The sequence below is a fragment of the Enterococcus sp. AZ040 genome, from assembly GCF_050499185.1.
GTDB classification, from domain to species: Bacteria; Bacillota; Bacilli; order Lactobacillales; family Enterococcaceae; genus Enterococcus_D; species Enterococcus_D entomosocium.
In genome coordinates this window covers 682,501-740,171 of the sequence record NZ_JBMHEW010000001.1, presented here as the reverse complement: position 1 = coordinate 740,171, position 57,671 = coordinate 682,501, and the positions used below count along the sequence as shown (strand labels likewise).

Sequence of the window (57,671 nt, the reverse complement as noted above, 5' to 3'; positions counted from 1 at the left end):
GCTGGCATTTCTGGCGTAAACATTTGCCCTTCTTCTGCCATTGATTTCAATTCATCTAAGTCTTTCCAGAAGCCAACCGCTAGCCCTGCTAAATAGGCTGCACCTAATGCGGTTGTTTCCAGATTCGCTGCTCGTTGTACGTCAATGTCTAAAATGTCCGCTTGGAACTGCATCAATAAATCGTTTTTGGCTGCCCCTCCATCGACTTTCAACAATGGGATATCGATACCGGAATCTTTTTTCATCGTATCGATGACGTCTTTTGATTGGTACGCAACAGCTTGCAGTGTTGCCCGAACAAAATCTTCCTTCGTCGTCCCACGAGTCAAGCCGAAGACTGCTCCTCTTGCATCTGAATCCCAGTAAGGCGCACCTAATCCAGTAAAGGCAGGCACCACATAGACTTCATTATCTCCTTTTGCTTTGGCAGCTAGTTCTTCTGATTGTGGCGAAGTCTCGATCATGCGTAGACCATCCCGCAGCCATTGGATCGCTGATCCAGCAACGAAGATACTTCCTTCTAAGGCATAATAGACTTTGCCGTTGATGCCATACCCGATAGTCGTCAGTAGGTCATTGTCAGACAATTGTGGTTCTTCACCCGTATTCATGACAATAAATGCCCCAGTGCCGTAAGTATTTTTGATCATACCTTTTTCAAAGGCCATTTGTCCAAAGAGGGCGGCTTGTTGGTCTCCAGCCATTCCAGCGATTGGTACTTCACTGCCGTAAAAATGGTAGCTGCGGGTGTGACCATAGACTTCTGAGTTGCTTTTGACTTCTGGTAGCATCGAGCTTGGAATGTTCAAAAGATCCAAAATTTCTTGATCCCACTCTAATTTATGAATGTTGTAAAGCATCGTCCGACTAGCATTGGAGTAGTCGGTGACATGGACTTGTCCATCTGTCAGTTTCCACACAAGCCATGAATCGATCGTTCCGAAGAGTAACTCACCATTATCCGCCTTTTCTTGTGCCCCTTCGATATTGTCTAAAAGCCAACGCACCTTGGTCGCTGAGAAATACGCATCAATGACTAAACCAGTTTTTTCATGGATCATCTCTGTATGGCCATCTGCTTTTAATTGGTCAGCGATCGGTGAAGATTGACGGGATTGCCAAACAATCGCATTCGCGATTGGCTGCCCTGTCGTTTTATCCCAAACCACTGTCGTTTCACGCTGGTTGGTGATCCCGATGCCGGCGATTGCTTCTGGTCGGATACCTGATTCAATAAATGCCCCTGCGATGACTGATTGGACAGAGTTCCAAATTTCGTTGGCGTTATGTTCTACCCAACCTGATTTTGGAAAGTATTGCGGAAACTCTTTTTGTGAACTGCCGATTTTTTTCCCGTTACGATCAAAAATAATTGCTCTTGAACTAGTGGTTCCTTGGTCGATCGCCATTACATAATTTTTTTCTGCCATTTGATTCGCTCCCTTTGGTTTTATACGCGCTTTTTTTTGTTAGCGCTTTCTGACTTGCTTTTATTTTAGCTGAACTTTTGCTATATGGTTCGTCAATTTTTTTTCAAATCTCTAAGAAATTGACGAAATCCACTATTTAAAGCGTTCACGGATCATTTTTTTGATTGTCTCACGATCATAAGCAGTCCCTAATTCACTGATTCGATAAGTCGGTGTTTTGGTCTCGATGGCATAATTCGCCAAGATCAAATCATATTCTTGTTCTGGACGATAGCGTTCGACAACTACGCCATTCAAATTTTTGAGATACAGCAGCCACATATAATAGAGAGCTTCTTTAAATAGCTCATCCATTTTCAAGGCGATCCCAACACGAAATTCTCGATTGATTTGATAGTCGATGATCGTGATGACACTCAAGTATTTGACCATCGTCATCATCAGTAGACTATTTTTCTCGGACGGCTTGATATTTAACTCTGTTAAGGCCTTACCTAATAGTTCATGACTGATTTGCTGAATGTTGCGGCTGGATAACTGCGCTTCTAACTGCCAAATATTTTCTCGATCAAAAACCTCCACATCCCCTTTGAAAAAATAGACGCGGCTGTGGATCTGCAGCAGGTGACCATAGCAAGTGGCTTCCATTTCACGAGGAACAAACGATGGGCGGTAAAGATGCAAAATATGTTCCAAAATCAATGTATCCGTCAAGGCAGTTGGCGTAAACCGAGAACGCTGCAGCATATACACCTGCAGATCGTGTTCGGATAACACCGAGAACGACAACAAAAAGACAAAATGCAGCATCGCCTCCTCTTCTCTGACTTCTAATGCGTAATGGCCAAAGCCACGAAATACCAACTCACGTAATTGTTGAAACAAAGGGTCTTTCATGTAAGGTGCCATTTTCTCCCGTAAAACTTGAAAGGATTGAGTAGCAATTTTCAGTCGCGCCTTCATGATCCTCAGCCATAGGGACAAGCGCTGCTGGGCTTCTTTCGTAAAGCGCATGTTCAGGCCGCGAGTGATCAGACCGACATATTTCTCATCGATCGGCAATGGCTGACTGTCAAAAGAATGAACATACCAAAAGAGTTCAAAATAGAAATAACGAATTTGGGTTTCTTCTCCAATCAGCTTTCCTTGCCAGATCTCTAACTCAAATTCTGCTAGCAAACCATTTAGCTCTTTGATTTTGCGAAACAAGGATGACTCGCTGACTGTTAATTTTTGTGCCAGCTGGACAGTTGTCACTTCTTGATGTTGTAAAAGATGCTCGAGAATTTGAAATTTCAAGGCCGAACGATAAAATGCCCATTCAATTTGGTTAAGAGAAAAGGTGGGACTCATTTCAAAAACCAGTGAACCATTTCGGTAATACAATCGACACTGCTCATGATAGTGCGTCAACTCATCTTGCAGCTCATCCACATACTTTTCCAGAGAAGGCTTACTGATGCCAAGATAGAGCGCTAATTCATGTAGCTCCATTTGACCGCCAACTAGTAAAAGTTTTTTGAGCAGCTGCAATTGTTTTGCTTCTTTTTTTTCTAATAACTGATCAAGTCTCATCGGTATCACTTCCCGACCATATGAAGGTTTGATCCAACACATGAGTGAATCGTGGATGGAAGAAAAAGTCTTTTTGGGTCAGCTCCTCCATCGTTGCCTGCTGCTCGATCGCAAACGCTAGTAAATTGATTTTTTCCAAAATATTGGCTTTTGATAAAAGCTGTGCACCAACGATTCGACCGCTGGCTTGTTCGATCATCACTTTTCCATGAACCTGCGTCGAATCAAAAAGGGAAACGGTAGCCGTAAAAGTGTGACAAACGATCGGTGATTCATAGAAAAACTGATCCGACTCGGTCAAGCCGGTACTGGCTAAATACCACTCAAACAATTGTGTACCGACTGTCCGCAATCCACCACGAAACGGGGTCGTTTTGTTTGCTAGATTGCGAGCTGCCGCAATCCCTGAGCGAACAGCATTATTGACTAAGGGCATGTAGACCGTGTCTTTCGTAATAGCATTTGGAATTTGGATCAAGTCGCCGACCGCAAAAATATCCGTGGCAGAAGTTTCCAAGTAGGCATCTGTCCAGATAGTTTGATCACTGTGTAATTCAAAGACCGTAAATGCCTCTGGCAAGCGAGGATGAACGTTAACTGTCGTCAATACCAGATCGCTTTCATAACCTTGATCGGCGGTTTCGATCCGAAAGCCTGTTTCCGTTTTAACGACTGCCAAAGTTGGCTCCGACCAATGCAGCTGCAAGTTGGGGATTTTTTCGATCTCCGTTAAAAAGGGCTGCAAAAAATCGCGATCAAAGTATTTGAATAAAGGATACGACATTGATTCGATCACACTGACTTTTTTGCCGATCATCGTTAAGGTATTCGCCGCTTCCATCCCGGCTTGACCAGCACCGACGATGGTAATCGACTCTGCTTGGGGCAATTTCTGTAAGAAATGCTTCGCTGCTTCATATTCTTTGTAGGTCAGCAGTGCTTCTTCTGGTTGCGGCAAAACAGTGGAATCTTGACTAGAACCTGCCGCCAAGACGAGTCGATCATAGCTTAGTTCTCGCTGATCCGTCCGAATCCGATGATCAGAAGGAAAGACTTCTAGAAAGGTTTCTTCTAAGGCTACGTCGATTGTTTCTGCCTCCAGCTGCTCCTTCGTACAAAAGAATGCTTCATCCAGTGAAGCGATCCTGCCTTCGATCAGCAATAACAAACCGCTTGGAACAAACCCAAGATGGGCTTTTTTTTCTATCAATAAAATCTCTGCGTCAGGGTATAATCGGCGTGCTTCACGGGCGCAGCTGACACCACCAAAAGACCCACCTATAATTATGATTTTCATTGGATCACCTCTCTCCTTTAGCTTAAATGAAACGCTCTCATTTGACGAGTAAAAAGCTATCTTCCTTACTATTTTTTTGTTAACTGCGGTAAAATAAATGAGACCTATGCTACACTATACGCAAAGGAGTGTTCAAATGGTTTTCTTTTATCAATTCATGCTAGGATTGTTTGCCAGCATATTCGTTGCAGCGGCAGCATTCGTCTTTCAGTGGCTGACTATTTCTGGCGCACTGGCTGCGATTCTTTGCGGCACACTGGTCATTGGCTTTGGTCCGTGGTACAGCATCTTTTTGATTGGATTTTTCTTTGCCAGCTCTGGCATCATTGGTCTTTTAAAGAAAATGCGCCGTCAGCCAGAGTTAGCTGTGCTTGCCAAAGGTGCTCGCCGTGATGCAAAACAAGTCTTTGCGAACATCGCACCAAGCATCTTTGCTCTACTGCTTGCCTTTTGGACGAAAGAACCGCTATTCCTTTGGGGATTTGTGGCGGGAATCGCTAGCTGTACGGCTGACACTTGGGGCTCAGAAATCGGCGTGCTGAGTCCAAGTCCACCGCGTCACTTACTAACGGGAAAAAAATTACCACCGGGACTTTCCGGCGGTGTCAGTTGGTTGGGAACTGCCGCTTCCCTAGCAGGGAGTCTCGCCATCACTGGTTTATTCGCAGCAGCCTTATGGTTGAACGGCAAGCCGTTCTCCCTTGATCTCTGGTTGACTTTGACTGCTTTAGGCTTTTGCGGTAGTCTTTTGGACAGCTTACTGGGCGCAGCGATTCAGGTGCGCTATCAATGCCCTGTCTGTCACCAATACACCGAAAAAAAAGTCCACCACGACGTTGCGACCAAGCAAGTCAGCGGTCTTTCCTTTGTAACGAATGAAGGGGTCAATTTGCTGACTTCAATAGTGATCGTTTTTGTATCAGTCTTGCTAACTGGCTCTTTTTTCAAGTAATCAGGCAATCCACTGCGATGACAATTCCTTCATACAAAAAACCTTCGAGAGCTACACGTTTGTGTTTCTCTTGAAGGTTTTTATTTGTTTAGTGAAAGTATGATACGGGTGCTCACTCCATAAGGAGCCTGATTAAGATGCAGACGAATGATTCGTCACTTTATAATAAGCAAAATCAGCATAGGATTGATGTTGGTGTGCATCCACGGCACCAATGAAATTAAATAATCCTGTGAAGCCGCCTATTTCTCCTGGCATTCCATTGACTCCTTCATCAGATAAGTACGCCACTGACAGATCTTGGAGCAAAACTTGCCAAGTCTCTTGTTCCTCTAATCGATAGTAGACGTTTGCGATCCCATGCTCGTATCTAATTTTCAGGTGAATATTTCCTTCGGGAACGACGACGCGAGTATTTACATATTCGATCCTTTGTCCTAATTTTGCCTGTAAGAGAGTCAAATAAGGACATCGCTTTTCTTCTGAATAGGTAACATGAGCATATAACCAATTGTTTGAATCATAATAAAGCCCAAGTCCTGCTGTTTGTGAATAATGGTTCGGTTGAAACTCCAACAAGGTCTCCACCTCATAGGTGAAAGAGGTTGCTCGTGTTGCCATGATGGCAGGATTCATCTGTGAAAACAAGGAATTGCCCCCATAGATCCGTAAGTACCCCTGCCGCTTTTGCGTACTGACCCATGACTGATGCTGTTGGCGATACGGTGTCATAAATTCTAACAGATACTGCGCCTCTTGAAATGAATCAAATAAATCAGTGTTTGGTTCATTGTCAATTGGAACACCAGCTAATCCTTTAAAAGTCATTTTTGCCAAATTGCTTCCATCTTCCATTTCCAACCAATTGTCTTCGGTCCAGTGCATCCTTTGAATAGAAGCTTCTCTTCCAAGAGGATTCAACAGCTCCCCCTCTAAGGGTCTTGCCATTAAATGAGCCATGAACCATTCATCAGTATGGGTATGGACGAGCGAACCATGTCCTGCTTTTTGCATCACTGAATGAGGATTGACCATTTCAAAATGCCCAGCATCAGGGTCGCCCAAAGAAAACAGATGCCTTGGAGAAGAAGTAAGGATTGGTTCGCCAGAAGGATGCGCTTCATAAGGACCAAAAATAGTCTCTGCGCGACCGACTTCCACACCATGAGCATAGCCCGTGCCTCCAGATGCCAGCAATAAAAAGTATACCCCTTCATGCTTGTATATTTGGGGTGCTTCCGCACACCCTCTGGTGGTGAACCCTTGTGTTACGCGATGCCAAGGGGACAGTAATTTACCTGAAGGCAAGTCGATCTCCGCAAGAACAATATGTCCCGGCGCTTGATAGCCTTCTCTTGTTTCCCATTCCAAAATCGTTAAATAATGCCGCCCATCCTCGTCATGAAATAGCGCTGGATCAAAGCCAATTGAGGTAAAATAAATCGGTTCTGACCATGGTCCTCGGATGTCAGTCGCCCAAATGGCATAGGAATCAGCATTAAATTCACGTCCTGCCATGTTGACCATATGTGAATACGCCAGCCAAAATCGTTTTGTTTGTGGATCATAAGATAAATGTGGTGCCCAGATACCAGCTGGTGTATTGGTTCCACGTAAATTCACTTCTTCATTGTTCAAGGCATAACCAACAAGTTGCCAATTCGCAAGATCCTTTGATTCGAAAAGTTGAATCGCAGGTGTCCAATGGAAGGTTGAAGTTGCGATATAATAACGCTCATCCACACAAATGATAGAGGGATCAGGCGCCATTCCAGGAATAACTGGATTTTTGATGATTGTCATAAGCTTCCTTCCTATTCTTAACTTTTTATTCGTTTTGCAACCAAACAACAGTTTTTTTATCATCGTTTGCAGGCGAATGCGATAAATTGAAACCGTTTTATTCGATTGCTACATTTATCTTACGAAACTTTTAGGGTAGAATGAATATCAAAAAAAAGCCAATACTTACCATTTTTCATTTTTAAGGAGGTCGTACCGAATGAACCCAACACCTAAATGGCTAGAACAGCTGGTCAAATTACCCGATATCGACATCAATTTAAAAACCTTTGGTGGACACAAGCAACGCGTTTCCGAAGGATGGTGTGCACCGCAAGAGACCCACTTTGCTTTTGAGATCATGATGATCATTGATGGAGAGCAGCGCACAATATTTGAAGGCAGGCAGTTTGATTTTGTGGCAAATGATGTGATCCTGATACCGCCTGGTACCGCTCATGAAAATACTTGTCTCGTAGCAGAAGGTTTAGAGTATTTTTGTATGCATTTCGATCTTGATGATCCTGAGATTCAGCAACAGTTGTTGATGTATTGTCCTTTACTACTAAAAAAGACAAATCCCGCTTACCAAGCGATCGTTGAGATCCTTCAGCAATACATTGCGTTTTTGGCAAGCGGATACTTTGGAATGAAAGAAAAAATCGCCATTGAGATCTTACTGTTAGAACTGATGCGTGCCTTACTAGACTATGTCGAAGATGAAAAAAATCAGTTAGCGCATACAGATAACACTTCCCTTGTTTTAGCAAAAGCGATCGCAGAATCGATCCAACAAAATTTTCGTACGTACACACAAAGCCCTACGGAAGAAAACAAAGCCTTGCTTTCCATGAGTTATACGGCCAATTCATTGAACATTAGTAATAGTACGATGCTGACGGTTTTCAAAAAAGTTTATGCTAGTAGTCCAAAACAGTACTTAGATCAATTACGCTTCAACCAAGCAAAATTCTATCTCCATCAACCCAAATTGGCCATCGCCGAAATCGCAGAGATCATTGGCTATCAAAATGCCGCCCACTTTACGAGACAATTCAAAAAATGGGCAAACATGTCGCCGAATAAATACCGTAAGCTCCAGTTAGAAGCAGCAAAATAAGTAATCGACAAATAATGATTCGAGAAAAGCGACTTCTACTTCTTCCTCTGAGGATTCGAAAAAAGCTTTTTTCACATAATAAATGAAAAATGGTAAATTTCCCCTTTTTTTTGATATTTCAAGTCCTGTCAGCATTCTTTATGATTAATACCAAGAAATCGTTTGCAGGAATAAAAATAGTTAGTTGCAAAATAGCAAGATGGGAGATATTCTCAGCACACTTGCTTTGCACTACATTAAGGGGAATATGTATGCTTTCAGAAAATTCAATGTCAATCAAAAGTCGGTTGCCGTTAAAAATCGGAATTTTGAGTCTTTCATTGGTCGTACAAGCTGCTGGTGCAGTAGCAGCAGCCGTACCTTTTATTATGAACGATTTTTCTGACCGAACCACCGCACAAGTCCAATCTATTTTGACACTGCCATCAATGGCAATCTTGATTTTCATTCTGCTAAGTTCATGGTTTATCAAAGCACTTGGCAAAAAGCAAACGGTCTGTTTAGGCTTGATGATCGCTTTAGTCGGTGGTATCTTACCGGCATTTACAATGAACTTTGGCTTGATTTTATTTGCCCGTATTTTGTTTGGCGCAGGTCTGGGGCTCTTTAACTCAATGACCGTCTCCTTGATCGGCGACAACTTTACAGGTGCCGAGCAAAAAAACTTATTAGGTATTCAATCAGCCGTGATGACTTTAGGAAATAGCCTAGCAACGTTTGCTGCGGGCTTACTGTTAACGATCTCGTGGCAAGCTTCATTCTTAGTGTACTTGGTCATCTTACCGATTCTGTTTCTTTTTCTTTTCGGTTATCGTAACGTCAATGAAAATCCAGTTGAAACAACGCAGTCATCAACCATCGATACAAAAAGAAGAAAGCTGCCATTAAGCGTAACTTTAGGTATTTTGACTCTCTTTTTATTCTTCATTAGTTTGATGGTCGTCATTACTTCTTCCGCACTACTGATTCAAGAATTGGCGCTGACGAATCAAGGATTTCTTTCCACCGCACTAGCGATCGCCGGTATTTTTAGCAGCTTGGTCGCATTAGCTTTTGGTCAAATCACCAAATTATTAAAGCGCTTTACACCAGTTGTCGTCATCAGTTTCGCAATGGTTGGTTTTTTCACGATAACTTTAGCACCTACGATGACCGTCTTTTTCATTGGTCTATTAGTGGTTTATCTTGCCAATCTTGTAGTTCCTTATGTATACAGTGTCATTCTTAGCGATGTAGATCCAGAAGCCAATAACTTAGTTGTTTCTTTGGCAATGGTCGCTTGTAATCTTGGTGCTTTTTCCTCCCCCTATGTCATAAACTTTATCAGTCAACTGTTTGGCATGACAACGGCGGTCATGCAAGTCAGAATCGTTGCCGGAATCATGGCAATCATTGCTCTGATTTTTCTATTTCTCGCTTTCAATAAAACAACCACACCTATTAGTAAGGAGGAACTATAAGATGGAACAAAAACTTAGAGGCGTCAACCTAGGCGGTTGGCTTGTATTAGAAAAATGGATGGCACCTAGTCTCTTTCAAGGAACACCTGCCGATGACGAGTATTATTTAGCCTATGATCTACCTGAAGCTGAATACCAAGCACGGCTGTTGATTCATCGTGAAACGTTCATCACTGAAGCTGACTTCTTGCGCATTTCAGCAGCTGGCTTCAATACCGTTCGAATACCTGTCCCTTATTTTATTTTTGGTGATCGTACCCCCTTTATTGGCTGTATCGACTATTTGGATAAAGCCTTCGCTTGGGCAAAGGCTTATGACCTAAAAGTCTTGATCGATCTGCATACTGCACCCTTCAGCCAAAATGGTTTTGACAATGGTGGTCTCTCGGGTGTGGTCAGATGGGCACAAATGCCCGAAGAAGTGGCGTTCGAATTAACGGTCTTGGAACGTTTGGCGCAAAGATATGCGGATCACGAAGCATTGTGGGGCATTGAAGTATTAAACGAACCGATCACAGATGGTGAAGTATGGCACAGCATGAATCCCATGGATCGTTTCCCACCTCGTGATCTTGCGTTAGCAAAAGGTAGTGCACCGATCTCTTTAGACTTTTTGAGAACTTTTTATCAAGATGCCTATCGAAGAATGCGTAACTATTTAAGCGATGACAAAGTGATCGTCTTTCATGATGGCTTCCAATTGCATGCTTGGAAAGAGTTTTTCACCCAAAACGATTTTCACAATGTCATGCTAGATACGCACCAATACGTTATGATGGCAGAAATGGCCGGCACAGAGCAATCCTTGGAAGCATACGTGTCTTTCATTGATGGCTTAGCCCAAGAGATCGCCACGGTTGCACAATATGTCGAGGTTTTTGTTGGAGAATGGTCCTTGTTCAACTCCTATGCTGTTGGTACAGATACCAAAGGCGGTATCAATCCCACACAAGAGGAATTCAGTAGCAACCGTAGTTTGACAAAAAGTGAATTAGAAGAAGTTTATCAAACTTTGTGGCGTGCTTCAATCACAGCTTGGAACCAAGGAGCCGGACACATGTACTGGACCTATAAGTTATCCATCGATACGATCAATGAGCCTGCTTGGTATGGCTGGGATTCCTGGGATGCTAGTCGAGCTATGGCAAAAAACTGGATCGATCCACGTTTCTAAAACACAACAAAAAACGAGATTGAAACGAAGCAAACGATACTGTTTGCGTTACGTTTCAATCTCGCTTTTTTGTTGCTTTTAAGCAATATCCACCAAGCGGATCTTCGTGACATTTTTGTAGACAGACAATTCTTCGATCACTTCAGAAAAGCCTAGTCCTCGCGGGAGATCAATCGTATAAATGTTGGTATAAATGCGATAGTCTTCCATGAATTTGACATCAAAATTGACATCTTCGATCACGATATTTTTCTCTTGGAAGTACTCCGTCAAAAACTCTTTGGTCTCGGTGCGATGAATGTACTGGATCTCCAATTTCTTTGCTGTTGGTACGCGGACGATCCGCTTAACGATCGTCAATGCAAAGAAGATCCCGATAAAACTGCTTAATGCGATGGTGTAAAAGCCCATCCCGATGGCAATTCCTAAACCGGCGATCGCCCATAAGGAAGCAGCCGTCGTCAACCCCGTCACGGAGCGCTTCGTCACAATGATCGTTCCGGCGCCTAGAAAACCGACCCCGCTGACGACTTGTGCAATCAATCGTGCTTCGTCCGAACGAATCACGCCTGCTAAATCTGGATGATCCAGCGCATCTCGCATGGCACCTGTGGCGATCTCCACTTGGATCAAAGCAATGACACAAGCCCCCATGCAAACCAAGATATGGGTTCTAAGACCAGCTGGTCGGCTTTTGTACTGCCGCTCGTACCCAATCGCGCCACCCATGACCATCGCCAACAGCAACCTCAGTGCTACTTCAGGAATGGATAAATGCATATCAACCATTTGCATCCCTCTTTTCTTCGTATTCTCTCTTTTAACTATAGCATCTCTGATGGAAAAAAGGAAAAAACATCGCTAGAGCGGCCAAATAAAAAAAGCCTCCTCAGAAATAAGCAAGATAGATCCGAACCATCGCTCGCAGCTGCGCTGGCATTACTGCACAAGCGCAGGGGGAAGCTGCAAGGATGGCGCGTTTTCCTTCTGACTTATTTCTGAAAAGGGCTGATTTTGTTTTACAGGTTGCTGGCAGCAGCCTCATCGATGATCACGATCACGTCATCATGCTTTTGTAAAACAGAAGCTGGTAATTCGTTGGTTACGGGTCCTTCGATCATTTTTTGGATTGCATCCGCTTTGACTTCGCCAAATGCCATCAAAATGATTTTTTTGCTTTGCATGATTGAACCGATCCCCATGGAAATTGCCGTCGTTGGGACGTCTTCGACTTTATCAAAATAGCGTTTGTTGGCATTGATGGTCGATTCAGTCAAATCAACGACTGAGGTCGTTCCTTCAAAGGATGCACCAGGTTCGTTGAAGCCGATATGTCCGTTTTGACCAATACCCAAGATTTGGATATCAACTGGGTGATCCGCAATCACGCCATCGTAGCGTTGACATTCCGCTTCTAAATCTTCCGCTTTGCCGTTTGGTACGAAGGTTTCTTTGAATGGTTTTTTGTTGAATAAATGTGCATTCATGAAGTAACGATAGCTTTGTTCGTCTTCGCCGCCTAATCCAACATATTCATCTAAGTTGACTGAAGTCATTTCTGAAAAATCAACTTCACTGGCAGTCATTTCTGCATAAAGGGTTTCTGGCGTGCTTCCTGTTGCTAAGCCTAGGACTTTGGCACCATTTGCCATACCTTCTTGTATCAATTCAAAAGCTTTCTTTCCGCCTTGAGCAGCATCTTTAACGCGAATAATTTCCATGATCAGCGCTCCGTTTCTATTTGGTATAGTCCAATAATACCACAGGTTGTGTTGAATTACAATAATTAGTCTAGACCAGATGACGATTTTTTCTCGGCAATCAAAAAAAGACGAGCTCTAAAATGCGCCCGTCTCTACTCGTATTCTACTTGTTTACCAATTCGTATAAACATCAATACCGCTATGACCGACACCTGTGTCATAGACTTTGTAGGCACCTAAGGATGATTGACCGGTCGAACCTTTCGGTTGATTGTCACTGGCAACAACGATGTACCCATCGGCATCACGGATCGTTCCGTCAGAGGCTACATGGCGTCCAGGGATGTTCAATCCGCCTCCTGGCAAAACTTTTTGTGAGTAGTACGATTCTCTCACACCATTGAAGTAGTTGATCCCATCCACTGGATTCAGGACTCCAGAACCAGCACCAGGAATGCTTGAACGGGTTTGACTCACGTTAGCAGTCGCTGTAGATTCACTTTTTTCTGTGCTTTCTTTCGTACTTGTTTCTTTGTTTTCTACTGATTGGCCATCGTTAGAAACCAACAATGTTTCGCCATCAAAAATCATATTTGGATTTTCGATCGAATCATTCAAAGCTAAAAGATCTTCGACCGTTGTTTGATAAGTAGCAGCGATCCCAGATAGGGTGTCTCCTGGTTCGACAACATGGGTTTGTTCTGCTGCTGAAACAACTGTTCCTCCAACGAATAAACCAAATCCTGCAACAACTGTAAATGCAAATTTTTTCAAATGAAAAAACCTCTCTTTTGATTATTTGTCCCGCTATCGGGCACAAGTAAGAGAATAACATTACAATGTTGCAGGAAGGTTTCAGAAATGTTTTTCATTATCACAATTGTTAAACAGAAAATTACAAGCTTTTTGATAATAAACAGTAAACTTACAATATTGTTATCCATTTCGATGAATGATTTTGGCTCCATCATGCTATAGTAAACCCAGTAATTGAAAGGATCGATGCACATGAAAAAACTACTTTTGACGCTTGGCGTTTTGATTTTAGCAGTAGGTGGCTATTTTGGCTACACTTACTATACAACAACTTATCAAGGGATAACGGCCTATGCCATCACGCCCAACAAAGTCCCTGAAAAGACCCAAACGTACAGCGATTCCGGTGAAAAAATCGATGGCTCCTTTACGTATAAGTACACGTTTGAGTTTGTTAAGAAAAACGGCGAGAAAGAACTCATGACCTATGATCTTTCTGGTGAAAATGTGAAGCCATTCGCGCCAAATACCTTAGTCAAAGCAGAGATCAGTAAAACCCGTGTCATCTCGGGTCCCAATGAAGTCCCTCAATCAGAAGTCCCAGCAAAAATACTGTCTGAGCTGGAAACCTTTGACGAATAAGGACTTCTTACAAGAAACTTTCTACTTTTTAAGGTTCATTTTACTTTGACCGGCTATGCTAGCTTTATACCAAAACTATTTTTCTTCCTCTTACCAGTCCTCGCCCGACTGGTATTTTTTATTTTTTCTCAATAATCAGGCAAAATTTACGCGCCTTATAGACAGAACCGCTCTAGCTTCGCAATGTTTTTCTGTTCAAATTTTGATCAACCAGTTATTGACTATCGGAAATAAATAAACCGAGAATTATTAGGATAAAAGCTGAGTTCATCATAAAAAAACCGCTAGATTGTTTATCTCTAGCGGTTTTCTTGCGATTTTAGTATAGTTCCAAGTATTGTTCTCTTTCCCACTCGGAGACTGTTTGGCGGAAGGCTGCCCATTCTAATCGTTTTGCTTCGACAAAGTTGGCATAGATGTGTTTGCCTAAAGCATCGATCATCACTTGATCTTTGCGCAATGCTTTGATGGCATTGTGGATCGTTGATGGCAGATCTTCGATTTGTGCTTCTGCACGTTCTGTTTCGTTCATGATGTAGATGTTGCGGTCGACTGCTGGTGGTGGTGTCAACTCACGTCTAACGCCATCAAGTCCTGCTTGCAGTAAAACAGCCATTGCTAAGTATGGGTTGGCTGATGGGTCAACCGAACGCAATTCCAAACGCGTTGACAAGCCTCTTGATTCTGGTACCCGAATCAATGGTGAACGGTTGCGTCCTGACCATGCCACGTATACAGGCGCTTCGTAACCTGGCACTAAGCGTTTGTAAGAGTTGACGGTTGGGTTGCAGACAGCTGTGTAAGCACGGGCGTGTTCGATCAAACCGCCTAAGAAGTGATACGCTGTTTGGCTTAATTGCATTGGCCCTTCTTCATCAAAGAAGACATTTTCATCGCCTTTGAACAAGGACATGTTGCAGTGCATGCCTGAACCGTTGATGCCGAATAATGGTTTTGGCATGAAGGTTGCATGCAAGCCGTGTTTACGAGCAATAGTTTTCACGACAAGTTTGAAGGTTTGGATGTTGTCACATGCTTCCACTGCATCCGCATATTTAAAATCGATCTCGTGTTGCCCTGGTGCTACCTCATGGTGAGACGCTTCAACTTCAAAGCCAAGGCTTTCTAATTCTAATACGATATCGCGACGGCAGTTTTCCCCTAGATCGGTTGGGGCAAAATCGAAGTAGCCGCCTTTGTCGTTTAATTCCGTTGTGATTTCGCCTGCTTCATCTAATTTGAATAGGAAAAATTCTGGTTCTGGTCCAAGATTGAAAGAAGTAAAGCCAAGGGATTGCATGTCCGCTAATGCCCGTTTTAAATTGCCGCGAGGGTCGCCTGCAAATGGGGTGCCATCTGGATTGTAGATATCACAGATCAAACGAGCCACTTTGCCATGTTCACTTTCCCAAGGGAAGATCATCCATGTCGACAAATCAGGATACAGATACATGTCACTTTCTTCAATACGGACAAATCCTTCAATAGAAGAACCGTCAAACATCATTTTGTTTTCCAGTACTTTATCTAATTGACTTACAGGTACTTCAACGTTCTTGTTTGTTCCTAAAATATCAGTAAACATCAAGCGTAAAAAGCGCACGTTCTCATCCTTTACGATTTGTTTGATGTCTTCGGCAGTTCTTTCAAATTTTGGCATAGTATCCCTTCCTTTTTCCCAATTCTTTTTTTATATCACAGCAATGATCTACAAGTGTTCTACATTCGTGGACCTTTTTGCTGGTATGGCTGTTGTTGATTCAATCCACCTTGAGCCAAGAGTTCATCATAAAAAATTCGACGAACATCTTCATCGGTCAGCGGCGGTTTGTTCTTCGCTTCTTTTTCTTTGGCAACTTTCATTTCATAAACTCGTTTGATCCCAGCCATGTTCAGTCCATCGGAAAGATAGTCTTTGATCTCTAGCAAGGTATCAATATCATTCAGCGAATACATGCGTCGATTGCCATCGCTGCGTTCCGGGTGGATCAATTCTTGTTCTTCGTAATAACGAATTTGACGGGCGGTGAGATCGGTCAATTTCATGACTGTTCCGATAGGAAAGACTGACATTGAGCGCCGCAATTCTTTTTCCCGCATAACTTGGCTCCCCTCCGTTTCAATGATGCTGCGTAACTTTATGGAAACTATACCAATTCTTTTTTTGCGTGTCAACCCCTCATGTTAGAAAAAGTGACATGAATGCAAATTTTTTTGATTTTTTCATTAGGTCCTTGATTTGATCGTATGTTCAAGCAGTTGTTTTTATGGAAGAAATGGTGCTTTAGCCAAAAATGTTCGGTTTTTGCGTTCAAAGCAAGCCAAACCACTTATACTTCATAATTTTGTCACGACAAAAAAACGGTGCATCGGTTGCACCGTTTCTGCTTATTCCTGTTCTTGCGCCATTCTGCGTAGTGGATAGGTATCCTCCAGCGCAAATCCTTTGATATGATAGGTCTGTGTTGCTTCATCGAAGGCATTGCTCAAAACTAGTGACTCCCGTTTTAAACGATTCAGCGCATTGCCTTCATCGGCTTGCAGAACCAGATGATAAGGCTGCATGATCTGCATCAACTCCATTTTGATCGCCTGAGTCAAGCGTTCTTTGCCTTTGGTACTCTTTGCCGAAATCAAGACGTTGGGAAAGAGCGTTGGGACAAACTGATCGGCGTCGATGCGATCCGCCTTATTATAGACCGTCAACATCGGTAATTGGCTCAAAGAAAGTTCTTCCATTAACTTCAAGACGGTCTCCTCTTGCTGAACCCGTTCTTCGGAACTGGCATCGACGACATGCAGCAAGAAGTCCATGTTTTGACTTTCTTCCAGTGTGGAATGAAACGCATCGATCAATTGGGTCGGCAATTCTTGGATAAAGCCAACCGTATCGGTAATGGTGACTTCAAATCCTTCCGGCATCCGCCAGCGTTTCGTCAAAGGATCGAGTGTTGCGAACAGCTGGTCTTGTTCATAGGTATCCGCACTGGTTAAAATATTTAAAATAGTTGATTTTCCGGCATTGGTATAACCAATCAAGCCCATTTGAAAGACTTGGCTGTCTTTGCGCTTTTGGCGTGTCCGGTCTCGATGGGCGGCCACTTCCTTCAATTCCCGTTTGATGATGGTGATGCGGTTGCGGATGTGTCGACGATCGGTCTCCAGCTTGGTTTCCCCTGGCCCTCTCGTTCCGATTCCGCCCCCTAGCCGAGACATGTTCTTTCCTTGCCCTATCAAACGTGGAAGCAAATAATCCAGCTGCGCCAATTCTACTTGTAGCTTTCCTTCTTTGGAACGGGCACGCATCGCAAAAATATCGAGGATCAGCTGGACGCGATCAATCACTGGCACTTCTAGCGCATCACCGATCAACTGGCTTTGCCTTGGTGTCAGTTCATGATTGAAGATCACTAGATCTGCTTCATGTGCTTCTGCCAACTGCTGCAATTCCGCAACTTTCCCCTTGCCAATCACGGTTTGTCGATCGACTTGCTGCCGTTTTTGCACCAGTGAAAAAACAACTTCGCCATTGGCGGTTTTTGTTAAGCTTTTCAATTCTTTCATTGACGAATCAAAATGAAGATAGTTTTTCTCCGTTTCTACTCCGACAAGAATCACACGTTCTTGGCTCATCTTTTCTCCTCCAACCATTGGTTGATTTCTGTTTCAAGGGTACGTTGTTCTTCAGGTTGTCTCACTAAATCAATCCATCGGGGCTGTGCTCGGTTATTGAACCACGTCAGCTGCCGCTTGGCGTAGCGGCGTGAGTTTTGCTTGATTTGCTCAATGGTTTCATCCAATGTGGCCTGCCCGTGAAAATAGGGCAAAAATTCCTTGTAGCCGATCCCTTTTGCGGCTTGCGTTTCTGGATACTGCAAAACAGCTTTTGCTTCTTCGATCAAGCCTTGATCCATCATTAAGTCCACTCGCTGATTGATTCGCTGGTATAACAATTCTCGCTCAGTGGTTAAACCGATCATGAAGAAATCGTACAAAACTTGCGGTGTTTCTTTTGGTGCAGCAATACTTTCGCCAGTCATTTCAAAAACCTCCAACGCACGAATCACTTTCCGCTCATTGTTGTAGTGGATCTTCGCTGCTGCCAAGGGATCGACCGCCTGCAGCTTTTGCCATAGAGCTTCTTTGCCGATGGCTGCTGCTTCTTGTTCATAGCGCTGACGAATCGTTGAGTCGCCTTCTTCTGCCCCTAAACGAAAGTCATACAAAAGCGCTTGGATGTATAGCCCTGTCCCCCCCACAATGATCGGCAGTTTTCCTTGTTGCTGGATCGTCTCAATGGCCTCACGCCCCATTTGCTGGAAATCAGCCGCAGAATACGTTTCCGTCATTGCACGAATATCGATCAAATGATGAGGAATCCCTGCCATTTCTTCCTTCGTCACTTTGGCGGTACCGATATCTAATTGTCGATAAATTTGCATGGAATCCCCGCTGATGATCTCCCCATGGTATTTTTGAGCTAATTGGATACTCAAGGCGGTTTTACCGACTGCGGTCGGTCCCACGATCACTAAGACTTTTTTCATCCTTTTGTTTCCTCGCGGACCTGCTGCACAATTGCCCGAGCGTTTTCTGGAAAATCGGTGATGATCCCGGTCAACCCCAAAGCCAAGCAGGTGCGAATCGCCGCTTCTTCATTGACAGTCCACGGACGGATCGCAATCGGAAAATCAGTCAAGACCGTTGCTGTCTCTTGGACCCAGCGATAGGCCGGATGAATTCCTTCGATATACGGTCGGCTGAGCGCCAACGGTGGTTTGTCTTCCCCGCGTCCCATAATAAAATCAAGGATCGCATCCGGTTCGATCGCATGCATCCGATCCAAAGTCTCGATATTAAAGGAACAATACCAATGAGTAAAAGGCCATTCTTGGCTATTCAATAAATCGGATACTTTGGCTTCGATTCCTTCATACTCATAATGATCGGTTTTTAATTCGATCGTCAAAATGCCACGATAATTCTTCGCTGCAAGTAAATCCAACACTTCTTTTAGCGTGGGGACTTTGGCGGCTTGGAATTCCTCAGAAAACCAGCTGCCGGCATTGAGTTCTTTTAGTTCAGCAACTGTCAGGTCACAGATCCGACCTTTGCCGTTGGTCGTTCGATCAACCGTTTCATCATGCATGACGATCAAGCCGCCATCTTTTGATAGATGTACATCTAACTCAATGATATCAGCTTTGACCCGCACCGCTTCCGCGAATGCCGGTAGCGTGTTTTCAGGTCGGTTGCCGCTACTCCCGCGGTGGGCAACGATTTGTACCATCATTCTTTCACTCCATTCTCACTCTTTATTTTACCATGGAATCTGCTAGAACCAAAAAGCCTCTGTTTGTTTTGATCCTTTTAAGGGGACAGCGCTTTGTTTCGGTCAAAGAAAAACACTCTTACTATGATCGCAGTAAGAGTGTGTGTGATCAGTTGAAAAAGTGCAATCGTCGATACTATGGTTTGGTTACCTTAACCAAGGCGACCGACTGACCAGAAGAATCAAATCGTTTTTGAAAAATAGGTCAACGGTTCGCTCGTCATGTTTTTCATTTGGTTTTTACGCTCATTGACCATTTCAACCAATTGATCAAGGAAATTTTCCATAATGATCCGACCGCCTTTATACGTATACCCACCGATCTTAACGGTTTCCTCTGGCGACAAAATCACCCGACGTGTCCCGATTTTTTTGAAAAATTCTTCCAAGAAAAAATTCGGTAGATAAAAACTGTTTTGCGCCGCAAAAGATTGTAGATAGGCAAAATCATCGATGGTGATATAACAGTCGTCAAAGGCATCAAAGCTGACATACTCATCCATCAGCATGACCCGTTTTTGTAGAATCTCACTGATTTTTTGATTCAATAAAACCAGCGTTTCGATTTCTTTGACTTTATGCTCCAACAAACGGCGTTGTTTTTCTTTTTGTTCCTCATACCGTATGCGTAAATTAAAAATGATGGTTACTAACAATGCGCCCACTAAGACGCCAATCAAACCTGCTATTGCTACTGCCATTCTTCGATCCTTCCTCATTCCTTTTTTAATATTGTATCATATTTGAAAGTTTCGCAAAAAAGATAACGAACTTTTTATTTGACCTTTCTTGACCTAATCGGTATACTATCTCTTAGATATTGCGAAAACTTTATGCTAAACTATATCTATAACGATTTTTAGGAGGACTATCACTATGAATTTAATTCCTACTGTCATTGAACAATCATCTCGCGGTGAAAGAGCGTATGACATCTATTCTCGTCTATTAAAAGACCGGATCATTATGTTGAGTGGTCAAGTAACCGATGACTTAGCAAACTCGATCATTGCTCAGCTTTTATTCTTAGACGCGCAAGATTCTGAAAAAGACATCTACTTGTACATCAATTCGCCTGGCGGAAGCGTTACTGCTGGTCTAGCGATCTTTGATACCATGAACTTTATCAAAGCCGATGTCCAAACCATCGTTATGGGGATGGCTGCTTCTATGGGTTCATTCTTATTGACCGCTGGTGAAAAAGGCAAACGTTTTGCGTTACCAAATGCCGAAATCATGATTCACCAACCATTAGGTGGCGCACAAGGTCAAGCAACTGAGATTGAAATTGCTGCCCGCCACATTTTGGCAACCCGCGAACGTCTGAACAAAATCTTGTCAGAACGTACTGGTCAACCAATCGAAGTGATTGAACGCGATACCGATCGCGACAACTTCATGACCGCACAAGAAGCCAAAGACTACGGCTTGATCGACGAGATCATGGAATCAAACAAATTGAAATAAGCTTGCATAAAAAGGTGTACGAAGCAATTCGTACACCTTTTTGCGTCTTTTGGTTCATCGTCAGACTTCGCCATATTGGCCTTGTTGGTAAGCATGCCCATTTTCCACGTAATGCGTGATGTTTGCCTGATTTTTGGCGATCTCTTCTTCTGTCAACGGGCGGATCACTCGTGCCGGACGACCAAACGCCAACACATTAGGAGGAATGACGGTTCCTTCCGTCACTAACGAACCGGCACCTAACAAACTATTTTCGCCGATCACGGCATGATTCAAAACGATCGAGCTCATGCCGACCAGCGCCCCTTTTTTGATGGTACAGCCATGGAGCATACACTGATGCCCAACAGTCACATCGTCTTCAACGATCGTCGGGGCATCGTGATCAACGTGGATGATCGTTCCATCTTGAATATTGGTACGCGCGCCGATTTCGATTCGATTGGCATCGCCTCGAATCACTGCTTGAAACCAGACCGTACTATCTTTTCCTAGAGTCACGTTTCCTACGATCGTCGCATTTTTTGCCACAAAACAAGGTGTCGCTTGCGGCGAGGCGGGCGAAACTGTTTTTTGGGTTTCATTCCCTGATTGTTCTTTGTCCATCAACTTCTCCTTCCAATCCATAAACGGATCTGCGCTTTCTTTTTTCACTATAGCACCACCCTTGCTACAATGCAAAAAGAGCGCCAGTCAGACTGGACGCTCTTTTCGGCTTACTCGGCTTCTTCTGAAAATTGACTTTGATACAGTTGGCTATAAAAGCCGCCAGCTGCCAACAAGGTCTCGTGATTGCCTTTTTCAATGATCGACCCTTGATCCATCACTAAGATCAGATCTGCTTCACGAATCGTTGACAAACGATGGGCGATCACAAAGCTGGTACGACCTTCCATCACTTTATCCATTGCTTTTTGAATCAGCGCTTCTAAGCGGGTATCTACCGAACTGGTGGCTTCATCGAGAATCAAAATCTTCGGATCAGAGATGACTGCCCGGGCGATGGTCAACAATTGTTTTTGTCCCAAGGAGACATTATCACCTTCAGAATTGATGATCATCTCGTAGCCATCTGGCATCGTACGAATGAAGTGATCGACATTGGCGGTTTTCGCTGCATCAACGACTTCATAATCGGTGGCATCTAATTTCCCAAAGCGAATGTTATCGCCGATCGTGCCTTCATACAGCCACGCATCTTGTAAAACCATCCCAAACAGTGAGCGGACATCGTGACGTTCCATCTTTTTCGTGTCGATGCCGTCGATCTTGATAGCCCCTTCATTGACATCATAAAAACGCATCAACAAATTGATCAAGGTCGTTTTCCCAGCACCTGTTGGTCCAACGATCGCCACAGTTTGCCCAGCTTTGACTTCAAAGTTCAAGTCTTTGATCAATGGTTTTTTCGGATCATAGGCAAAGCCGACATGTTCAAAGGTCACGTCACCTCTGATTTGTTCCGGTAATTGGATATCGGTTCGATTGACTGGCTCTTCTTCCTCATCTAAGATTTCAAAGACCCGTTTTGCTGCTGCTGAGGCACTTTGCAAGACGGAAGACAACTGGGTAATGTTCCCCATTGGCTGACTGACTTGCCAAATGTATTGAATGAACGCTTGCAGCTGACCAACAACGATCACGCCGCTGATCACGTAAAAACTACCCATGACTGCCATTGCGATATAGGTAAAGTAAGCGGTCATTTGCACCAGTGGCATCATCAATCCTGACACAAAGGCAGAACGAAAGCCGTAATAGCGCAACTGGTGGTTAACGTTTTTAAACCCTTCAAGTGTTTGCTTTTCCCGTCCATACACTTTCAACACACTGAATCCAGTCATGTTTTCTTGTACGTAGCCGTTCAGATCTCCTAACGAATTTTGCATGCCTTGGAAGTCCTTTTGCGACTTTTTGACGATTGTGCGAGAAATCAATAAGGAGGCTGGGATCATGATCAATGAAACCAATGCCATGTAAGTATTGATATAAAACATCATAGAAACCGCCATAATGATTCCTAAGAAGGCATTGACGATCCCGATCAAGGCTTGCTGCATCGCACCGCTGACGGCATCCACGTCATTGGTCACCCTTGACAGGATATTCCCTTGCTGGTTGCGGTCGAAGTAAGAAACGGGCAGACGATTGATTTTTTCTTCAATGTCTTGCCGCAAATCTCGCATCGCAGATTGGACAACGTTGGTGATCAGCAGCCCTGACATCAATTGTGAGAAACAGTAACCGACACCAACGACTGCGATCCAGATCAAGCAAAGGATCACGTAATCAAAATTAACGCCTTCGCCTGCAGCGATGTTGCGGCTGATCTCTGTCGTCGGCAATCCAGAAACATACGGCATTGCCGCATTGAAGCCGACGGTTGCAACTGTAAACAGCAAGACTAGGATAAATTGTACTTTGTATGGTTTGATGTAAGCACCTAACCGTTTTAAAGAAGAGATTGCTTTCATTGTGCCAACTCCTCCTCTGATAATTGTGACGCCGCAATGTCGTAGTATACTGGACAAGTTTGCAGCAGTTCTTTGTGGGTACCGATCCCAACCACATCGCCTTCATTCAAGACGACGATCTTATCGGCATTCATGATCGTTCCTACTCGTTGAGCAACGATCAAAACGGTCGATTCCGTGGTTTCTTTTTTCAAACGTGCCCGCAATTTTGCATCCGTTTGGTAATCCAATGCAGAAAAACTATCATCAAAAATATAGATCTCTGGTTGGCGAATCACCGCACGGGCAATCGCTAGACGTTGTTTTTGTCCGCCAGAGAAGTTGCTTCCGCCTTCTGCCAAATGAGCATCAAAGCCATCTGGTGTGCGAGAAATGAAATCGGCCGCTTGCGCAATCTCGGCTGCTCGTTCCAGCTCTGCTTGCGTGGCATCTTCTTTCCCATAGCGCAGGTTTTCTGCGATCGTCCCTGTAAATAGCAACGCTTTTTGAGGGATAAACCCGATCTTGTTGCGCAAAGTCGTTAAACTGTAATCCCGAACGTCAACGCCATCCACCAAGACTTGGCCTTCACTGACGTCGTAAAAACGCGGAATCAATTGGATCAAGGTCGATTTCCCGCTCCCGGTACTACCGATAAACGCCACAGTTTCACCTGGTGAAGCGGTAAAGCTAACATTACGAATCACTGGACTTTGCGCATGTCCCGGATAAGCAAAGGTAACATTTTTGAATTCCAAGAAGCCTTTCGTCTTAGTTTCTGTCACTGGCTGTTCTGGTTCTTTGATTTCAGAAGTCGCATCTAACGCTTCTTGGATTCGACGAGCAGAAACCGCCGCTCGTGGATACATCGTAAAGACAGTCGCAAACAGCATGAAAGAAAACAGCGCATGGAAGATGTATTCGATAAATGCAATCAAGTCACCGACCTGCAGTTGCCCTTGATCGATCTGAATACTTCCCGTCCAAATAATCAAAATCATCACGATATTGAATAAGAAGAAAAAGCCCGGTTGTGCCGTTGCCATCAAGCGAAACAAGCTGCGAGAACTAGACGCATAGGCTTGGTTGACTTTGCCAAAGCGTTTTTCTTCAAATTTTTCATTGACGAAGGCACGGATCACTCGTAAACCAGAGAGATTTTCCCGCAAAATGCCATTGATTTTATCTAGATTGGCTTGTTGCTTGGTGGATAATGGTTCCGAGATTTTGGCAATGGCGATGACTGCCATTAGCAATATCGGCAATGCCCCCAAGACATATAACCCTAGTTGTGTACTTGTCCGCATGACCATGTACAAGCTGACCACAAACATCATGGGTGTCATCAAACCCGTCCGTAAGATGCTTTGCATAAACAGCATGATTTGATACGCATCATTGGTCACACGGGTGATCAATGATGAAACCCCGATTTTTTCATATTCAGTATGTGAATAGCCTTGGACTTTTTCAAAAAGATCGTCACGAATATCTGCCACAATGTTAGTGGTGATACGTGACGTGAAATAGCCTAACAAAATGTTCATCGTGATCCCCACAATGGTGATCGCGATCATCGCCGCACCCATTTTCCATATGTAGTCGCGATCACCAGCGGCGATCCCTTTGTCGATCATTCTTGCCAATAACGTCGGCAAACCTAATTCAATCAAAATAAAACCAAAAACACAGATGAAATTAAAAACCAGCAGTTTTTTGTTTCTCATCGTATAGTGCCACATTAATTTCAAAAAATCCCCTCCTTTTTTACTTCATTACTTCTACTATAGCATAGGAATATTCTTATTGTAATGCACTTTCAACGAAAAAAAGTAAACTTCGGAAATAGTCGTTTCATTTTCTTTCAGTAAACCTTTTCAAAAATGACGTGTTTCTATACTTATTCGTTTTTCTGTGATAAACTAGGGATACTTGTAGTGGAACGACTTACAAACCCGGTGAATTTTTTATGACGACATTTGGAAAGCAAAGACGAGGCTTTCTCTTTTTTCTCACAACGATTGTCTGAAAAAAGCATGCAGCGGCTCTCGAAGCCTTCTTTTCAGGTCACTTTATTCGGACCTCGATTTTGTGATGCAGCGAATTCATCAACCAAATAGACTACTGCGAAAAGCAGATAAAGGAGAAAAGATATGATTTACAAAATTTATTACCAAGAAACAAAAGACCGCAACCCAAAGAGAGAACAAACCCACTCTTTGTACATTGAAGCAGACGATGCAGTGATCGCACGCCGTCTAGTGGAACAAAATACCCCATACAACATCGAGTTCGTTCAAGAACTAGATGAAAAACATTTAGCTTACGAAAAAGAAAACGCTGATTTCAAATTAGCGGAGTTTTAAGATGAAAGTTTCGCTGAAAAATAATGAGACCGGCGTATTCGGCGTCGGTGGACTTGGCGAAATCGGAAAAAACTGTTATGGGGTTCAATTCCAAGATGAGATCATCTTAATTGACGCGGGAATCAAATTCCCCGAAGATGAACTGCTTGGGATCGACTATGTCATTTCCGATTATAGCTACATCGTTCAAAATTTACCGAAAGTCAAAGGCTTGATCGTTACTCATGGTCACGAAGACCATATTGGCGGAATCCCTTACTTGTTGCGGGAAGCCAATATCCCAATCTATGCGGGACCATTGGCACTTGCTTTGATCACCAACAAATTAGATGAGCATGGCTTATTGCGGGACGCGGAATTACACGAAATCAATGAAGATACGGTGATTCGTTTCCGTAAAACGTCCATCAGCTTCTTCCGAACGACCCACAGTATCCCTGATGCTTTAGGTGTCGTTGTCAAAACGCCTTCTGGCAATATCGTCGCAACTGGCGATTTCAAGTTTGACTTTACGCCTGTGGGCGAACCAGCAAACTTGCACAAAATGGCAAAAATTGGTGAAGAAGGCGTCCTTTGCCTCCTTTCCGATAGTACCAATGCAGAGATTCCGACCTTTACCAAATCAGAAAAAACGATCGGCAGCTCGATCCAAAAGATTTTTGAAAAAATCGATGGTCGGATCATTTTTGCCAGCTTTGCCTCCAACATTTTCCGTCTCCAACAAGCTGCAGATGCGGCGGTTGCGACTGGACGTAAAATCGCCGTTTTTGGACGCAGTATGGAAAATGCAATCGTCAACGGACAGCGCCTTGGCTATATCAAGGTGCCAGATGGTACATTTGTGGAATCTCATGAGATCAATCGTTTGCCTGCAAATGAAACGATGATCCTTTGTACGGGTTCTCAAGGAGAGCCGATGGCTGCTTTGAGTCGGATTGCCAACGGGACTCACCGTCAAATCCAAATTCACCCAGATGATACCGTGATTTTCTCAAGCTCACCGATTCCAGGAAATACCACGAGTGTCAATCAGCTGATTAACTTGCTGTTGGAAGCTGGCGCAAACGTGATCCATGGCAAATTGAACAACATCCATACTTCTGGTCACGGTGGCCAAGAAGAACAAAAACTGATGTTGCGTCTAATGAAGCCAAAATTCTTCATGCCTGTCCACGGGGAATTTCGGATGCTGAACATCCACACCCAGTTGGCACAAGATGTCGGTGTACCAAAAGAAAATTGTTTCATTATGGAAAATGGTGACATGTTGGCCTTAACAGCGGATACCGCTCGCTTGGCTGGTCATTTCAATGCCAATGATGTTTATGTTGACGGCAGCGGTATCGGTGATATCGGAAATGTCGTCTTACGAGATCGTCGTATTCTTTCAGAAGAAGGCCTCGTCTTAGCGGTAGCGACAGTCGATGTGGCGAAGAAAGAAGTTCTTGCTGGACCAGATATTCTTTCTCGTGGGTTTGTTTACATGCGGGAATCCGGCGAGATGATCAACGAAGCCCAACAAATTCTCTTCCGTGCATTGCGGGAAGTCTTGAACCAACCAGACCCAACAGAACACAAATTAAGAGAAGCGATGTCATCGGCTTTACAGCCATTCCTATTTGAAAAAACCGAGCGTCATCCAATGATCCTTTCAATGATCATGACACCGGATAATTTATAGTTTCATATGCAAGGGGAGTTCTCAGTTTACTGGGAACTCCCCTTTTTCCTTTCCGTTGCAAAAAGCAAAAAAAAGACCATCGAATCGATGGTCTTTTGGGTTTTTGATTTCAAAGTGCTCTTACTGGCAGTTTGTTTGAAAGCTTACGCTTTGTTTACGTTAACTGCTTGAGGTCCACGATCAGAATCTTCCACGTCGAAAGTTACTGCTTGACCTTCTTCTAAAGTTTTGAATCCTTCACCTTGGATCGCTGAAAAGTGTACAAATACGTCTGTACCGTCTTCGCGAGAGATAAAACCAAACCCTTTTTCAGCATTGAACCATTTTACTGTACCTTGTTCCATTATAAAAAAACCTCCTCGTGCATAAGCACTTAATTATGTGTAACATTGCCTTTGTGCGATAGAGGCCTAACGTGCGTTTCAACATCTATTCAGCAAACAAAATTACAATAATATTTTACACTTGCCCGTATTTTTTTGCAAGACAGACGATTAGACAATTCACCTTTATTTTTAATAATGTTCGCAAATTAGCCGTTGTGTCAGCAAATTTCTTGATGCCAGAGGCCTTCTTCTCGCAAACTAACATAGGCATTGTCGCCAATAATTAAATGATCCAGTAGTTCGATCCCCATCAAGTCTCCGCACTTGATCAAGCGGCGTGTAAACAGCAGATCTGCCTCTGAGGCTTGGGGACTACCGCTGGGATGGTTGTGAACGACGATCACTCGTGCGGCACTGTAGCGTACCGCCCAATGAAAAATCTCCCGTGGGTGAGCGATCGACTGATTCAACGATCCGATGAAGATCGTCTTTTTTTGAATGATCTCATTTTTGGTATTCAAATAAATCCCGAGCAAGTGCTCCTGACGAAAGTCTTTTAATTCTTGGATCAGCTGATGAGCGATCGCCATACTGGAGTTGATCTTGCCGTACTTTGGTTGAACAGACCGCTGGATCCGCACACCTAATTCAATCATCGCTTTGATCTCGATGGCTTTGATTTGTCCGACGCCGCGAATTTCTTGTAATTCATCGATTGTCGCTTCTTTTAATTCATACAATTCTTCAAAACGATTCAAGACACTAGCCGCTAATTCCAAGACATTTAGGGGCCGTGAGCCAGTCCGCAACAAAATTGCCAACAGTTCTTGGTTCGAAAGGGCATCAACCCCATATTGCACTAAGCGCTCTCGTGGAAACGAGCTTTGGGGAATCTCTGTTTCATTGATCATAAAAAAACTCCTTTGCGTCGGTCTAATAAAAGATACGCAAAGGAGAGAGTATTTCATGAATAAGATGCGCAAAAAATCACAGTTAAATCGAAAAAGCCGTTTCTAGAAAATCTGGGACATCCTCTAGTGAAGGCAAGACTTTCAAGACTTTTTCTTCAATGATGGTCGTCGGCGCGATCAAATCGGGAATCATAATGACTGAGATCCCTGCCCCATGAGCAGCATGAATACCGTTAGCCGAATCCTCAAGGATCACCAATTCTTCTTTTGGTACCGCCAGTAATGCATGAGCTTTTTCAAAAATCTCAGGATCTGGTTTTGCCCGTGTGACATCATCAAAGCAGACAATCTTAGGAAATTCCGCCGTTAAGTCTGCTGCTTCCAGCAAGGTGTCGATCACTTTGCGCTGGTTACTAGACGCCAACACTCGGGGAATCTTTTTCTCATCAAGATAATGCAATAACTCGTGGATCCCCGGCTTCAATTCAGCTTCGCCCCGTTGGAACATTTCCAACGTTTGCTGAAAAGCCGCTTGAATAAATTCTTCAATCATCTGATGACCAAAGGCTTCATCGAATCTCTCATGATAAGCTGCCCAGACTTCTTCATCCGAAACACCTACATAGGCTAGGTATAACTCTTTTGTATAGGGAATACCCATTTGATCAGCCACGATTTGAGTCGCTTGGTAATAAAGCAGCTCCGTGTCAAAAATCAAGCCGTCCATATCGAAAATCACACCACGTAACTTAGCCATTTCTTCCTCCTATTGCCAATAACAATTCACGAACTTCTGAAACAAAATACAAGGATCCTGTCACCAGCAGCAAATCTTCATTGGTCATTTTTTCTAATAATTCTGCCAAGCCAAACTGCCATAAAGAAACGGTTGAGATTCGTTTTTCATCAAGTTCCTGATAGCCGTCTGCCAAATGCAGTGCTTTGGGAAAATCGAAGGTCGTTAAATAAATCTCGGCTTGGGGAATCGATAGCAATTGCTGAAGCATCTCATTGACGTTTTTGGTTTCAAGCGCTGAAAACAGTACATGGATGCGATATTCGCTGAACTCTTCTTTCATCGTATCTACTAAACGAGCCATGGCGTGTACGTTATGGGCACCATCGATAATCACTAGTGGCTCACTACTGATTCGTTCCATCCGGGCGGGCCAATAGGCTTTTCGCAAGCCATTGCGAATCTCTTTGGCTGAAAAGGGCAGTTGCCGCAGGTCGCAATACAGGCTGTATAATTGGATCGCAACACCGGCATTTTCTGGTTGATGGCGGCCTAACATCGGTGTTTTCAAGCCTTTGATTTTGCCATGCTCATTTTCAAAATCAAATAATTCTCCCCATTCTTCATCGGGACGACGATAGGTCACACGGTACTCTTGCCCTGCATGATAAGCAGGTGCCTGTGCTTCTGTAGCTTTCAAATCGATCACCGAAAGCGCACTTTCAACGATATTGCCAGTAACAAGGGGTGTTTGCGGCTTGATGATCCCTGCCTTATGGGCAGCGATCGCTTCAATGGTATCCCCTAAGACATCCATGTGATCCATGCCGATCGTCGTGATCGCGGTCAAAATAGGAGAAATAACGTTGGTACTATCTAAGAGTCCCCCTAATCCAACTTCAATAATCGCAACATCGACCTTTTTTTCTTCAAAATAGCCTAATGCCATAGCGGTAATGATCTCGAACTGGGTGATGCCCGTCAACGTTTCATCGCGATCAATTTCAGCAACCAGCGGCTGGATTTTTTCCACCCAAGCGACCAAGTCCTCATCTGATATAAATTGTCCGTTGATTTCAATTCGTTCATTGAACGCTTCAATGTGTGGGGAAGTAAAGGTCCCCACTTGCTGCCCAGCTTCTTCTAAAAGACTGCGCAAATAACTGACGGTCGATCCTTTGCCATTCGTACCGGCGATATGGATCATGGTCACCTTTTTTTCAGGATTACCCATCCGTTTTAATAATGCTTCGACACGCATCAATCCAGGTCTTTGCCCAAATGTCAAACGCGAATGGATCCACGCTGTTGCTTCTTCGCTTGTCATCTCGCTCACCTCGCTCCTATTTTAACAAAAAATGAACGGCTTTCCCAATTTCTTTCCTTTAAACGAGAAAATTGTTCGCCCTGTTTCTATTGAATAAGCAAAAACAAGCATCTCCGAAAGATGCTTGTTTGCGTGTGATGTGCTCATCCTATTGGATTGTGCGTAATTGTTCGATCCGTTCTTGAACGGCTTTTTGTTTTTCAAGATAATCGGCTTCTTTGCTGCGTTCTTGTGCCACGACTTCCTCAGGCGCATTGGCAACGAAGCGTTCGTTCGCCAGTTTGCCTTGTACCCGTTGAACTTCTTGGGTGAACTTCGCTAGTTCTTTCTCCAAACGCGCGATTTCTTCTTCAATGTTGATCAACCCAGCTAGTGGCAAGTAGATCGTCGCACCTGATAGGATGGCAGACATCGCCAATTCAGGGGCTTGCAAGCTGTTAGAGATTTCTAGTTCTTCTGGATTACAGAAGCGTTCGATATAGTTTTTGTTAGCAATCAAGAATTCTTCGATTTCAGGCTCATTTGCTTGGATCAGCAAAGTGATTGGTTTCGAAAGTGGTGTATTTACTTCTGCTCGGATGTTTCGAACCGAACGAATCAATTCTTTCAACACTTCCATCCCTTGCGCCGCTTTTTCATCCGTCCATTCTGGAGCCACTTGTGGATACTCAGCAACGACTAATGATTCCCCTGTATGCGGCAGCTTGCTCCAGATTTCTTCTGTAACAAATGGCATGATTGGGTGCAACAAGCGTAAAATTTGATCAAGAACATGGACTAAGATGCTCTTGTTAACTTGTTTCGCTGCTTCATTGTCACCATATAACGTTTCTTTCGACATTTCAATGTACCAGTCACAGAAATCATCCCAGATAAAGTTATATAATTGACGACCTGCTTCACCAAATTCGAAGCGTTCAAAAAGGTCAGTGACTTTTTCAATCGTTTCATTCAAGCGCGTCAAGATCCAACGATCCGCCACTGATTTTTCACCAGAAAAATCAATGTCTTCTGCAGTCATTTCGCTGACATTCATTAAGACAAAACGGGAAGCATTCCAAATTTTATTGATGAAGTTCCAAGCAGCATCCATTTTCTCATAGCTGAAACGCACGTCTTGTCCCGGTGCAGAGCCATTTGATAAGAACCAACGCAATGCATCAGCGCCGTATTGTTCAATGACTTCCATCGGATCGATCCCGTTTCCAAGAGACTTACTCATTTTGCGACCTTGTTCATCACGGATCAATCCGTGGATCAAGACATTTTCAAATGGTCGTTTACCAGTAAATTCCAAGCTTTGGAAAATCATACGGCTTACCCAAAATGCGATAATGTCATAGCCAGTCACTAATGTATTCGTTGGGAAGTAGCGTTGGAAATCTTCATTGTTTTCATCTGGCCACCCCATCGTTGAAAACGGCCATAAAGCAGAACTAAACCATGTATCCAATACGTCTGGATCTTGCTGCCAATTTTCGGCATCTGCTGGCGCTTCAAGTCCTACATACATTTCCCCCGTTTCTTTGTGGTACCAAGCTGGGATTTGATGGCCCCACCACAACTGACGAGAGATAACCCAGTCATGGACATTTTCCATCCAACGTAAGAATGTTTGGTTGAAACGTGGCGGATAAAAGTCCACCGCATCGTCGGTTTCTTGGTTGTCGATGGCTTGTTTTGCTAATGGTTCCATTTTTACGAACCATTGTGTCGATAAACGAGGTTCGACTACTACGCCTGTCCGTTCTGAGTGACCTACGCTATGGACCATTTTTTCGATTTTGATCAGACGACCTAACGCTTCTAAATCTTTCACGATTTGCTTGCGAGCAGCAAAACGATCCATGCCTGCATAGGTACCTGCTAAGTCATTCATTGTTCCGTCATCATTCATGACATTGACCCGTGGTAGGTCATGGCGGTTACCGACCTCGAAGTCATTCGGGTCATGGGCAGGAGTGATTTTTACGACCCCTGTTCCAAATTCTTGGTCCACGTACTCATCAGCGATGATTGGGATCTCTTTATTGACCAAAGGCAAGATCACTTTCTTACCAATCAATGCTTGATAGCGTTCATCTTCTGGATGAACCGCGACTGCTGTATCCCCCAACATCGTTTCTGGGCGAGTCGTTGCGATCTCCACCACGCCGCTGCCATCCGCTAATTCGTAAGACATGTGGTAAAAAGCACCTTCGATGTCTTTGTGGATCACTTCAATATCAGATAATGCCGTGCGGGCTTGCGGATCCCAGTTGATGATGTACTCGCCACGATAGATCAAGCCTTTTTCATATAGCGTCACGAAAACTTTACGAACCGCTTCGGATAATCCATCATCTAATGTGAACCGTTCACGGCTATAGTCTAGGGATAAGCCTAGTTTCGCCCATTGTTCCCGAATGTGACCGGCATATTCTTCTTTCCAATCCCATACTTGTTCAACAAATTTTTCCCGACCAAGGTCATAGCGAGAAATTCCTTGTTCCCGCAGCTTTTCTTCTACTTTGGCTTGGGTAGCGATCCCGGCATGGTCCATTCCTGGCAGCCATAAGGTGTCATACCCTTGCATCCGTTTTTGACGAATGATGATGTCTTGTAACGTGGTATCCCAGGCATGACCTAAGTGCAATTTTCCTGTTACGTTTGGTGGTGGAATCACGATAGAATAAGGTTTTGCTTCTTTGTTGCCGCTTGGTTTAAAACGGTCATGCTCTAACCAATCTTGGTAACGCCCGGCTTCTACTTCTTGGGGATTGTACTTGGTGGATAGATTCTCAGTTTCTGTCATAGTTGGTCCTCCTAAAGTTACGTTTTTTAAACGTAATGGTTGGTGTGGTTTTTTGGTGCCTGTTGCTGGGTAAAGCGCGAAAATGTTTGAATCGTTCAGGATGAGTGCAGTGGTAATTAACAGCTGTTTATTGTTGGTAAAAAAAATTGCTTACAGAGGTCATGGCTCACTTCCGTGATCCTCTATTGTGTCTTAGGGCTTTTGGCAAGCGATCTGGCTCGCTTCGTGAACCAATTTTGTTGACTTCGCGTACTGTTCATCATCTGCTCTGTCCCTCTTTGTGCGCCAGTCATAGTGATTCCTAGTATAGTTACTACGCTCCCTACGGTCGCCTAGTACTGTTCATCATCTGCTCTGCCCCACTTTGTGCGCCAATCATAGTGATTCCTAGTATGGTTACTACGCTCCCTTTGGTCGCCTAGTACTGTTCATCATCTGCTCTGTCCCTCTTTGTGGGCCAGTCATAGTGATTCCTAGTATGGTTACTACGCTCCCTTTGGTCGCCTAGTACTGTTCATCATCTGCTCTGTCCCACTTTGTGGGCCAGTCGCAGTGATTCCTAGTATGGTTACTACGCTCCCTTTGGTCGCCTAGTACTGTTCATCATCTGCTCTGTCCCACTTTGTGGGCCAGTCGCAGTGATTCCTAGTATGGTTACTACGCTCCCTTTGGTCGCCTAGTACTGTTCATCATCTGCTCTGTCCCACTTTGTGGGCCAGTCGCAGTGATTCACAGCAAAAAGCGCCCTAATGCCGAGGCATTAGGGCGCTGATACGCGGTACCACCTAAATTGCAGATTGCTCTGCCACTTTGACGTGAGGTAACGTTCACGACGCGCTTGATCTTACTGTGCGGCTTTGTCTGCAAGAAACAAACCGTGGTTCGGATCAAAGACCTTCAAGCTACCTTTTCAGTGTCTGGGGAAGTCTTGCACCGACCGACTTCTCTCTGACCGCCAGGGTCACTGATACTCCTCTTGAACATTGTCTTGCCATCATAGATTCTTGTTTCATCTTGCTACATTCTACAATGAACTTTTTTGAAAGTCAATCAGAGGTTTGCTTTCGCTGCATCGATGGCTGCTTGATAATCCGGTTCGTGGGAGATCTCAGGCACGATCTCAACATGTTGAATCACGCCTTCACGGTCCAAAACGAAAATTGCTCGGGCAAAATGACCGAAGTCTGGGATCATGATTTGATAGGCCTCACCGAAGGTATTCGCCGGATCATGAAGCATGATCATGTCGACGCCTTCTTGGCCGCACCATTGTGCTTGTTCTTCTTTTGTATTGTTAGAGATCGTTACAAAATTTATATCATCCAATTGACTTGCTTCTTGGTTGAAACGCTTGGTCTGCAACGCACAGACACGTGTCACGATATCGGGAACAACGCTGATGATCGTTGGTTTTCCTAAAAAATCAGTCAGTGTATATTCCTTGTCCTCTAAACTTTTCAAGCGAAAATCAGCTGCTTTATCCCCTACTTTTGGTTGGTTGCCGGGCATCTCATAAACCGTTTCTTTGCGTGTAACTTGCATAACATCTCTCCTATAGCATTTTCTCCCAGTATAAGAAAGATTGTCAAAAAACGAAAAGGATTTGCTCAGACTTTCGATTTTTGCGAGTAGGTCGTATCAAAAAAAATCAATGTTTGCAATTCTGTCGTCAAATCAATGTATTGGATATTGACGTCCTTTGGCACGATGACGGGATCAGGGGCAAAATTTAAAATCGCTGTGATCCCAGCATCCACGATCGCATCGATCGCCATTTGTGAATAACGGCTAGGAACGGTCGAAATCGCTACTGTGATCCCTTTTTCTGCTACGACTCCCACCAATTGGTCCATTCCATAGACATAACGTCCACTAATGGTCTGGCCAATTATTTCTGGATCATTGTCAAAAACCGCGATGACGGAAAGATTTTCATTTCTGCGAAAATTGTTGTTAGCTAACGCTTTTCCTAAATTTCCATAACCAATCAAGGCAATTTTTTTCTCCTCATTGGTTTCTAAAATATAGCTCAAAACCTCAATCAAGTAAGGAACATCATAACCATACCCACTTCTGCCTAATTCTCCTAAATGAGAAAAATCTCGGCGGATCGTGGCTGAAGGAACTTGCGTGATTTCTGCAAACTCTTTTGATTTGATTCGCTGAATACCAGAGGCATCCAGTAATTTTAAATGTCGTAAATAAGCTGGCAAACGTTTTGCCGTTGCTTTTGGAAGTTTTTTATCTCTTAGTGCTTCCATCCTGTCCACCCTCCTTGTTAAATGATTCACATATTGAGTGTAGCATGTTCCATTTTCAATAGCAAGAAAATATTCACAAACTCTCTCATACGATGAAAAACGACCACAAATGTTCCATAACAGTTGTGGTCGTAGTTTAAAAAAGAGAGTTTATTATAAGAATTCAGCGAATTCAGTTGCTGCTTTTTCTTGATTTGCCGTGATTACTTCCAGTTTCAACCCAGCCATCGCCCGTTCCATCATCCCTTCGATATCGAGACGCTCTTCATATTGGTGTACCTTATCCAGTCTTGGGCGCGTCTTTGGTTGAGGAGGTGCAAAGATTGTGCAGCAATCCTCAAAGGGCTGAACCGATAACTCAAAGGTATCAATGGCTTCGGCAACTTCAATGATCTCCAATTTGTCCATCGTTGCCACTGGGCGCACGATTGGCGTATTGGTTACTTCATTGATGGCGACCATGCTATGCAAAGTTTGTGAAGCGACTTGTCCTAATGATTCGCCGTTTAAGATGATTAAACCGTGACGAGCCTCACGAATCGCATCTGTCAAACGCAGCATCATCCGACGGGTGATGGTCATCCAATAGCCTTGCGGCACACGGTTTTTGATTTCTTCTTGGATTTCCGTAAACGGAACTTCGATAAATTGGATGCTTCCCACATAAGGAGCAAGCTTCTTCGTTAAATCTTTGGCTTTTTGTAATGCTTGTTCACTCGTATAAGGAGGACTTGCAAAATGGACTGCTTCGATCTCAACACCGCGTTTCATGGCAAAGTAGCCTGCAACGGGCGAATCGATACCACCAGAAAGCATCAACATTCCCTTACCGCTGGTGCCAACGGGTAAGCCGGCTGCTCCTTGGATCGTTTCATAGGACAGATAGGCGCCATCGATCCGTATTTCCACCCGCAGATTGATGTCTGGTTTTTTCATTTGGACTTTGATATCAGGAAAACGGTCGATCACCGCATTACCTAAGGTCAAATTCAACTGGTTGCTATCTTGCACAAACGAGTGATCGCTGCGCTTAGCTGTGATTTTGAAGGTCTCAACACCGGTGTAGATCTCTGCCATAACGTCTTGAACGGCTTTCTTTAATAACTCAATGTCTTTTTCAACCCGAATACTAGGGGAAAAGTTTTGAATCCCAAAGACTTTTTGCAGCTTAGGAATGATCTCTTGGCTGTTTTCACCGTTCAATAGCAAGTGCATGCGATCTCGCTCGGCATGAACTTTGACATGGGGATAATCGGCTAAGGTACGTTTGACGTTTGAAGCTAATTGCATAATAAAACTACGACGATTTTTGCCCTTTGTTGACAGTTCGCCGTAACGAACCATGATTTCTGAATAATTCACGAGAAAACTCCTTTGATTTGGATTGATTTTATAGTGCTATGTCGTGCTTAATTGATTTTCGAAAATTTTTGGTACAACTGGTGGAAGACGATTAGAAACTGCTCGACTTCTGCCATTGTATTGCTCTCATCTAAACTGATACGAACAGCGGATGTCGCTAACTGTTCCGGAACGTGCATCGCATGAAGCGTACTGCTGGCCATCTTTTTACGAGAGGAACAAGCGCTCGTCGTCGAAAGATAGATCTGCTTTTCTTCAAATGCATGGACTAAGACTTCTCCTCTGATCCCTTTTAATGAGAAACAAAGTATATGTGGCGCAAACCCTTCAGTGCCAGAAAAAAGCGTGACTTTCTCATAGCCAGCCAGTGCTTCTTGCAAATAGCCTTTTAATAATTGAACATGGTTCGGCTTTTCAGCCTTGTGTTCCGTCGCTAAACGCAGGGCTTTTGCCATGGCAACGATTGCTGGTACATTTTCGGTACCGCTGCGCTGGTTTTGCTCTTGCCCACCGCCAGTCATCAATGGCGCCAACTTACGACCTTGTTTCCAATAGATAAATCCGGCGCCACGAGGTCCGTGAAATTTATGTGCAGAGAACACGGCAAAATCGACTCGCTCATTGAACCATTGCTCTTGCGGGACCTTTGTGATGGCTTGGACGGCATCTACATGGAAATGGATCGTTGGGTAGTCCGCCAACACGGTTGCGATCTCATGGATCGGTTGAATCGATCCTACCTCATTATTGACCGCCATCACCGAAACCAAAATCGTTTCTTTGCGAATCATGTTTGCTAATTCTGACACGTTGACAAAGCCTTGAGCATCAACAGGGACCACACTGACCTCAAATCCTAATTCGGCTAATTGAGCCGCTGTTTCACTGACGGCAGGGTGTTCAATACTGGAAATAATCAGGTGATTCCCATAGGCTTTTTTCGCTAAAGCAGTCCCTTTGATGACCCAGTTGTCTCCTTCGGTCCCCCCACTGGTAAATGCGATCTCTTTGGAAGAAACGTTTAACAGATCGGCGATCTGCTGACGTGATTGCTGTAGCAGGCGATTGGCTTGATTTCCTAAATCATGCAGGCTTGAGGGATTGCCGATGATTCGCTGACTGACTTGGACATATGTATTTAAAGCTTGTGGATAAATAGCGGTTGTTGCACTGTTGTCAAAATAGATCAATGATAGGACCCTTTCTCTAAAAAAATTCTTTCCCATTATAACTGCTCTTGGGCTGAGTTTCAAGGTGACTCGCTGGCTTTGGCTTTATTTAAAGGAAACTTTCCCTTCCTTCGTAAGCGTTAATCATGCAGCGAGCCATTCTTTCCATGAAAAAAGCCAGTCAGTTTTTCACTGCTGGCTTTCGTATTATACTAAGTCGCGGTTATTGAAGTAGAAGTTTTCGATCCTTTTGAAGGCACCTGGTTCTACTCGTTCCAACGCTGTGCCGATTTCATCTAGCGCATCTTGATAGCGATATTCTTTACTGAACAAGTAAAGTGATTTGTCGATCGCTGCCTTGATATCTGGATGAGAATGACGATAACGGTTGGCATATTGCATCATTTGCTCAGTCAATGCCGCAGCATCCACCAAGTCTTTCGTTTGTTCATCTAAAAGATCAAGATCTTCTTCACAGACAGAAACCAATTTATTGATTTCTTGCATGTTGATGCGAATCTTGTTCAATTCTTTGCCTAGTTCTTCCACCCGATCTGTTGCCACGAAGAAGAATTCTAAGTACTCACCTGGCAAACCAGGTAAGCGTTGCTTCTCAACAAACCGCTTCAAGTTGCGTAGACGGAATTCGAAGCTTTCCACTTTTTCTTGTGCAACTTTTTCGCCACGACGTAATTCCGCAAGGGAATCATCGATTTCGACTTGCTGGCTTTCCACATCATCCAAAATCTTGTAGGCATCTTTGTAGAAGCTTTGCACTTCTGAATAAGGAATTTCGTGCTTTTCTAATTGTGGTAGGTACTCGTTATTGCGACGAGCCAATTCGTCGACTTCCGTTTGGAAACCACGGACGCGACCTAATTCATTATGATTCAATGTATAGCTTTGTGCCGTATGATCCAACTCGATCAACAACTGACGGTTGTTCTTCGTTGCGTGGTCAATATAGTCTTCAATGATTTGGCGATTTTTCATGACATATTTCTTGGCATTGATCTCACGTTCCATCACCGTATACAAGGCATCGATATCACTTGCAGTATCACGACTTGCCACTTCAACGGAAGCGACTTCTGTTTTCGCTAGATCGTTCATGGAGTTTTCAACTCGTTTTTTCACACGGTTGATTTCTTCTTGGAAGTTTGCTTCTGGGAACACATATTTTTGTTCTAATAATTTTTTGTAGCCATCTTGGATTTCTTTCAACTGATCTGGGAAGGTACGGTTTAATTCTTCGTAGGCCGCTGGGATCCGTTTCATTAAGTCTTCTACTTCATAGGTGTGTTTTTCTGCTTGGTCTAACACTTCCCGTGCTTCCACAGGATCGCCTGAAGTATTTAAGGTAACAAATTGGGTGAACTCAATTTCAATGTTTTTGATTTGTTTTTGCAGCTCATTGTAAGCAGGACCGAATTCTTCGCCTTGATCCCGTAACTTCTTCTTCAAGTCTTCGTAAACGTCCAACGCTTTTTGGACTTCCAGTGAATTTCGTTCTTCACTTTCTCGTAATTCTTTCAAGCCGGCGCGAATCTCTTCTACTTGGCGTTCCATCTCATCCATGGTCGCTTCCGCTTGAACGATCGCCCCTTTTGCTTTGAAAAAGCGGATGCGTTCGTTTAGTTCTTCCACTTCAAAGATTTGACTCTCAAGTTCAGCAAAAGATTTTGTGGAGATATCTGTCCATTGTTGGTTCCACTCACGAAAGGTATTTTGACTTTGACCAACCAAGTGCATTCTTTTTACTTCATCGACTTCTTCGATCACCGGTAAGTCAAACAGATTTTCTTTGCGTTTTTCCAAGTCATTTAGCTTTTCTTGGTTTTTCTTCCGCATGAAAAAGCCAATTGCATACAAGACCGCTGCGATGATGATGATGGCAATGACAATTCCAAAGATGATATTAGTTCCCATTTTGTGGTTCCTCCAATTTTCAAATATACATGTTTCGTCTAAAATCTGCTGATCAGCAGATTGATTGATAAGTTCATTGAGTATAAAAAGGACAGACAGTCCCTTTATAAAAAAGCATCTACGCTAGATTATAGCATAAAGAAAAAAATCAAGCATTAGATTGAGGCAAAAAAGATCGACTTTTTTCGCATCGAATAAAATCATTCACGGCTTTTCCATCGATAATGAAAACAAATCGTGAAATTTACATCAACAAGTGACTTTTTTTCTGATTTTTCCGATTTTTTTCAAGAAACCGCTTGATTTCTCCCTATTGAAACTGTACTCTAGTAAAAAGCTTGAACAGGAGTAATGTCAAATGAAAGTAGCGAAATTCGGAGGCAGTTCCCTTGCCTCAGCCGAACAAGTCGAAAAAGTTGTTGCGATAATTGAAAGTGATCCTAAAAGACGGTTTGTTGTTGTTTCAGCGCCTGGTAAGCGTTCCAGCGACGATCAGAAAGTCACCGATCTGTTACTAGCAGTCTGTACCCGTCTGTCTGCCCAAGAAGAAATCACTGATTTAATCGAAGAAATCTATGCCCGCTATACAGCGATCGCCGCCCCCTTTGGTATCGAACAAGTTCATTTAGACCGCATCTGGCAATCATTGGCGGCTTTTCAAACACTGCCTACTCAAGACAATCCGCATCTTTATGATACGGTTTTGGCAAGCGGCGAAGACAACAATGCCAAATTGATCGCAGGGATTTTACAAAGCCGTGGATTAGCTGCTCGCTACATGAATCCGCAAGAACTTGGGTTGTTAGTGACGGATGAACCCCAAAACGCCCGTATCTTGAACAAGTCGTATGCCAAGATCGCACAATGGCGCGATAGTCCTGAAATCTTAGTGATTCCTGGCTTCTTTGGTTACACAGAAGCCGGCGAAATCTGTACCTTCTCTCGAGGGGGATCAGATATTTCTGGTGCCATCGTGGCGGCTGGTCTGCAAGTAGAATTGTACGAAAACTTTACCGATGTCGATGGGATTTTTTCTGCTCATCCAGGCTACGTTCATCATCCAGAGTCCATCAAAGAAGTAACTTACCGAGAAATGCGGGAGCTGTCTTATGCCGGCTTTACTGTTTTGCACGATGAGGCGTTGATGCCTTCATACCATGCGAAAATTCCCGTGGTGATCAAAAACACCAATAATCCAAGTCATCCAGGTACCTTGATCACCAACCAAAGAGACAATTTGGATCAGCCGGTGATCGGCGTTGCCAGTGACGAAGGCTTTTGTATGATCTATATCCGCAAATACTTGATGAACCGCGAAGTTGGGTTCACGTTACGGGTCTTAGAGATTTTCCGAGAATTTGATTTAAATTATGAACACATGCCTTCAGGAATCGATGATATCTCGATCATTATGCGCTCCAACCAGTTGAATCCAGTATTGGAAGAAGAACTGCTGCGCAAGATCGCCTACGAGATAGATCCCGATGAACTGCGAATGACCCACGATCTATCCATGGTCGTCGTCGTTGGTGAAGGGATGCGTCAAAGAGTCGGGATCACTGCCGACAGTACCGCTGCCCTTGCGCGAAAAAATATCAACTTAGAGATGATCAACCAGGGGTCCTCTGAGGTCAGCATCATGTTCGGCATCCACAAAGAACAAGAAAAAGCCGCTGTCAGAACCCTTTACTACACTTTCTTTGATTAAACCAAACGTGCCAGTTGCACCACTCCTTTTGCTGATAAGCAATCGGAACGGGCAACTGGCACGTTTCTTTATTATTCTGACGATTCTTGGGCTTGCGCTTGTTTTTGTGCCAATTGGCGTTTGATTTCTGCCTTGATTCGCGGTTCAGGAGCAAACCATTCTTCCCAATCGCTAGGCTTCATGACTTTGTGGGTCTCAGGATCATAATGGGGCTGCCCATCTGGGAAAAGTTTCCCCATATTGGCTTCATGAACGATAGCCAGGATCGGCGCTGGATCGACCCCTACCAGTGAAAAAGAGCCATAGGTAAAATACAGCAGATCACAGAGCGCATCGACTTGTTCCACTAGGGAATCACTGACAGGCTGTTGTTTGGCAGCCAGCTTGGCTTGGGCTTGATCGATTGCTTGATGCAAATGCTCCAGGCCTGATTGGAAGGTCTCTTCGTCATTGTTGCTGGCAGCATAAAGGAACTCAACTAATTCTTCAATTTTAAAACCAGCACGAAACTGGGCTTTTTCCGCTGAAAAAGCTTGTGGATATGGCGGTCGTGTTGGATCAAAGGTTTTATGAAACTCTTCCGTCATTTCAAATGGACTCATTTCTCTCGCTTCTTTCTGCTTTTTCTAATGGTTCTGTTTCATGGTTCTGCGCTGTCTCCTACGTTGCTTCATGGATTGGCTACACCTTGTTTATTTTTTTAATTCAATCCCTTGCTTGGGCATCCTCGGCAATGATCCCAAAATGGATCAAGGCTTTCTTGATGCCGTCATGATCGTTGGTGTCCGTCACAAAGTCAGCACTGGCTTTGGTGATGGGCTGGGCATTGCCCATCGCAACCCCGATCCCCACACCTTCTAACATTTCCACATCATTAAAATGATCCCCAAAGGCCATCGCTTCTTCCATCGCGATCCCTTCATAGGCCAAAAATTCTTTGATCCCTTTGATTTTCGAACCGTTTTTCGGCACGATATCAACAGAATAGGCATTGGATCGCTTAAAATCACATTGCGGCAGCTTGGAGCGTAATTTTTCGCGCTCTGATTCAGGGCTCAGCATAATGCACTGATAGATTGGCTCTCGTAAAATGTCCAATGATTCATAACGTTTGGCGTTGCGATTGGGACTGAAGCGCTGCAAGACTTTCTTTAAAAAGCCGACGGGAAATTTTTTCGGTACATAGCGCAAATAGCGCTGCATGACGGGTGATTGGCTTAAACGGATCGTCAAGCTGCCAGCCACTTGCGTTTCTCCGCCAAACATGACTTGACGATAATTTTCATCGGCGTATTCTACGATCGCTTCCAGCGTTTGTTTTGGAAAAGGTTTGGCATAAATCAAGGTTTCCTTCGTGTAAACATATTGGCCGTTATAGGTGATAAACATGTCTAACGACAAGTAATCGATCACCTTCTCTAAATCAACCGGACCACGTCCGGTGGCAATGCCGCAGAGGACGCCATTGGCTTGGGCTTGTTTGATGGCTTCACGGGTACTGGCAAGCGCCTTGCCGTTACTGGCAATCAGTGTGCCATCAATATCAAAAAAGATTGCTTTTATCATATGACTCCTCAAAATAATTTCAACTGATTAGGATTTAATGCTTCGTAATCGATCTGCAGCGCATCGATCAATGCGCGAGCATTGTCAGCGGCGTCACGACCGGCATTATTATTGAAGACCACTGCGACTTCTTTGGCATTGGCTTCGATGGCTTGAATCGCTTGTTTTAACTCCGTTAGTTCGGCTTGGTCATAGCGATACAAGGTCCGCAGATTTTTGGCATCTGGCCCCGTCGCTGTCCAGCCGCTGTCATTGCGTCCATGAAAACGGCACAGGACAAACGCAGGATTGGTCACGGTTGGATCAAGGGGAATCGTGGTCGATAGCTTTTTCGGCTGATCAACGACTACTAAGGAAAACTGTTTTCGCTTCATATAATCGATCATTCCCGGATACAGTTTCGGCTGATACCAGCTGCTGTCTCTCAGCTCAATCGCCACTGGGTAACCCGCAAACCATTCTCGCACTTGATCTAAATAGGCGACATTTTCTTTCGTACATTTAAAGCTGTTGGGAAATTGCGCCAATAGGCAAAACAGTTTGCCCGCTTCTACCATTGGCGCGATCGCTTCTTTATAAAGCTGCAGCGCTTCGGTCATGGTCAACTGATCTGGCAAATCCCCTTGGGTGGTCACACTTTGATGGACTTTCAACACAAAGCGGAAATTTTCGGGAATCTGGGTCAACCAATTGCGCACGTCTTTTTCTTTTGGCAAAAAATGATAGGTGGTATCCAGCTCAACTAACGGAAAATAACGGGCATACTCAAATAATTTCGAGTTTTTTCTTTGCACGAGACTGCCATGTTCACTAAATGTGGTACAACCAATTCGAATCATTTTTTCCCATCGCTCCTTGTTTTCTTATTTTAATAGTATACAATAGTTTTGAGTTAAGAGTAAATAAATCATTGCAGGTGATGAAAAAATGAAACGAATTCTCGTGTTGCACACTGGCGGCACCATCGCCATGAAAGAAGATACCCTGACAGGCGGCGTCAGCCCCGATGTCAGCAATCCGCTGATGGATGCACCGATCCACATTGATGACGATGTTGAATTGATCGTCGAAGACATTTTTAATATTCCCAGTCCTCATATGACGCCAAAAGAAATGCTGCAGCTGAAAGAACGTATCCAGCTGGCGCATTTAAGCGGTGTCGATGGGGTCGTGATCACTCACGGAACCGATACGCTGGAAGAAACGGCCTTCTTTTTAGATACCACGATCGGCGGTCAGTTACCGATCGTGGTGACTGGTGCCATGCGCTCAAGTAATGAAATCGGCAGTGACGGGCTTTATAACTTTGAAAGTGCGATTCGGGTCGCCAAGTCCCCCGATGCCATAGGAAAAGGTGTCTTAGTCGTCATGAACGATGAGATCCATTCCGCACGTTATGTTACGAAAACCCACACCACCAATATTGCGACGTTCCGCACCCCGACATTAGGTCCGATCGGCTTAGTCACAAAGCACCGAATCTTGTTTATGCAAGAGCTGTTAAATAACCGCCATTTGGATGTTGATCGTGTCGATGGTTTGTTTCCGATCGTCAAAGCCTATGCTGGGATGACCGGGGAATTGTTCGATGCTTTAGCCGACTCGCTGATCGATGGACTAGTGATCGAAGCTTTAGGCGCTGGCAATCTGCCGCCTCAAACCATTGAGCCTTTGAAAAAACTGATCGCTAGAAACATTCCGGTCGTCTTAGTTTCTCGCTGCTTCAACGGAGTTGCCGAGCCGGTCTATGACTACTTAGGCGGTGGGATCGAATTGCAAGCTCTTGGGGTGATTTTCTGCAATAGCATCAATAGCCAAAAAGCCCGCATCAAATTGTTGATAGCGAAAAACCGTGGATTGACCATGGATGAGCTACCTGATTTCATGGAGAATTGACCAAACAAAAACCCTTTTGCCATTCCGTTAACGGAGGCAAAAGGGTTGTTTTATTTTTCTCGCCAAGTAAACACGGCTTCGCAGTAAGTATCCTCACCGATCTTGATCTCGTGGATCGTTTGCAGCGGCACAGCCTCGCCGGCTTCATCGATTGTCTTTTCATTGATTTGAAAATGGCTTTCGATCAAATGGCCGTAAGCAACTTCCCGATCAAAGCGGATCGTCACTTGTGTCACTTCATGTTTTGTTAAAAACTCATAGCCTAAGACGTCCATCAGCCAATTGAAATACATGGCGTTGTTGACATGCTGATTGCTATCGATATCGTAGAAACGCACCCGATACGGCAAAAATTGTCCTTGTGTGATAGGGGTGATCTTCGGATAGCGTTTGATTCGCTTAATTTTTTCACTGCCAAAAGGCACCACGATCTCATCCGGAACACTGCTGACTTTGCGCGTCTCCGGGTCCATCAACGCAAAAACCGCTTCGATTTTGACCAATTCCGTTCCGTCTTCTGCCAATAACCAAAAGTAACGGTAGCAGAAAAACTTATTGTATTCTCTCGCCTGGGTCGCCACTTGGATCTGCTCCCCTACGCGCGGCAAACGAGTTACCGTTATGTGATAGCTGGTAATGATCCAGGTCAAGCCATAACTAGCGATGACTTCCGGTCCGCGGTTTAACGTCGCACTTTGTTCTTCTGATGTCTTGATGGCGATGCCTAGCATGGCTGGAAACGTCATCGTTTGGTTGACATCACATTCATAATACGCCACTTCATGCGTGGTTTGATACTTTGCTGCCATAGTTCTAATTGCCTCCTAAAAACGACTCAATATTTCATCGACAGTTGGTCCATAACTTTCGCCAAATTGATTCAAATGGACCAATAAATAATACAATTGATACACTGGCAGTCGCTCTTGCCAATTCTCATCTAATGGATAGACTTCTTGATAGCCTTCCAAAAATTCCTGACGAAAACCGCCGAAAAGCTGGGACATCGCAATATCCATTTCTCGATCCCCATAGGCGACTGCCGGATCAAGAAACACTGGTTCTCCTTGTTGATCGAACAGCACATTCCCCCGCCAAAAATCACCGTGTAATAAAGCAGGTGTGACGCTGCGATCACGCCAATTCTCATGCAAAAATTCTTTCAAACGCAGATAAGCGGCTTCCCGTTTGGCATGCCAGTGATTACCCAGCTTCGCTAATTCGACTTGCACATCCAAACGGCAGACTGTGTAAAAATCAAGCCAATCGGTGGTTTTCGGATTGACTTGCGGCAAAAAGCCGATGTAATTGTCTTCGTAAAAACCAAAAGACTCCTGCGTCTGCTGATGAAGCCGAGCCAAGCATTGGCCTAAGCGCCGCTGCTGTCCTTCCCCACTATCGATCCATTCCATCAATAAAAATGCCCCCTCTTCGGTCTGACCGAGGTGTTCGATTTTTGGCACCCGCACGAAAGGGGCTAATTCAGCTAAGCCGTTGATTTCTGCTTGAAAGAACATCGATGAAACATGAGGATGGGTCTTTAAAAAATAGCGATTTTCTCCTGTAGTGAACCGATACGTTTGATTGACATCCCCACCACTGATGGGCGTCAGCGAGCCGGTCATCCCGATTGCTGCGAACAATGCTTCCTCCATACGGATCTCCCTTTCTTTACTCAGTCAGTTGGGCAGTCAAGTACGCTTGTTCCTCTTTCGTCACCCCTAGTCCTTGCAGAAGATACTGATCGACCGAACCGAAATGCTGATCGATTGCAGCCAAACTTTCCTCAAGAAAACTCTCTTTGGCACTCATCAAAACCGTGATCGCCGTTAAAAGCTCTTGCGGCAAATGCTGGGTCATTGGGGCAAATTTTTCTTTTAGCATTGGGGCTAGATAGCGATTGGTCGCTAAATAATCTTCTTTGATCGTCGCTGGTGCCACCGCCAACACATGCAGCAATAAAAAGGCGCCAAAGCCTGTGCGATCTTTGCCGGCGGTACAGTGGAACAAGGTTGCTCCTTCGCCTTCCGCATTGTCGATCACATGATCAAAGAACTGCCGATATTGTTGGCGGGCATAGTCGCTTTCAACAAAGTGACGGTAGACTTTTTTCATCTGCTCTTCGGCATCTTCCCCATCTTCCAAGCGCTGCTTCAAGCTTTCTGGCGACAAGGAAACCATCGTTTCGTCTTCTTTGAAAATAGGTAAAAAAAGCTGCTTTGCTGTGGCGATCGGTCGATCAGGCTGTGCATTGGCTTCAGCGATGGAGCGAAAATCAATGACCTGATTGACCCCATAGTTTGCCAGTACTGCTTGATCTGAAGCAGTCAATTCATTGATCGCCGCACTGCGGATCAATTTTTTTCGTTTGATCGTCGTGCCGTTTATCGTTTGATAGCCGCCAAGTTCTCTGACGTTTGCTGCTCGTTCTAGTTGAATCAATTGTGTCATTGCTTATCCCTCCCGCGATGTTCTAGTTAAAAGTATAGCAGAAACTTCGCTATTAAGGGCACTGAAACCTAGATTTTTCTATGAGCTGAGCTTTAACGGACAAAAAAAAGAAAGACCACACGCAGTCTTTCTTTGCTTTCGCTTGTTAAAAAATGTTTCTATTCGGCTTCGATCACGGCGGCAGAATCATCTAAGATCGAACGATCCAGTTCGTTGATACGGCTGCTGGTCACCATTCCCGCAACCATACTGTCGCTGACATTAACGAGTGTCCGTGCCATATCGATCAATGGTTCAACAGAAATAACTAAGCCTACGATGGCGATCGGCAAGTTCATTGAGCCTAAGACGATCAATGAAGCAAAGGTTGCGCCACCGCCGACACCAGCAACGCCGAATGAGCTGATCGTAACTACTGCAACTAGCAGCAGGATAAACTGCCAATCAAAGACATTGATCCCAACCGTTGGTGCAACGATCGTTGCCAACATCGCTGGATAAACACCCGCACAGCCGTTTTGACCAATCGATAACCCAAAGCTGCCTGCAAAGTTAGCCGTGGCTTCATCAACACCTAACGCTTTGGTTTGGGTTTCGATGTTCAATGGCAAAGCACCCGCACTTGAACGAGAAGTAAAGGCGAAGCTCAAGACTGGAAAGGCCTTTTTGAAATACGTTACTGGATTGACCCGAACAGCGATCAGCAATAATGAATGAACGAGTAAGACCAAAATCAAAGCGGCATAAGAAGCGATGATAAATTTTCCTAAGTTCAAGATGGCTTCAAAATCACTTGAAGCTAATACGTTTGTCATCAATGCCAAAACGCCATAAGGTGTCAGGCGCAAAACTAACGTGACGATACGCATCACGATTTTATATAAGCTGTCCATCAAATTCGCAAAAGTTTCCGCTTCTTTCGGTGATTTGCGTTTGACACCAAGAAAGGCGATCCCAACAAAGGCTGAGAAAATCACGACCCCGATCGTACTTGTCGAACGAGTACCAGCAAAGTCGGCGAAGACATTACTTGGGATGAAAGAAACGATTTGTTGTGGGATCGATAGATCTTGGACTTGTGTCGAACGTTCCGCTAATTCTGCGATCCGCGCTGTTTCCGTTGCTCCTTCGGTAAAGCTGGCACCGTCAAGACCAAAGACCATGACCATCACGATCCCGATCAAGGCAGCGATCGCCGTTGTCCCTAGCAAAGTCGCAAGAACCGTAAAACTGATCTTCTTGATTTTTTCGCTTTCTTTCATCTTGGTGAAAGCACCAACGATCGAAACGAAGATCAAGGGCATGATCAGCATTTGCAAGAGGGCCACATAGCCGCTACCGACCATCGTGATCCAGTCAAGAGCTTGCGTGACAACGTCAGAGCCTGTCCCAAAAATCAGCTGTAGCACACCACCAAAAACGATCCCGACGAACAACGCCGCAAAGACCCGCGTTGAAAACTTCACGTGACGCTTTTGCAATAAGTAGAACCCATAAATAAGGGCAGCAAAAAGTAGAACAACAATAATAGTTAACAGATTTGTCATTTGAATCCTCCTTTTGTTCAATAAACATGACAAAGTCTGTCAGAGGAAGTAAAGGTTCCCAGTGACCATTCTTCAACAGTTCACTCTAATGAGACGTGTGGCATCATTAGTGACTATTCCATTTTAAAGAAGTTTGCTTCATCTTACAATAAATAAGTTCCCACTTTTCTGGGATGGTACCGCTTTTTTGTCAGTAAATAAAAAAAAACCGTTGCCACACTCCCATGCTGCTAGGATTTCTGCTTTCCTAACGGTTGGATTGCGGCAACTGGTTCGTTATTTTTTTATTTCGTCTTTTTGAAAATTTTCAGTAAATATTCAGTCGGCCATTAGAAATTGCTGACTTACGCCAAAGCGCCCATTGGATCCCAAGGTGCTAAGACCGTTGGTTCTGCTTCAAAGGCAGCCAATTGTTCTGCTGTCAGGAATTCTTTGCGAACCACGATTTGATAGGTGTATTCATCCATCCATGCATCGCTCATGACGAAGAAGCCATTCGTTCCGACTTTTTCACCCCAGCTGTTTTCGACTTTCCATTTGGTTGATTCGCCGTCGATCAAGTCAACGCCAGTCAAGACCATCGCATGGGTCATTAAGCTTTCGCCAAAATCTAAGCGTTCTGCTTTGGTCATCGTAAAGTCGATATCAAATAAGTCGTTGATATCATAGGCATCTAATGCCATGATCCCAGTATCTCTGGTAGAAGATTGACCGACATCACAACCGAACCACACGGACTCCCCTTGTTCCAATTGAGCGATCGCTAATTTTTTGAAGGTCGGCATATCGACGTTCAAGTATTTGACTTCTTTGCCGCCAACCACGTTGCCTAGCATTTCTACGGTATACGATTGATTGTAAGGTTTGTCGGCAGTTGGTGCGTTGATGATGCTGACATAATCGTCAAGGTCCACCCCGACATATTTTTCATAAAAGCTTTGTGGTGTTAAGTTGCGATCAATGTGATAGTTTTTGTCTTCATCACGGTATTCAAAAGCAAAGGTTTCTGGCGGTGTGCCTAAAGAAGTCGCTAAGAAACGATAAATGTCTTCCAACATCGCTTCTTTGGCTGTTTGGATGTCTTCAGCTGTTTTGCCTTCAGCCACTAGCTGACGCAAAGCAACCGCATCTTTACGCAGTTTTTTGTTCAAGTAATTGTTTAGGTCACGAGAATTGGAAGAGTTGCTGCTTTCTGGCATGACCGTTTTTGGTACGACACCATATTTTTGGAAAATCGAAACGATCATGTCCCATTGCCCACCATCTTGTTGTGGTGTTTGCAATAAGAAAGCAACTTTGCGACTTGTTAAAGGTTCGTTAGCAGTTGCTAAAATATTTTCATAGAAATAGTTGGCTTTTTCGTATTTGTCCCAAAAGAAGGTATGGTTTTGCGACAATTCAAATTCTTTTAAATTGAAATCATTCAGCATCTTATGACGGAATGTATTCAATGCGGCAAACATCCAGCAGCGGCCTGATTGTTTTTGGTTTGAGACTTTCCCTGTTGTCACATCGACTGAGAAAACCGGCACATTGTTGACTTTTGCTGACACGTTTTCTGCAGAAGCGGTGATCCCATTTTTCACAACACTCCGTTGCAGTGCCGTTTGTTTATTATTTTCTTGATACGCTTGCGCAAAGGCAGCGGTGGTCTTTTTTGAAATTTCTGACATATTTCTTCATCCTTTCACTTTCCGTTCCTTCCATTTTACGCCTCTGCCTCTCAAATAACAACCGCTCCTAGAAAAATGAAAAAATCATCTTTCTAAGAGCGGTTGCTCGTATCAAGGATTTAAAGGGTTAGCATCAAAAGCAAAAAGCCAAGTAAAACAAAGGATAGTCCTCGTTCAAATCGTGCATACAGGAAGCGGATCGGGCGGCTAGCTAGCAAGATCGTCAGTAAAACACTGGCTAACACCAACGTCACAAAGCCTAATACCGACAGATTCAAGTCGGTGATGGCTAATGCCCGCAAGCCCTTGATGAAGATCCCCTGTAAAAGATAGACCAGCAGTGTGTTTTTGCCCCACTTCGTAAAAAATAGGTGCTCTCTGGGCACGAGGCTCAGAAAACCGATGATCCCCATCAGCCCGATCACGAAAAAGACCGCACGCAAGGGACCGCCGAACAACGGATAGCTCAAGTAATCGTCATAAGGCTTGGAACCAAAAACCATGTACTTGTTCATCCCATGAAAAAACGCGATAAAGGTGTAGATGATCGGTAGGAAAAGCAAACTGATGGTTCGAATCTTTGGTTTCAATAAAAAGCGCATCTCATTTTTGGGAAAATAAAACCCGATAATGAAAAACGGCAAAAAGACAAAGGTCCGCTGCAAGGTCAACACTTGATTTAAAAACGGCACGTAGCCAGCAAAGATGCTCAAGCCAATACTCAGCAGGATCGCCTGCTTTTTGGACATTTTTTGAAAGATCAACAGCGAGAGCTGCCAAAAGAACATGCTAAGCAAAAACCAAAGTGCCCATTGCGGATTCAACAGTTGGATTTTTAGCGACTCCCGTAGACCGATCAACCAGTAATAGACGGTGTAAAACACCTGAAAGAAGACATAAGGCAGCAAGAACTTTTTCATCAACTCACGAAGCTTGTGTCCCTTCGTCAACGGTTTGGCAAAGTACCCAGCCAGAAAAACAAAAGCTGGCATGTGGAAAGTGAAGATAAAATAATATAGGTCATGATAAAACTTCTGATCGCCGATAAAAGGCTGCAGCAAGTGACTGAAGACGACCAAGATCATCAGTAAAAATTTTGCATTATCAAAGTAAGCCGTTCTTTGCGATTGGCTCATAAAAAGTTCCTCCTCTAAGTTGTATCTGTCAAAGGATACCTGATCCATGAAACAGAACTGTAACAAGCTATTTACTTTTTTCTAACGATTCTTGTTCATTTGATTACCAGTTGCTATTTTGTATAGTTTGTATTAATATATATAATACAAAGGAGCTGTTTTCGATGATATTTGATATTCAAACCCAAAGCAACCAACCCATCTACCAGCAGTTGCGGGAACAGATCATTGTCGGTATCGCAAAAGGCGATTTGGCCGCTGGCGAATTGCTGCCATCCGTCCGTCAATTAGCCGAAGAGATCGGCATCAATACCATGACGATCTCAAAAGCCTACAATTCCCTCAAAGAAGAAGGCTTGTTAGTCACAGATCGCCGCAAAGGAACCGCCGTTGCCGCGCCACCACCGTTTACTTCCGGACAAGAAGCGGAGTATCGCCAAAACTTACAGCTACAGCTAGCAACCGCTCTCTTACACGGCAAAAGCAAGCAAGCGCTTTTAACGGATGTTCAACAACTTCTGGACCAATTTCCTGAAAGGAATGAATGCAAATGACTTATCTTTTTTTCATTATTGCCCTCGTCCTCTGTGGGACGACCGCATTTGGTTTACGCTTGATCAGTAAACCCCACAAAAATGTTTTACTCGAAAATACCCTTGCCCCTGAGCATCTGGATGATCCTAGCGTCCACAGCTTGATCACAGAATTTCGCAAGCGTATCTTACAAGTCGTTGGTACATTTAGTGTAGCAAGTCTCCTTTTTTTGTTCAATTTATCTGACTCCATCATCCTTACCCTGTTCTGGCTTTATATGGCCGCTTTGCTGGGGACAGCTTACTTGGTGCAAGTACATTACATCGGAAAAATGCGGCAATTGATCCTTACCAATGGATGGGAACTACCCATCGATCCGATTCGGATCGATACGAAACTCGTTCAAACCAAAAATAAGCGGATGCTGCCGTGGTATAGCCTCGTTCCTGCGGGGATTTTGTTGATGATCAGTTTGTACCAAGCATGGCAGTTGCCTGATCTTTCTACAGGATACTTGATGGGCGGTGTCTCCTTAGCAATTTTTGCGCTGTTCCTCTATCTCTGGGTGATCATCAGCCGCTTACCCGTTCGCGGGATCAGCGGTGATTCAGCTATCGACCAGCACATCAATGATTTAACAAAGCGCTATTGGTCCTTATTGATCGCTGTCACTTGTACCATTACACTGCTCTTATTGACTGTCCCGCTGGCGTCCATGTCCGCCACTGGAGCATTCAGTACTATCCTCTTAGTGCTCTTTGTTGTTTTGGTGGTTTTCTTGATCGTCTTTACCTTCTTCTTGTTGCTAGATCTGCGTAAAAAACAAGATCAGCTCTTAGAACCGGCAGCACAACCGCGCTATTATGGCGAAGATGCTTACTGGCGATATGGTTTTTACATCAATCCTAATGATGCGCGACTGTTCGTTCCTGACCGTGTTGGGATGAATATCGGCATCAATTTAGGCAAACGCAGCGGACAAATCGTCGCAGGCATCACCGCGGTCTTCTTACTTGTGTTAATGGTCGGTACCATCATTCCAATGTACCGCTTAGATTTCGCTCCTGATGCGATCACCGGTGAAGTGCAAGGACAAGAAGTCACCTTTGATGCACCAATGACCGGGAAAACAACGGTCTCTTTGGCAGATATAGAAACGGTGGAATTGATCGAAGCTTTGCCATCGCCTCGTGTTCGTACCATGGGTGTAGGAACCGCCAGTTACCAAATCGGTCAGTTTACCGTTGCCGGTGAGCCTGCCAGAATGTTCGTCGACACAAAGGTGACGCCCATTTTAAAAGTCACTACTAACGATGGCCCAATCGTTTTTTACACAAATAAAAAAGCCGCCGAAACGACGGATTTATACGAGGAACTAGTACAGAAGATTTCCTCAGCGGAGTGAGTGTTCTGGAAAAAAACTGGGGAACCCATTATCCCCAGGCTATCCACAACCAACAAAAGAACGGACTCTTTCCAACAAAAAAACGACCTTCAGAAACGAAGGTCGTTTTTGATACTCCGGCAGTAGGACTCGAACCTACGACATCATGATTAACAGTCATGCGCTACTACCAACTGAGCTATGCCGGAAGAATCTATCTGTACTATACCAAATAGTCAGATAATTTAGCAAGAGCAAAAATCAATTTTTTGATCCTTTTTTTCAAGAAAATCCCCTTTTAGAAACTTCCCTTCCCGCAAAGCGTTTTTCTCAAGAAATATCCGAAAATCTCATTGACAAAGTAGCGCCTTTACGGTATTCTATATCTTGTGTTAAATAACACGCCGCTTTAGCTCAGTTGGTAGAGCGCATCCATGGTAAGGATGAGGTCGACGGTTCAAGCCCGTCAAGTGGCTTTGGTAGGACAACGTTTGTCGAACGTTGTCTTTTTTTGTACATCTAATTCCCAATATATAGCGATAATTTCTAAAGTTAACAATTCGTATTGCCTCTAATTACTTGCGATATACAAAAGAAATAAGATCGTAAAACCCAATAGTACGAAAGATACAACGGCTTTCACCATTCTCGCTGCATCTTTAAATTTGAACAAGAGCGTATAAAGATTAATAAAGTAAATGATCGACAGGACTGCTTCTTGCGAATATTCCTTCACTTGGATCAAGCCTAACCATATACTCAGCAAAAGAATCGAAAAAACAACCTAATAGTTTTCTGCAACACGCTTCATTTCATTCTCCTTTCCAATGATAGCCACTTGCAACCAGCTGAATCATGGAAACTCAGTAAATTATCAGCCCCTCTCTCCAATACTTTTCCTACATCCTTTGCTTATTAAAAGTGTAACAAACTTTCTCTTCTAATGGTCAAACTTGTTCAATTTACATAGTTATTCTTTGTTAAAAAGATTAAAATGGTTTTTCAATCGTTACTCACAGCTCAATTTTAGGCACTTCTTTTTTACAACAAAAAACCCGCTCTCCTAAAGCTAAGAGAGCAGATTTTTCAACTAAACTGAATTTTTTTGAAAGGATATGCCTTATGCTGACTTAAAAAATAACATATTTTTCCGTTTAATTTAAATTTTTACTTCACGACCAGCACCGTACATTTCGAATGATTAACGACATAATCGGTGGTTGAGCCCACGACAGCTCGGGTCAATGTGCCTTTACCAGTTGCACCGATAACGATCAAATCAATTGGATACAATTCAGTCGCTGCATGAATGATAAAACGTTTTGGATCACCGACTTCAACGATCACCTCAACATCTTCCACCCCATGTTGATTGGCATCATAGATTTTTTTCAACATATCCGTTTCCACACGTAATTTTTCTTGATCAAAAATTTTCGCAAAAGCATAGGCACTTGTGGATAACTCAGCATTGTTGATAACAGAGAGGACATACAATTTGGCTTTGTTCCTACGGCAAATCGCGAGTGCTTCTTGGAACGCTTTTTCTGACTGATCCGACCCATCTAAGGCTACAAGTACATTTTGAGAATTACGTAACATCCAAATCGCCTCCTTTTCTTTATTTTACCACAAAAAATGGAAGCGTTACAAAAAAGGACGAGGTCTACTCTTAAGAGACCTAAAACTTCCTTTAAGATTTGTGAAGGTCCTTACTTGGTTCCGCAATTATGCAGTAAAATAAGAAGAACAATGATTCGAGGTGAAAGAAATGCGCTCTTTTTTCCATGCTGCAGTCACTGTGCTCTTGTACTTAGGGCTTTTCTTGCTGATAATCGGTATTATCGCCTTTTTCTTGCTAAAACTTTAAGCTTGGTTTGTTGAAAAGCAAGTTGCTGTCACATCCCTAAGAGGAGTGATACACTTGGTTTATCAACAATTATCGAAACGAACAGCTTGCTGCTCACTCGTTTCAAAAAGGAGATCATGCAAAATGGACTTACATATTACCCCTAATGCCGCTGCTCGCTTTCCAGAAGGACACGACTTATATATTCTGACGAGTAATGACGGATCGAACCAATTTTCTTCAGCAGCTGGATGCTGTATGATCGGCGAACGTTTTTTGATCACACCGATCGACGAACCGTTAGACCCATACAATGAGTTAGTCTCAAGCAATCAGTTTACTTTTTTTACATCAACCTATGATCAAATGTTCTTGACTGGTCATCTAATTCTAGATGTTCACCCAACTTCAGGAACCTTGATTTTGAAAAACGAAAGCGGCTATTTGGATACCAATCTTTTATTGGAAGCTTCTCCGCAGTTGAAGCAAACGAATGTGTAACAAAAGAGCTGACAAACGCCTTGTAAGGTGCTTGTCAGCTCTTTTTCTCTATACGGAATGGGAAATCAACGAAAGAAGTTCTTGTGTCTCAGCGGCTAAAGCGATTGCACCAGCATCAAGCAATTCTTCTCGTGACCCAAAACCATATAAAACACCGATTGCCGGTAACTGGTTTTCTTTTGCACCTAAAATATCATGCTCACGGTCGCCGATCATGATGGCTTGCTGCGCTTTTTGCTCCTTTTCGATCTCAGTTAGCGCATAGTGGATAACGGCCGCTTTTTCCCCACGTTTATTCTCAAGATCCGCCCCATAGATTCCTTTGAAATAGCCATCATACTTGAGATGAGTCAGAATCTTTTTTGCAAAAACTTCTGGTTTCGACGTGGCGATATACAAATCGTGATCCTTTGCCAACTCCTGCAATGTTTCTTCAATCAACGGATATGGTTGTACTTGAAACATCCCCGCTTGACGATAATTTTCCCGGTAGAAGGCAACGGCTTGCTGGGCAGCAGCTTCATCTAAGCCCAAGCCACGGAAGGATGCAATCAAAGGTGGCCCCACAAAGCTTCGCAGTATGTCTTGCGCTAATTGCTCTTTTCCCATTTTTTCCATCGCATATTGAATCGATCCATAGATTCCTTCACTCGAATCAATGATCGTTCCATCTAAATCAAAAAGTACTTTCTTTCTCACGCCATCGTCTCCTTTTCTAATAGTATAGAAAAAAACAGCAGGACAAGCAACACTTCTTCCTTTTCGTTCTGATCTCATCTAAATAAAAAAGACGCTGCCCCATCAAAGGCAACGTCTTTATTTTTGTCATTTTATGTAAAAAAAAAGATAGCAGATGCTATCAAGCAACTCCGGCAGTAGGACTCGAACCTACGACATCATGATTAACAGTCATGCGCTACTACCAACTGAGCTATGCCGGAAAAATTGAAATGCGTGGCGACGTCCTACTCTCACAAAGGGAAACCCTTCACTACAATCGGCGCTAAGAAGCTTAACTTCTGTGTTCGGCATGGTTACAGGTGTATCCTTCTTGCTATCGCCACCACACTATTCAATTGAGTAAGTGTTGCTCACTCAAAACTGGATCGAAGAAATCAAAACGCTACGAGTTTACGTGCTTTTTTCTTTTTGGTTAAGTCCTCGATCGATTAGTATCAGTCCGCTCCAACCATCACTGGCCTTCCACTTCTGACCTATCTACCTGATCATCTCTCAGGGATCTTACTTTCTTAAAGAAATGGGAAATCTCATCTTGAGGTGGGCTTCACACTTAGATGCTTTCAGCGTTTATCCCTTCCCTACATAGCTACCCAGCGATGCCTCTGGCGAGACAACTGGTACACCAGCGGTAAGTCCATCCCGGTCCTCTCGTACTAAGGACAGCTCCTCTCAAATTTCCA

At 43.9% G+C, this 57,671-nt stretch carries 50 protein-coding genes, 3 tRNA genes, 2 rRNA genes and 1 other annotated feature (2 of these 56 only partly in view); of the genes, 14 read left to right on the top strand and 41 right to left on the bottom strand.

Annotated elements, in window-relative coordinates:
• The 3 genes from glpK to IGK63_RS03380 all read right to left on the bottom strand — a co-directional run.
• On the bottom strand, positions 1-1,430 hold the 5' portion of the coding sequence (glpK, locus tag IGK63_RS03390; RefSeq protein ID WP_008377082.1) for a glycerol kinase GlpK. The gene continues 91 nt to the left of window position 1, outside the view; only the first 1,430 of its 1,521 coding nucleotides appear in the window; the start codon lies at positions 1,428-1,430; its stop codon lies off the left edge, out of view.
• 132 nt (positions 1,431-1,562) lie between these two features.
• Positions 1,563-3,005, bottom strand: coding sequence for a helix-turn-helix domain-containing protein (locus IGK63_RS03385; protein ID WP_016611958.1), 1,443 nt, complete (start codon positions 3,003-3,005; stop codon positions 1,563-1,565).
• Entirely contained in the window at positions 2,995-4,302 is a 1,308-nt protein-coding gene (locus IGK63_RS03380; RefSeq protein ID WP_016611957.1) for an NAD(P)/FAD-dependent oxidoreductase, read from the bottom strand. Before IGK63_RS03380 ends, IGK63_RS03385 begins: the two co-directional genes overlap by 11 nt.
• A 136-nt stretch (positions 4,303-4,438) precedes the next feature.
• Between IGK63_RS03380 and IGK63_RS03375 the strand changes: the two genes are divergently transcribed.
• The gene (locus IGK63_RS03375) at positions 4,439-5,254 is read left to right on the top strand and encodes a DUF92 domain-containing protein (RefSeq protein WP_034872857.1); all 816 of its coding nucleotides are present in this window, start codon (positions 4,439-4,441) and stop codon (positions 5,252-5,254) included.
• 132 nt (positions 5,255-5,386) lie between these two features.
• Here the strand turns inward: IGK63_RS03375 and IGK63_RS03370 are convergent, their stop codons facing one another.
• Positions 5,387-7,057, bottom strand: coding sequence for a family 43 glycosylhydrolase (locus tag IGK63_RS03370; RefSeq protein WP_429972433.1), 1,671 nt, complete (start codon positions 7,055-7,057; stop codon positions 5,387-5,389).
• A gap of 199 nt (positions 7,058-7,256) precedes the next feature.
• On the opposite strand from IGK63_RS03370, the gene IGK63_RS03365 reads away from it, so the two are divergent.
• The 3 genes from IGK63_RS03365 to IGK63_RS03355 all read left to right on the top strand — a co-directional run bounded on the left by IGK63_RS03365 (position 7,257) and on the right by IGK63_RS03355 (position 10,790).
• Positions 7,257-8,156, top strand: coding sequence for a helix-turn-helix domain-containing protein (locus IGK63_RS03365; RefSeq protein ID WP_016611954.1), 900 nt, complete (start codon positions 7,257-7,259; stop codon positions 8,154-8,156).
• A gap of 251 nt (positions 8,157-8,407) precedes the next feature.
• The gene (locus tag IGK63_RS03360) at positions 8,408-9,616 is read left to right on the top strand and encodes an MFS transporter (protein WP_051154612.1); all 1,209 of its coding nucleotides are present in this window, start codon (positions 8,408-8,410) and stop codon (positions 9,614-9,616) included.
• 1 nt (position 9,617) lies between these two features.
• On the top strand, positions 9,618-10,790 hold the full coding sequence (locus IGK63_RS03355; RefSeq protein WP_016611948.1) for a glycoside hydrolase family 5 protein: 1,173 nt from the start codon (positions 9,618-9,620) through the stop codon (positions 10,788-10,790).
• A gap of 78 nt (positions 10,791-10,868) precedes the next feature.
• Here the strand turns inward: IGK63_RS03355 and IGK63_RS03350 are convergent, their stop codons facing one another.
• The 3 genes from IGK63_RS03350 to IGK63_RS03340 form a co-directional block, all read right to left on the bottom strand.
• Positions 10,869-11,579: an MgtC/SapB family protein gene (locus IGK63_RS03350; RefSeq protein WP_008377072.1), complete on the bottom strand. Its 711-nt coding sequence runs from the start codon at positions 11,577-11,579 to the stop codon at positions 10,869-10,871.
• 230 nt (positions 11,580-11,809) lie between these two features.
• The gene (gene nagB / locus IGK63_RS03345) at positions 11,810-12,511 is read right to left on the bottom strand and encodes a glucosamine-6-phosphate deaminase (protein WP_008377071.1); all 702 of its coding nucleotides are present in this window, start codon (positions 12,509-12,511) and stop codon (positions 11,810-11,812) included.
• 153 nt (positions 12,512-12,664) lie between these two features.
• The gene (locus IGK63_RS03340) at positions 12,665-13,267 is read right to left on the bottom strand and encodes a LysM peptidoglycan-binding domain-containing protein (RefSeq protein ID WP_016611944.1); all 603 of its coding nucleotides are present in this window, start codon (positions 13,265-13,267) and stop codon (positions 12,665-12,667) included.
• 234 nt (positions 13,268-13,501) lie between these two features.
• Between IGK63_RS03340 and IGK63_RS03335 the strand changes: the two genes are divergently transcribed.
• Positions 13,502-13,891 (top strand): DUF1093 domain-containing protein, encoded by a 390-nt coding sequence (locus IGK63_RS03335; RefSeq protein ID WP_005237494.1) that lies wholly within the window; start codon positions 13,502-13,504, stop codon positions 13,889-13,891.
• Positions 13,892-14,210: 319 nt separating this feature from the next.
• Here IGK63_RS03335 and glnA read toward each other — a convergent pair whose 3' ends face one another.
• From glnA to IGK63_RS03305, 6 genes are all read right to left on the bottom strand, one after another.
• Positions 14,211-15,551, bottom strand: coding sequence for a type I glutamate--ammonia ligase (gene glnA, locus IGK63_RS03330; protein ID WP_005225167.1), 1,341 nt, complete (start codon positions 15,549-15,551; stop codon positions 14,211-14,213).
• Positions 15,552-15,610: 59 nt separating this feature from the next.
• Positions 15,611-15,991: a MerR family transcriptional regulator gene (locus IGK63_RS03325; RefSeq protein ID WP_005225166.1), complete on the bottom strand. Its 381-nt coding sequence runs from the start codon at positions 15,989-15,991 to the stop codon at positions 15,611-15,613.
• A 288-nt stretch (positions 15,992-16,279) separates the two neighbouring features.
• Complete coding sequence (hflX, locus tag IGK63_RS03320) at positions 16,280-17,524, bottom strand: GTPase HflX (RefSeq protein WP_034872851.1); 1,245 nt, start codon at positions 17,522-17,524, stop codon at positions 16,280-16,282.
• Entirely contained in the window at positions 17,521-18,438 is a 918-nt protein-coding gene (gene miaA / locus IGK63_RS03315; RefSeq protein WP_016611941.1) for a tRNA (adenosine(37)-N6)-dimethylallyltransferase MiaA, read from the bottom strand. The genes hflX and miaA overlap by 4 nt, the downstream gene beginning before the upstream one ends.
• Positions 18,435-19,184 (bottom strand): glycerophosphodiester phosphodiesterase, encoded by a 750-nt coding sequence (locus IGK63_RS03310; RefSeq protein ID WP_016611940.1) that lies wholly within the window; start codon positions 19,182-19,184, stop codon positions 18,435-18,437. The genes miaA and IGK63_RS03310 overlap by 4 nt, the downstream gene beginning before the upstream one ends.
• Positions 19,185-19,405: 221 nt before the next feature.
• Entirely contained in the window at positions 19,406-19,924 is a 519-nt protein-coding gene (locus IGK63_RS03305) for a hypothetical protein (protein ID WP_008377057.1), read from the bottom strand.
• A 175-nt stretch (positions 19,925-20,099) separates the two neighbouring features.
• Between IGK63_RS03305 and clpP the strand changes: the two genes are divergently transcribed.
• Positions 20,100-20,690 carry an ATP-dependent Clp endopeptidase proteolytic subunit ClpP gene (clpP, locus tag IGK63_RS03300; RefSeq protein WP_005225161.1) on the top strand — a complete coding sequence of 197 codons (591 nt, stop codon included), beginning with the start codon at positions 20,100-20,102 and terminating at the stop codon, positions 20,688-20,690.
• Positions 20,691-20,750: 60 nt separating this feature from the next.
• Here clpP and IGK63_RS03295 read toward each other — a convergent pair whose 3' ends face one another.
• The 3 genes from IGK63_RS03295 to IGK63_RS03285 all read right to left on the bottom strand — a co-directional run bounded on the left by IGK63_RS03295 (position 20,751) and on the right by IGK63_RS03285 (position 24,894).
• On the bottom strand, positions 20,751-21,344 hold the full coding sequence (locus IGK63_RS03295) for a gamma carbonic anhydrase family protein (protein ID WP_016611938.1): 594 nt from the start codon (positions 21,342-21,344) through the stop codon (positions 20,751-20,753).
• 62 nt (positions 21,345-21,406) lie between these two features.
• Positions 21,407-23,164, bottom strand: a complete 1,758-nt coding sequence (locus tag IGK63_RS03290; RefSeq protein ID WP_016611937.1) for an ABC transporter ATP-binding protein — start codon at positions 23,162-23,164, stop codon at positions 21,407-21,409.
• Positions 23,161-24,894: an ABC transporter ATP-binding protein gene (locus IGK63_RS03285; RefSeq protein ID WP_086372649.1), complete on the bottom strand. Its 1,734-nt coding sequence runs from the start codon at positions 24,892-24,894 to the stop codon at positions 23,161-23,163. Before IGK63_RS03285 ends, IGK63_RS03290 begins: the two co-directional genes overlap by 4 nt.
• Before the next feature lie 402 nt (positions 24,895-25,296).
• Here IGK63_RS03285 and IGK63_RS03280 point away from each other — a divergent pair, with 402 nt between their 5' ends.
• Positions 25,297-25,509: a DNA-directed RNA polymerase subunit epsilon gene (locus tag IGK63_RS03280; protein ID WP_005225157.1), complete on the top strand. Its 213-nt coding sequence runs from the start codon at positions 25,297-25,299 to the stop codon at positions 25,507-25,509.
• A gap of 1 nt (position 25,510) precedes the next feature.
• The gene (rnjA, locus tag IGK63_RS03275; RefSeq protein ID WP_005237517.1) at positions 25,511-27,190 is read left to right on the top strand and encodes a ribonuclease J1; all 1,680 of its coding nucleotides are present in this window, start codon (positions 25,511-25,513) and stop codon (positions 27,188-27,190) included.
• A gap of 143 nt (positions 27,191-27,333) precedes the next feature.
• On the opposite strand, the gene IGK63_RS03270 is transcribed toward rnjA, so the two are convergent.
• From IGK63_RS03270 to ezrA, 10 genes are all read right to left on the bottom strand, one after another.
• Complete coding sequence (locus IGK63_RS03270) at positions 27,334-27,534, bottom strand: cold-shock protein (protein ID WP_005225155.1); 201 nt, start codon at positions 27,532-27,534, stop codon at positions 27,334-27,336.
• Between the two features lie 200 nt (positions 27,535-27,734).
• Entirely contained in the window at positions 27,735-28,427 is a 693-nt protein-coding gene (gene radC / locus IGK63_RS03265; RefSeq protein WP_008377042.1) for a RadC family protein, read from the bottom strand.
• 82 nt (positions 28,428-28,509) lie between these two features.
• Entirely contained in the window at positions 28,510-29,184 is a 675-nt protein-coding gene (locus tag IGK63_RS03260; RefSeq protein WP_016611929.1) for an HAD family hydrolase, read from the bottom strand.
• Entirely contained in the window at positions 29,177-30,490 is a 1,314-nt protein-coding gene (locus IGK63_RS03255) for a bifunctional folylpolyglutamate synthase/dihydrofolate synthase (RefSeq protein WP_016611928.1), read from the bottom strand. Before IGK63_RS03255 ends, IGK63_RS03260 begins: the two co-directional genes overlap by 8 nt.
• A gap of 148 nt (positions 30,491-30,638) precedes the next feature.
• Positions 30,639-33,284, bottom strand: coding sequence for a valine--tRNA ligase (locus IGK63_RS03250; RefSeq protein ID WP_016611927.1), 2,646 nt, complete (start codon positions 33,282-33,284; stop codon positions 30,639-30,641).
• Between the two features lie 758 nt (positions 33,285-34,042).
• Positions 34,043-34,277, bottom strand: a binding site (T-box leader).
• 57 nt (positions 34,278-34,334) lie between these two features.
• Positions 34,335-34,826, bottom strand: coding sequence for a thiol peroxidase (gene tpx, locus IGK63_RS03245; protein ID WP_008377033.1), 492 nt, complete (start codon positions 34,824-34,826; stop codon positions 34,335-34,337).
• A 65-nt stretch (positions 34,827-34,891) separates the two neighbouring features.
• A complete protein-coding gene (locus IGK63_RS03240) occupies positions 34,892-35,545 on the bottom strand; it encodes a redox-sensing transcriptional repressor Rex (RefSeq protein WP_016611691.1) in 654 nt (217 codons plus the stop codon).
• A 153-nt stretch (positions 35,546-35,698) separates the two neighbouring features.
• Positions 35,699-36,907, bottom strand: a complete 1,209-nt coding sequence (gene thiI, locus IGK63_RS03235; RefSeq protein ID WP_034872406.1) for a tRNA uracil 4-sulfurtransferase ThiI — start codon at positions 36,905-36,907, stop codon at positions 35,699-35,701.
• Positions 36,908-36,954: 47 nt separating this feature from the next.
• On the bottom strand, positions 36,955-38,097 hold the full coding sequence (locus IGK63_RS03230; RefSeq protein WP_034872411.1) for a cysteine desulfurase family protein: 1,143 nt from the start codon (positions 38,095-38,097) through the stop codon (positions 36,955-36,957).
• A gap of 186 nt (positions 38,098-38,283) precedes the next feature.
• Entirely contained in the window at positions 38,284-40,005 is a 1,722-nt protein-coding gene (ezrA, locus tag IGK63_RS03225) for a septation ring formation regulator EzrA (RefSeq protein ID WP_016611694.1), read from the bottom strand.
• Positions 40,006-40,363: 358 nt separating this feature from the next.
• On the opposite strand from ezrA, the gene IGK63_RS03220 reads away from it, so the two are divergent.
• Positions 40,364-41,713, top strand: a complete 1,350-nt coding sequence (locus tag IGK63_RS03220) for an aspartate kinase (RefSeq protein ID WP_016611695.1) — start codon at positions 40,364-40,366, stop codon at positions 41,711-41,713.
• A 71-nt stretch (positions 41,714-41,784) separates the two neighbouring features.
• Here IGK63_RS03220 and IGK63_RS03215 read toward each other — a convergent pair whose 3' ends face one another.
• From IGK63_RS03215 to IGK63_RS03205, 3 genes are all read right to left on the bottom strand, one after another.
• Positions 41,785-42,315, bottom strand: a complete 531-nt coding sequence (locus IGK63_RS03215) for a hypothetical protein (RefSeq protein ID WP_016611696.1) — start codon at positions 42,313-42,315, stop codon at positions 41,785-41,787.
• 103 nt (positions 42,316-42,418) lie between these two features.
• On the bottom strand, positions 42,419-43,279 hold the full coding sequence (locus IGK63_RS03210) for a Cof-type HAD-IIB family hydrolase (protein ID WP_016611697.1): 861 nt from the start codon (positions 43,277-43,279) through the stop codon (positions 42,419-42,421).
• An 8-nt stretch (positions 43,280-43,287) separates the two neighbouring features.
• Positions 43,288-44,118, bottom strand: coding sequence for a DUF72 domain-containing protein (locus IGK63_RS03205; RefSeq protein WP_008377017.1), 831 nt, complete (start codon positions 44,116-44,118; stop codon positions 43,288-43,290).
• A gap of 88 nt (positions 44,119-44,206) precedes the next feature.
• Between IGK63_RS03205 and IGK63_RS03200 the strand changes: the two genes are divergently transcribed.
• Complete coding sequence (locus tag IGK63_RS03200; protein WP_005237533.1) at positions 44,207-45,175, top strand: asparaginase; 969 nt, start codon at positions 44,207-44,209, stop codon at positions 45,173-45,175.
• Positions 45,176-45,225: 50 nt separating this feature from the next.
• Here IGK63_RS03200 and IGK63_RS03195 read toward each other — a convergent pair whose 3' ends face one another.
• The 6 genes from IGK63_RS03195 to IGK63_RS03170 all read right to left on the bottom strand — a co-directional run bounded on the left by IGK63_RS03195 (position 45,226) and on the right by IGK63_RS03170 (position 51,982).
• Complete coding sequence (locus IGK63_RS03195) at positions 45,226-45,984, bottom strand: acyl-ACP thioesterase domain-containing protein (protein WP_016611698.1); 759 nt, start codon at positions 45,982-45,984, stop codon at positions 45,226-45,228.
• A gap of 15 nt (positions 45,985-45,999) precedes the next feature.
• Complete coding sequence (locus IGK63_RS03190) at positions 46,000-46,830, bottom strand: fructosamine kinase family protein (protein WP_429972432.1); 831 nt, start codon at positions 46,828-46,830, stop codon at positions 46,000-46,002.
• Between the two features lie 16 nt (positions 46,831-46,846).
• On the bottom strand, positions 46,847-47,626 hold the full coding sequence (locus IGK63_RS03185) for a tyrosine-protein phosphatase (RefSeq protein ID WP_016611700.1): 780 nt from the start codon (positions 47,624-47,626) through the stop codon (positions 46,847-46,849).
• A 158-nt stretch (positions 47,627-47,784) separates the two neighbouring features.
• Positions 47,785-49,173, bottom strand: coding sequence for an L-cystine transporter (locus tag IGK63_RS03180; RefSeq protein ID WP_010747447.1), 1,389 nt, complete (start codon positions 49,171-49,173; stop codon positions 47,785-47,787).
• A gap of 344 nt (positions 49,174-49,517) precedes the next feature.
• Complete coding sequence (locus IGK63_RS03175) at positions 49,518-50,846, bottom strand: aminopeptidase C (protein WP_016611701.1); 1,329 nt, start codon at positions 50,844-50,846, stop codon at positions 49,518-49,520.
• 119 nt (positions 50,847-50,965) lie between these two features.
• Positions 50,966-51,982: an acyltransferase family protein gene (locus tag IGK63_RS03170; RefSeq protein WP_008377006.1), complete on the bottom strand. Its 1,017-nt coding sequence runs from the start codon at positions 51,980-51,982 to the stop codon at positions 50,966-50,968.
• A 164-nt stretch (positions 51,983-52,146) separates the two neighbouring features.
• Between IGK63_RS03170 and IGK63_RS03165 the strand changes: the two genes are divergently transcribed.
• Positions 52,147-52,536 carry a GntR family transcriptional regulator gene (locus IGK63_RS03165; RefSeq protein ID WP_005237540.1) on the top strand — a complete coding sequence of 130 codons (390 nt, stop codon included), beginning with the start codon at positions 52,147-52,149 and terminating at the stop codon, positions 52,534-52,536.
• Complete coding sequence (locus tag IGK63_RS03160) at positions 52,533-53,921, top strand: hypothetical protein (RefSeq protein WP_008377002.1); 1,389 nt, start codon at positions 52,533-52,535, stop codon at positions 53,919-53,921. The genes IGK63_RS03165 and IGK63_RS03160 overlap by 4 nt, the downstream gene beginning before the upstream one ends.
• A 114-nt stretch (positions 53,922-54,035) precedes the next feature.
• On the opposite strand, the gene IGK63_RS03155 is transcribed toward IGK63_RS03160, so the two are convergent.
• A tRNA-Asn gene (locus IGK63_RS03155) sits at positions 54,036-54,109 on the bottom strand.
• Positions 54,110-54,303: 194 nt separating this feature from the next.
• Between IGK63_RS03155 and IGK63_RS03150 the strand changes: the two genes are divergently transcribed.
• Positions 54,304-54,376, top strand: a tRNA-Thr gene (locus tag IGK63_RS03150).
• A 691-nt stretch (positions 54,377-55,067) separates the two neighbouring features.
• Here IGK63_RS03150 and IGK63_RS03145 read toward each other — a convergent pair.
• Entirely contained in the window at positions 55,068-55,502 is a 435-nt protein-coding gene (locus IGK63_RS03145; protein WP_005237544.1) for a universal stress protein, read from the bottom strand.
• Between the two features lie 391 nt (positions 55,503-55,893).
• Here IGK63_RS03145 and IGK63_RS03140 point away from each other — a divergent pair, with 391 nt between their 5' ends.
• Entirely contained in the window at positions 55,894-56,250 is a 357-nt protein-coding gene (locus tag IGK63_RS03140) for an iron-sulfur cluster biosynthesis family protein (protein ID WP_008376995.1), read from the top strand.
• Positions 56,251-56,298: 48 nt separating this feature from the next.
• Here IGK63_RS03140 and IGK63_RS03135 read toward each other — a convergent pair whose 3' ends face one another.
• From IGK63_RS03135 to IGK63_RS03120, 4 genes are all read right to left on the bottom strand, one after another.
• Positions 56,299-56,949, bottom strand: a complete 651-nt coding sequence (locus tag IGK63_RS03135) for an HAD hydrolase-like protein (protein WP_034872409.1) — start codon at positions 56,947-56,949, stop codon at positions 56,299-56,301.
• 168 nt (positions 56,950-57,117) lie between these two features.
• Positions 57,118-57,191: transfer RNA gene (locus tag IGK63_RS03130), tRNA-Asn, on the bottom strand.
• Positions 57,192-57,202: 11 nt separating this feature from the next.
• Positions 57,203-57,318 (bottom strand): 5S ribosomal RNA (gene rrf / locus IGK63_RS03125).
• Positions 57,319-57,399: 81 nt separating this feature from the next.
• Positions 57,400-57,671, bottom strand: a 23S ribosomal RNA gene (locus IGK63_RS03120); it runs 2,643 nt beyond the window's last position.

What these genes read in the sequence shown, in the direction of transcription:
- IGK63_RS03385 (WP_016611958.1), bottom strand. Translation starts at nt 3,005, where the DNA reads ATGAGACTTGATCAGTTATTAGAAAAAAAAGAAGCAAAACAATTGCAG.
- IGK63_RS03380 (WP_016611957.1), bottom strand. Translation starts at nt 4,302, where the DNA reads ATGAAAATCATAATTATAGGTGGGTCTTTTGGTGGTGTCAGCTGCGCC.
- IGK63_RS03375 (WP_034872857.1), top strand. Translation starts at nt 4,439, where the DNA reads ATGGTTTTCTTTTATCAATTCATGCTAGGATTGTTTGCCAGCATATTC.
- IGK63_RS03370 (WP_429972433.1), bottom strand. Translation starts at nt 7,057, where the DNA reads ATGACAATCATCAAAAATCCAGTTATTCCTGGAATGGCGCCTGATCCC.
- IGK63_RS03365 (WP_016611954.1), top strand. Translation starts at nt 7,257, where the DNA reads ATGAACCCAACACCTAAATGGCTAGAACAGCTGGTCAAATTACCCGAT.
- IGK63_RS03360 (WP_051154612.1), top strand. Translation starts at nt 8,408, where the DNA reads ATGCTTTCAGAAAATTCAATGTCAATCAAAAGTCGGTTGCCGTTAAAA.
- IGK63_RS03355 (WP_016611948.1), top strand. Translation starts at nt 9,618, where the DNA reads ATGGAACAAAAACTTAGAGGCGTCAACCTAGGCGGTTGGCTTGTATTA.
- IGK63_RS03350 (WP_008377072.1), bottom strand. Translation starts at nt 11,579, where the DNA reads ATGGTTGATATGCATTTATCCATTCCTGAAGTAGCACTGAGGTTGCTG.
- nagB (WP_008377071.1), bottom strand. Translation starts at nt 12,511, where the DNA reads ATGGAAATTATTCGCGTTAAAGATGCTGCTCAAGGCGGAAAGAAAGCT.
- IGK63_RS03335 (WP_005237494.1), top strand. Translation starts at nt 13,502, where the DNA reads ATGAAAAAACTACTTTTGACGCTTGGCGTTTTGATTTTAGCAGTAGGT.
- glnA (WP_005225167.1), bottom strand. Translation starts at nt 15,551, where the DNA reads ATGCCAAAATTTGAAAGAACTGCCGAAGACATCAAACAAATCGTAAAG.
- IGK63_RS03325 (WP_005225166.1), bottom strand. Translation starts at nt 15,991, where the DNA reads ATGCGGGAAAAAGAATTGCGGCGCTCAATGTCAGTCTTTCCTATCGGA.
- hflX (WP_034872851.1), bottom strand. Translation starts at nt 17,524, where the DNA reads ATGAGCCAAGAACGTGTGATTCTTGTCGGAGTAGAAACGGAGAAAAAC.
- miaA (WP_016611941.1), bottom strand. Translation starts at nt 18,438, where the DNA reads ATGAAAAAAGTCTTAGTGATCGTGGGACCGACCGCAGTCGGTAAAACC.
- IGK63_RS03310 (WP_016611940.1), bottom strand. Translation starts at nt 19,184, where the DNA reads ATGATGGTACAAATCGTTGCCCACCGCGGGAGTAGCGGCAACCGACCT.
- IGK63_RS03305 (WP_008377057.1), bottom strand. Translation starts at nt 19,924, where the DNA reads ATGGCAGTAGCAATAGCAGGTTTGATTGGCGTCTTAGTGGGCGCATTG.
- clpP (WP_005225161.1), top strand. Translation starts at nt 20,100, where the DNA reads ATGAATTTAATTCCTACTGTCATTGAACAATCATCTCGCGGTGAAAGA.
- IGK63_RS03290 (WP_016611937.1), bottom strand. Translation starts at nt 23,164, where the DNA reads ATGAAAGCAATCTCTTCTTTAAAACGGTTAGGTGCTTACATCAAACCA.
- IGK63_RS03280 (WP_005225157.1), top strand. Translation starts at nt 25,297, where the DNA reads ATGATTTACAAAATTTATTACCAAGAAACAAAAGACCGCAACCCAAAG.
- rnjA (WP_005237517.1), top strand. Translation starts at nt 25,511, where the DNA reads ATGAAAGTTTCGCTGAAAAATAATGAGACCGGCGTATTCGGCGTCGGT.
- IGK63_RS03270 (WP_005225155.1), bottom strand. Translation starts at nt 27,534, where the DNA reads ATGGAACAAGGTACAGTAAAATGGTTCAATGCTGAAAAAGGGTTTGGT.
- radC (WP_008377042.1), bottom strand. Translation starts at nt 28,427, where the DNA reads ATGATCAATGAAACAGAGATTCCCCAAAGCTCGTTTCCACGAGAGCGC.
- IGK63_RS03260 (WP_016611929.1), bottom strand. Translation starts at nt 29,184, where the DNA reads ATGGCTAAGTTACGTGGTGTGATTTTCGATATGGACGGCTTGATTTTT.
- IGK63_RS03255 (WP_016611928.1), bottom strand. Translation starts at nt 30,490, where the DNA reads ATGACAAGCGAAGAAGCAACAGCGTGGATCCATTCGCGTTTGACATTT.
- IGK63_RS03250 (WP_016611927.1), bottom strand. Translation starts at nt 33,284, where the DNA reads ATGACAGAAACTGAGAATCTATCCACCAAGTACAATCCCCAAGAAGTA.
- tpx (WP_008377033.1), bottom strand. Translation starts at nt 34,826, where the DNA reads ATGCAAGTTACACGCAAAGAAACGGTTTATGAGATGCCCGGCAACCAA.
- IGK63_RS03240 (WP_016611691.1), bottom strand. Translation starts at nt 35,545, where the DNA reads ATGGAAGCACTAAGAGATAAAAAACTTCCAAAAGCAACGGCAAAACGT.
- ezrA (WP_016611694.1), bottom strand. Translation starts at nt 40,005, where the DNA reads ATGGGAACTAATATCATCTTTGGAATTGTCATTGCCATCATCATCATC.
- IGK63_RS03220 (WP_016611695.1), top strand. Translation starts at nt 40,364, where the DNA reads ATGAAAGTAGCGAAATTCGGAGGCAGTTCCCTTGCCTCAGCCGAACAA.
- IGK63_RS03215 (WP_016611696.1), bottom strand. Translation starts at nt 42,315, where the DNA reads ATGAGTCCATTTGAAATGACGGAAGAGTTTCATAAAACCTTTGATCCA.
- IGK63_RS03210 (WP_016611697.1), bottom strand. Translation starts at nt 43,279, where the DNA reads ATGATAAAAGCAATCTTTTTTGATATTGATGGCACACTGATTGCCAGT.
- IGK63_RS03205 (WP_008377017.1), bottom strand. Translation starts at nt 44,118, where the DNA reads ATGATTCGAATTGGTTGTACCACATTTAGTGAACATGGCAGTCTCGTG.
- IGK63_RS03200 (WP_005237533.1), top strand. Translation starts at nt 44,207, where the DNA reads ATGAAACGAATTCTCGTGTTGCACACTGGCGGCACCATCGCCATGAAA.
- IGK63_RS03195 (WP_016611698.1), bottom strand. Translation starts at nt 45,984, where the DNA reads ATGGCAGCAAAGTATCAAACCACGCATGAAGTGGCGTATTATGAATGT.
- IGK63_RS03190 (WP_429972432.1), bottom strand. Translation starts at nt 46,830, where the DNA reads ATGGAGGAAGCATTGTTCGCAGCAATCGGGATGACCGGCTCGCTGACG.
- IGK63_RS03185 (WP_016611700.1), bottom strand. Translation starts at nt 47,626, where the DNA reads ATGACACAATTGATTCAACTAGAACGAGCAGCAAACGTCAGAGAACTT.
- IGK63_RS03180 (WP_010747447.1), bottom strand. Translation starts at nt 49,173, where the DNA reads ATGACAAATCTGTTAACTATTATTGTTGTTCTACTTTTTGCTGCCCTT.
- IGK63_RS03175 (WP_016611701.1), bottom strand. Translation starts at nt 50,846, where the DNA reads ATGTCAGAAATTTCAAAAAAGACCACCGCTGCCTTTGCGCAAGCGTAT.
- IGK63_RS03170 (WP_008377006.1), bottom strand. Translation starts at nt 51,982, where the DNA reads ATGAGCCAATCGCAAAGAACGGCTTACTTTGATAATGCAAAATTTTTA.
- IGK63_RS03165 (WP_005237540.1), top strand. Translation starts at nt 52,147, where the DNA reads ATGATATTTGATATTCAAACCCAAAGCAACCAACCCATCTACCAGCAG.
- IGK63_RS03160 (WP_008377002.1), top strand. Translation starts at nt 52,533, where the DNA reads ATGACTTATCTTTTTTTCATTATTGCCCTCGTCCTCTGTGGGACGACC.
- IGK63_RS03145 (WP_005237544.1), bottom strand. Translation starts at nt 55,502, where the DNA reads ATGTTACGTAATTCTCAAAATGTACTTGTAGCCTTAGATGGGTCGGAT.
- IGK63_RS03140 (WP_008376995.1), top strand. Translation starts at nt 55,894, where the DNA reads ATGGACTTACATATTACCCCTAATGCCGCTGCTCGCTTTCCAGAAGGA.